Raw genomic sequence first — 57,671 nt, 5'->3', positions numbered from 1 at the left:
GAACGGCGGTCCCCAGCGCCGCGTATCGTCACCGCTGCCGGGCTTTTCGATCTTCAGCACGTCGGCGCCGTAGTCGGCCAGCAGCTGGGTACACCAGGGCCCGGCGAGAATGCGGGACAGGTCAAGGACGCGAATGCCGCTGAGCATGGCCAGAGCCCACTGAAAATAGCGAGGAAACTTCAACGAAGACTGGCGCCGGCACGAGGCCGGCGCCATCCGTTTATTGCGCCCGCGGCGAGGCCTGGCTCAGGCGCCCGGTGCCGGATAGTCCGGCGCGCCGTCCAGCGCCGAGGCACAGACCTCGGCCAGCTCCAGCAGGCGCAGGTCCGAACCCGGCGGGCCGACGAACTGCAGCCCCAGCGGCAAGCCGGCGTTGCAGCGGCCCATGGGAATGGTGACCGCCGGGCAGCCGGCCAGGCTGGCGAAACTGGTGAACTGGGCCTGGTCGGCGGGTTCCGCCGCATCCAGCCGCGCCGCCGGTGCGGGCGTGGTCGGCAGGACCAGCACATCGACCTCGGCAAACACGCGCCGCGCCTTCAGCACCGAGGCATCCAGCATGCGGTCCGCCGCCACGTAGTCGGCCGCCGACTTGGCCGCGGCATAGTCGAGCATCGCGCGCAGCGCCGGCGAAATCGGCCGTTCGGTGTCGGCAATGTCCGCGGCGAAGGTCTGGCACATTTCCGCTTCCATCAGCAGCAGCCCGGCGCGGCGGGCGCGGGCCAGCGGGTAGTCGGAAAAATCCACACCGCGCTGTTCACCCAGCTCCTGGCGCAGGCTCGCAATCGCCTGCTCGAACACGGCCAGCACTTCTGCCGTGGTGCCCAGGCCGGCCAGATCCTGCGGAATGCCGCAGCGCAGCCGGCCCGGTTCCCAGTCCGGCGGCGCCAGCGCGACGCGGCGCTTGCGCGAGCGCGGGTCTTCCGCGTCGTAGCCGGCCAGCACCTGCAGCAGCACGGTCAGATCGTTGACGTTGCGCGCGATCAGGCCAATGGCATCGAGCCGCCGCGCTGCCGGCACCAGGCCGCGCGCAGAAATTTCGCCGTGCGTCGGCTTGAGCGCGAACACGCCGCAATGGCTGGCCGGAATACGCACCGAACCCAGGCTGTCCGAACCGACCGCCGCCACGCACAACCCCGCCGCCACCGCCGCGGCTGCGCCGCCGGAAGAACCGCCGGCCGAATACTCCGGCTGCCAGGGATTGCGCGTCGCGCCGTAGTGCGGGTTATTGGTCGAGGCGCCGAGTACGCCTTCGTCCAGGTTGGTCTTGCCCAGGATCACCGCGCCTGCAGCGAGCAGGCGCGCGACCGCGGCGGAATCGTTGCCGGCAATGTGCTCGCGCCGGGCGGGCAGTCCGGCCGTGGTCGGCCAGCCGGCGACATCAAGATTGTCCTTGATCGCGACCGGAATGCCGTCCAGCCGGCCCTTGAGCCGGCCTGCACTGCGCCGCTGCGAACTTTGCGCCGCCTGGGCGCGGGTTTTTTCTGCATCCAGGCCGATATAGGCATTCAGGCGTGGATTGGCCGCGGCGATCGCGTCGAGATAGATCTCGGCCAGCTCGCTCGCATCGATACGCCCCGATGCCAGCCAATGCAAAGTCTGGCAGGTGCTCGCGGCGCGCAGGCGCGCTGGTTCGAGTTGCGGCGACGTCGCTGTGTTCATCCATGCCTCCCCGTCCGATAGTAAGCCTCAAGCGTCGGCGCATATGCCGATTAACGCAAGTCGTCGCGCAGTATTTTTCCCTGCCAGACGTTACGATTCCGCCTACGCGACCCTCCAGGCACCACGCCGCCCGCCGATGAACGACAGCCAGCGTAACGATCCGCCCGCCGCCGCCACGCGGCGCGGCCTGCGCTCATCGCGCAAGCCCCGCTATCTGCAGGTGGCCGACGAACTGCGCGACGAACTCAAGCGCGGCGACCACCCCGTCGGCGGCATGCTGCCGACCGAAGCCCAGCTCTGCGAACGCTTCGGCATCAGCCGCTACACCGCGCGCGAGGCGCTGCGCACGATGGAGGAAATGGGCCTGATCGCACGCCGCCGCGGCTCCGGCACCAAGGTACGCAGCGCCGAACCGCAGGTGCGCTACAACCAGTACGTACGCTCCATCGACGATCTGCTGCAATACACCCAGGCCACGCGCTTCCAGCTGCGCCACAGCGACCGCCTGATGGCCGACGCCACCCTGGCCGGCTGGCTCGACGTCCGCGCCGGCACCGAATGCGTGCTGCTGCACGGCATCCGCTACCAGCGCCGCATGCTCAAGCCGTTCTGTATTACCGATGTATACCGCCGCGCCAGCATGCAGGGCCTGCCGCCGGGCTTCTCCCGCGTCGAGGACGCCATGCGCGCGCTGATCGAAGGCGAGCTGTTCGCCCGCGTCGGCCTGGTCGAGCAAAGCCTTTCCGCCGTCGCGCTGGACCGAGAACAGGCCGACCAGTTGGAAGTGGAGGCCGGTACGCCGGCATTGCGTACGCTGCGGCGCTATTTCGATCCAAAGAACCGCATCCTGCTGGTTGCCGTCACCTTGCATCCCGGCGACGTGTTCTCCTACATCACGCGCTACGAGCGCTCGGACGTGATGCGCGGCGTATAGCCGCGGCGCGCGCCATCCGCGGCAGCACTGAAACGGTTTTGCATAAGCGCCCCGGCACGCGCTGGATTGCCGGCTCAGTCCGGACCGCCGACAATCGGCCTCTTTCTCGTCTCTAGCCGGAGTCCGCCATGAGCGAACGCGATGTCATGGAATACGACGTGGTCACCGTCGGCGCAGGCCCGGCCGGCCTCGCCTTCGCCATCCGCCTCAAGCAGCTCAAGCCCGACATCCGCGTCTGCGTCATCGAAAAAGCCTCTACCGTCGGCGCGCACATTCTCTCCGGCGCCGTGATCGAACCCGAACCGCTGAACGAGCTTTTGCCCGAATGGGGCAAGAACCCGCCGCCGATCTGCGTACCGGTGACGAAAGACGAGATGTACTGGATGCGCGACAAGAATCGCGCGGTAAAGCTGCCGGTAGTGCCGCCGCAGATGCACAACCACGGCAATTTCATCGTTTCGCTGGGCGCGCTGTGCGCCTGGCTGGCGCCCCAGGCCGAGGCGCTGGGTGTGGAAATCTATCCCGGCTTCGCCGCCTCCGAACCGCTGTTCGACGAAGCTGGCGCGGTCTGCGGCGTGCGCATCGGCGACATGGGCGTGGCCAAGGACGGCTCGCACAAGGCCGGCTATACCCAGGGCATCGACATCACCGCGCCGATCACCGTGCTCGGCGAAGGCGCCCGCGGCCACCTGTCCAAGCAGCTGATCGCCCGATACGCGCTGGACAAGGACTGCGATCCGCAGACCTGGTCCATCGGCATCAAGGAACTGTGGCAGCTGCCGCCGGGCCGGGTCGAACCGGGCAAGGTCGTGCATACGCTGGGCTGGCCGGCCGACAACGCCACTTATGGCGGCAGCTTCCTCTATCACCTGGACAAGGACCGCGTCGCCATCGGCTATGTCACCGGCCTGGATTATTCCGACCCGCTGCTGTCGCCGTTCGAGCTGTTCCAGCAGCTGAAGAACCATCCGCATATCAAGCCGCTGCTGGAAGGCGGCAGCATCGTCTCCTACGGCGCGCGCGCCATCGCCGCCGGCGGCTGGCAATCCCTGCCCAACTGCGAGATGCCCGGCGCCCTGCTGATCGGCGACGCCGCCGGCCTGCTCAACCTGCCCAAGATCAAGGGTACGCACCAGGCACTGCGTTCGGGCATGCTCGCGGCCGAACATATTGCCGCCACCAATACCGCGGCCGGCTGGGACGCCAAACTGCGCGCTTCTGCCGTTGTAAAAGAGTTGCACAAAGTCAGAAATATCAAACCGGGCTTCCACAAGGGGCTGTGGTTCGGCCTGGCCAACGCCGGCTGGGAAACCGTCACCAACGGCCTGTCGCCGTGGACGCTGAAGAACCACGCCGACTGGCAGCAGCTGAAGAAAATCGGCGAGTACGAACAGCCCCGGCGCGATTTCCTCGAACGCACCCTGCCGCCGCGCGATCGCCTGGCCTCGGTCTACTTCGCCGCCACCGAACACGATGAAGACCAGCCCGTACACCTGAAGGTGCTGGACACCAATATCTGCGTCACCACCTGCGCCACCGAATACCAGAACCCCTGCCAGCGCTTCTGCCCAGCCGGCGTCTACGAAATCGTCAACGACGAAACCGGCAAGCGGCTGCAGATCAACGCGGCCAACTGCGTGCACTGCAAGACCTGCGACATCAAGGACCCCTACCAGATCATCAACTGGGTGACGCCGGAAGGCGGCGCGGGGCCGAATTATCAGAATCTCTGAACGCCGCCGCCCGCGCGGGCGGCTGATGCAAAGAAAAACCCGCCGCCTTAGCGGGCTGCGAGTGGCGCTGGCCTGCCTGCTAGTCGCCGGCATGGCCGCAATCGCGTTTTCGCGGCTGCAGCAACTTCCGCCGTCGCCACCCGTAGCAACGGCGCCAACAACCTTGCCTGGCCCCGACCTGCGCGACTGGAATACCCGCGTGGCGATTCGCAATCTCGCCAACTACTCGTCGCGGGAAGAAGCCGTCGGCCGGAAATCGCTCTATCTGAGTTGCCGGGAAGGCTCCACCGATACCTTCAGCGCCGAGGGCGGGCATGCCTTCCGCCGGCCCGAAGACGAGTATGTCGAGATCCGCCGCAACGCGGGCAACAGCGGCGCGACCGCCTTTCACATGAGCGGGGCGATCCAGGCGCCGCCGGAGCCGCCGCGGCCCGGCGAACCGGTGCCGCCGCAACCCACACCGCGGCGGGCACGCGTCATTGCACTCGAACCCGCCGTGCTGGCGGAAATCGAAGCCTCGTTCCTCGGCCTGTGGCACGACCAGCTGGCGCCGATCCACTGGGAAGAGTCCGCCGACGGCAGCCGCGTCGTGCTGGAATTCTGCTGGCACGGTCAATACGGCTATTTTGTGCGGCGCAATCCCGATTCGACCAAAGCAGACGACCGCCGCATCCTCGACATCGCCAATCGCCTGTTCGCGCTGGCCGGCGCACGCCTGCTGCAGCCTTGACGGAACGGGACGCAGTGTCGCAGCTGCCGCAGCAGACGGCATGCCCGGCCTAAGCTGTGCACTCGTTCCGTAGAGCCGCCAGCGAGCCCGACTCATGCCCTCCACTGCCTGGCCCGCCGATATCCAGCGCACCCTGCGCGTCAACCAGTCCGGCGAGTTCGGCGCCATCGGCATCTATCAGGCACAGCGCTGGCTGGCGCGGCTGACCTGGCCGCAAGGCATCGCGCTGATCGACGAGATGCTCGCCCACGAGCGTGAACATCTGGCGATTTTTTCAACGCTGCTGCAACGCCGCGGCATTCGCAGCTGTTATGCGCTACGGCTATGGCGCGTCGGTGGCTGGCTGCTCGGCACGGTCACCGGGCTGTTCGGACGCAACGGCATCCTGGCCTGCACCCAGAGCGTGGAAACCACCGTGCTGCAGCACCTGGCTGAACAGCGCGAACGTATCGGCGCACGCGACGCGGAACTGATTGCAGCCATCGATGCGATAGAAGCGCAGGAGCGCGAACATCGCGACCACGGTGCCGCCATGGCCCGGGCACCCAGCCTGCCCCTGCCCCTGCGCCTGATCCGCCGGCTGGCGGCGCAGGCGACCGAAGCAGCCATCCGGCTGTCGATGCGCTTCTGAAACAACAGCGCCACGTGTAAGGAGGCGCCACTGCACGGGCCGATTTTTCCTAGGCCTCGTACAACTCCAGCGGCAACCCGTCCGGATCGGCAAAGAAAACAAAGCGCCGGCCGGTATATTCGTCCACGCGGATCTCCTGCATGGCCACGCCGCGCCGTTCCAGTTCGGCCTTGCAGGCGGCTACGTCGTCGACGGCGAAGGACAGATGGCGCAGGCCGCAGGCCTCGGGATACGAAGGCCGCGGCGGCGGGCCAGGAAAAGAGAACAATTCCACTTGTCCGCCGTCGGGCAGAAGCAGGTCCAGCTTCCAGGAATCGCGTTCGGCGCGGAAATTCTCCGCCATCACCGCCAGGCCCAGCACTTCGACGTAGAACTGGCGCGAGCGGGCGTAGTCGGAACAGATCACGGCGACATGGTGCAGGCGCTTGAGCATGCAGCCATCTTGCCATGCGTGCGGCGGGCGGGAAACGGCAGTGCGGCTCAGCGCGAGACTGCCTGGTGTGCGACAGCGCCCCGGGCCGAATCTCGCCAGCGGCCTGCGGCAGTGGCATTTCGACAAAAAAAACCCGCCCAGGCCGCAGGGCCTGGGCGGATCGGGGTCAATCAGAAGCGAGTGCGCGAATCCGTGCGTTTACGGCTGGAAGCCGTTGGCAAAGATCACGTCCGACACGGTGTAGCTGCCGGTGATCGACTGGTTGGTCAGCGGCGAATAGGCGAGCACGATGGCGACATACGTACCCGGCGCCGGTGCCGGCGTGGTGCAGGATTCGTTCGCCGTCGCACCGGCCGATTCGCAGATGGTTTCCTCGCCCAGCTTGATGGTCAGGTCCGCGTCTTCGCCGGCCGCACCGACCGTGTTGAACACCAGGTTGGTCGCACCAGCCGGCACCACCAGGCTGAAGCGCAGCTCGTCGTTCTGCGCGGCGCTCAGGCCAGCGACGGTCACGCCGTTGGTCAGCGGCGTCGGCGGCGCGAAGAAACGCACCACGCGCGAGAAGCTGGCGCTGGCGCCGTCGTCGTCGGTCACGCTCAGCACCACGGAATAGGCGCCGTAGGCCGCATAGGTGTGGCTGGGGTTGGCCGTGGCCGCGGCCGGACTGCCGTCGCCGAAGTTCCAGCTGTAGCTGGCAATGGTGCCGTCCAGGTCGATAGAGCTGCTGGTGAACGTCGCGGTGAGATCGCTCGTGCTGGCGGTGAAATCCGGCGTCGGCGGCGCATTGGACGCGGCGCTCAGTACCACGCGCCAGGCGCCACGGCTGTAGCTGCCGGCGGTGAGTACGTGCGGCGAATCGTCGATTTCCAGATCGCTCACGATCAGGCCCAGCGGCAGGCCGGCGGAATAGGCACTGAAATTGTCGCCACCATCAGTACTTTCGTAGACACCGATGTCGGTGGCGACGAAGATCCGATTGGTATTCAGCGGATCGACCACGACGCTGTTCGCCGGCACGTTCGGCAAGCCGGTACCGACCGCCGCCCAGGTGGTGCCGCCGGTGGTGGAGCGGTACAGGCGCGAAGCGCCGAAGCCCGAGCGCGTGATGAACACGCGCTGCGCATTGATCGGGTCCATCGCCACGTCGGAGACGATGCCGCCCGGGTAGTCGCCGGTCACATTGGTAAAGGTGGGCGTGGGGATGGACGCGTCCGGGCTGAAATACACGCGGCCACCGGAAGTGCCGACATAGGTCGGCATCAGCACGCCGATCAGCTGTGGCGTCACCACCGAGGCGGCACTGCCCATGTTCGGCGATACGGCCGTCCAGCTGCTGCCGTCGGTCGTCGTGCGATACAGCGTATTGGACGAGGCGAACAGCAGGTTGCCGGCTACCGCCATCGGCGTGACCCAGGGGAAGGTGCTGGATGCCACCATGCCGGTACGCGGCACCATCGCAAAGCTGCCCAGGCTGCCGCTGTCGTTGGAGCGCACGATGTTGGGCAGATTGCTGGACGGGTAGCTGGTCTGGAACACGCGCGAGGGCGTGGTCGGATCGACCGCATTCATGAAGCCGTCGCCGCTGGGGAAAGTCAGGCCCCATTGCAGGCTGGTGCGGCGGCCCGAAGAGCCGTTGTCCTGGGCACCGCCGAACACGATATTGACGTCGTTCGGATGCACGGCAATGTCGTAGAACTGGGTGATATTGAGATTGGAATTCATGTTCACGTACGACAAACCGCCGTCGTCCGTGCGCCACAGGCCACCGTCGGTGCCGACCCAGAAGCGGTTCGGATTGCTCTGCGAATAGCGCACGACGTGCGTATCCTGGTGGACTTTCTGCGACGTGCCCCAGGTGCTGGTCATCGCCGTCAGGCTGGCGCCGCCGGCGGTGGAGCGGAAGTGGCGGATGGTGCCGACCAGCACCGTAGCCGGATCGGTCGGATGCACGGCGATGGTCAGGTTGTAGGTGCACTGGCCTTCGCAGGCGGCAGTGTTGGTCTGCGTCCAGCTGGTGCCGCCGTCGGTGGTGCGGTACAGGCGTGTACCGATCAGGGCGTACAGGGTATTCACGTCGCTGGGCGCCATCGACAGACGCAGGCGCGAACCGGCCGAATTCAAGCCCGTGCTTACCGAGGTCCAGGTGACGCCGCCGTCGGTCGATTTGGATACGCCGGTATTGATCAGGCCCGCATATACCGTGCTGGTGCCCGGTACAAAAATGATGTCTTCCACATTGGTGCTGAGCACGCGGGTCCAGGTCAGGCCGCGGTCGCTGGAGCGGAACACGCCTGCGCCGCTGAGCGCGCCAGTGGCGCCGCAGGTGCCCGCACCGCCGGCAAGGATCACATTGCTGTCGGTCGGTTGCACCGCCACGGCATTGACGATGGACAGCGGCATCGCCGTCGCACCGGCGCCGTTGCGGGCTGTCCAGGTCGCGCCGGCGTCTTCGCTCAGATACACGCCCTGGCCGAAATAACCGGCGCAGCCGCCGCCGTTCTTGTCGCCGGTACCGACCCAGACATCGTTGCTGTCGTTCGGGCCCAGCGTCACCGCACCGATCGGCAGGGTGCCGACCTGGTCGAAGACCGGCGTCCAGCTGCCGCCCGCATTGGTGGTCTTCCAGACACCGCCCGCGGCGCTGCCGATATAGACCGTGTCTTCATTGCCCGGCACCGGTGTGACGGCGTTCACGCGGCCGGCGACCTTGCCCATGATCCAGTCGGTCATGCTCATGGACGAGGGGCCGACCGGGCTCCACACCTCGCCGGTCGCGCTGCGCGACGCATCGTTGTGCGCACGCTGCACCTTCAGGGCCTCCACTGCGGCGGCACGCTCGCGGCCTGCATCAGGGGTGCTACGCAGCGTGCGCGTGCGTTCGAACCAGATCTGGCGCTGTTCGATCTGCCAGGATTCCTCGCGGCCTTCGCCTTCCTTGTGCTCCTCGCCTTCCTTGTGCTCGCCACCGTCCATCAGGTCTTCGATGTGCTTGGCCTCTTCGTGCGAAGCCAGCACCGGCAAGGCCGGCAACAACAACAAGCTCGCCAGCGCGCCTAGTGCGCGCCAGCTCAGTACGGTATTCGACATGCCAGACTCCCCGAAACGTGGTCGAGCCTGCGCTGTGCAGGCCGATAAACGGATCGTAGGACGGATGGCAATGCATCCGATAGGCCAGAAGTCACCAACCTTTAGGCCGATTTGAACATAGGGCTATAGAACTAGAACAATTTCGCAATTCTTTCCAATTCCGGTGCCGCCAGCGAAGCGCTTTCCGCTAGCCAGCCGAATGTCTGCCTCAAGATTGCCCCGCCTGCAGGCGTAGCGAATGCGATGACAGCAAGCCGGGCAGATACACCGCCGCCAGGCAGGCAAGGGCCAGCAATGACCAGTCGCCGCCCAGCCCGGACAAGGCCGGCAGCAGGTCGAACAGCCGGCCCAGCCATAGCGGGCCCTGCGCCATCAGGCAAATCAGCCCGATCAGACCGAACAGCCCCAGGCTGATCGCCAGCATGCGCCGCTCGATCTGCCCGTCGAGCAGGCGTTCGCGCTCGGCCCGGCGCGCGATCTCCCGGGCAAAATCCGGTGCCAGGCCAACTGCCATGGGCTCGGCCAGCGCCCGCGCCAGCAGGCGGTATTGCTGCAGCCGCACGCTGTCCGCTGCGCCGGCGCCGCTGCGCTCGGCCTGCAGTGCCTGTTCCTGCAACTGCCATTCGCGTTCGTGATCGGAAGAGTGGTTCATGCCTCGACTCCTGCACTGGCCTGCAACGCCTCGCGCAAACGCAGGCGGCTGCGGAACAGATGGCTCTTGATGGTACCTGCGGCCAGGCCGGTGACCTGGCCGATTTCCGGTATCGACAACTCATCCAGGTGATACAGCGTCAGCACCGTGCGCTGCAATGGCGCGAGCGAATCGATCGCCCGGTGCAGATGCTGGCGCAGTTCCTGGTCGGCCCAGGCCTGTTCCAGGTCGAAGCCGTCGCTTTCCTGTTCCAGGCACAGTTCGTGCTCTTGGTCGCTGGCCGCCTCCACCAGCGGCACCTGCTTTTTCTCCAGGTGACGCAGTCCTACGGCATAGGCAACGCGGCCTATCCATGACTTCAGCGCGCTCTCGTAGCGGTATTGGTGCAGGTATTGATGTACGCGCAGGAAGGTTTCCTGGCAGAGCTCGCGCGTATCTTCCGGGTGGCGCACCAGGCGCTGGATGATGTGCCAGCACAGCCCCTGGTGCGTGCTGACCAGGCGCTCGAACGCGCCGGCACGCCCGGCCAGCACCGCTTCGACCAGGGCACGGTCTTCATTCATGAGGGGAGCGCTCCATGCCGGCCCAGATACGGAGCGATCAGCCGCGGTTGCAGGCGAGTGCAAAAAACCGGCCTTGCCCGATTGCTGCAACCGCTGCCATCCCGTCCGTATCTGAAAGCCGCGACTGGCCCACTCGCCCATCGCTGGAGCAGAACATGGAACATCAAGACCTGGTACCTATCGTGTTGTTCGGCTGCATCACCTACGTGATCAAGCTGATCGTCGAGGCGCGCATGCGCGTACTGCTGCTGCGTGCCGGCGGCTCGGACGAGCTGCTGCGCTCCCTGCTCGACAGCGACGTCAGCCGGCGCCGCCACTCTTCGCTGCGTTCCGGCATCACCCTTGTCGCCGTCGCGCTGGGCTTCGCCTTTATCCAGGGCCGCGGCTGGGACGAAATCAATGCCGGCACCATCGCCATCCTGGCCGGCGCCGTAGGCCTGGGCAACCTCGCCTATTTCCTGGTTTCGCAGCGCCTGCGCTGACACCGCCCCCGCATCGACATCATGCCGGTGCCTGCCGGCGCCGGTGCGCCCTTGCTCGTCCTGGAGCCTGCCATGCTGTATCGAACTGCTGCCGCACTGCTGTCACTGCTGACTGCCGGCGACGCCATCGCCGGGGAAGCCAGCACATTCCCCTTGTCCAGGCCCGGCTCTGCAGAACTGAGTGCCACCATCGAAGCACGCGACAAGGCGCTGTTCGCCGCCGTGTTCGAGCGTTGCGACATCGCGGCAGTGCGCAGCCTGGTCACCGACGACATGGAATTCTTCCACGACCAGTCGGGACTGAACGCCGAGTCCGGCGATGCCTTCACCGACGCCATCCGCAAACTGTGCGCGCGCCAGGCCAGTGGCGAAGACTACCGTTCGCGCCGCGAGCTGGTCCCCGGCAGCCTGTTCGTACAGCCCCTGGGTAACTACGGCGCCGTCGAGACCGGCCTGCACCGTTTCTACCGGCTGGACCCGGGCAAACCGCCACGTCTGACCGGCGAAGCGCGCTTCACGCATGTCTGGAAAAACGACAACGGCACCTGGCGCCTGGCGCGTGTCGTCAGCTACGCCCATAGCCAGGCGCCCTGAGCGCGGCACACGCTTGCTGCAGCCGCGCTGAAATGCTGTGCTACGGCGCATTCACCGCGGAGCAGCCCATGGCCAAAGAAATTCCCGAGGCAGTCCGCGATGTCTGCCTGTCGTTTCCCGAAGCCGAGGAATACCTCTCGCACGGTTCGCCGAATTTCCGCGTGCGCGGCAAGACCTTTGCGAGCTACCTCGTGAACCACCACGGCGACGGCAAGGTCGCTCTGTGGCTGGGCTCGCCGCCCGGCGCGCAGGAGCAACGGGTGCGCGACGAACCCGGGTATTTCTTCATACCACCGTATGTCGGGCCGCGCGGCTGGCTGGGCGTGGAACTGGACAAGGGCCTGAGCTGGAAACGCATCGCCGCCCTGGTGCGCGAAGCCTACGAAAAAGTCGCACCCGCCAGCCTCGCCGCAACCATCGGCAAGACCATCGTCATCGCCGCCCCCAAGCCCAAACTGGCCGAGGACGAACGCGACCCGCTCGCCTCGCCCGCGCTGCAGAAACTGATCCAGCCCCTGCGCGACTACTGCCTGTCGCTGCCCGAAGCGCAGGAAGACCCGCGCTTCGGCGCACCTTCGTGGCAGGCCGGCAAACGCACCTTCGCGTTTGCCTACCGCTACGAACAGCAGCTCACTTTCAGTTTCTGGGTCGGCGTGGAACAGCAAGGTCTGTATAGCGGCGATACGCGCTTTTTCATTCCGCCGTACATGGGACACAACGGCTGGATTGCGCTGAAGATCGGCAGCAAACCGAACTGGAAGGAAATACGCGGCCTGGCCATACACAGCTATCGGCATTTCGCCCTGAAACGCATGCTGGCCAGACTCGACGCAGCCGGCTGACCCGCTGCGTCAGCGCCGCCGCGCCAGCAGCGGATGCACGATCACCGCGGCAATGATGATCAGCACGCCGAGATAGAAATAACCGTCGAGCTGGCGCTGCTCGCCGAACAGCAGCGCCGCCAACGCGATCGCGTAGATCGGCTCCAGATTGATCGCCAGCTGCGCCGTAAACGCACTGATCTGGCGCAGGGCGACCAGCGACAGCGCAAACGGCAGCAAGGTACAGCCATAGGCGAGGAAAACCAGCAGCACGCCGTCGCGCAGACCCGGCAGCGGAAACAGCACCCCGTCGTGGGGCAAAAGCGGCGCGACCAGTGTCATCAGCAAAGTACCGGCGCCCAGTTCCACCGCCGTCACCGTCAGCGCATCCGCTTCGTGCACATAACGCTTGTTCAAGGCGGAAAACGTCGACGCGAGCAACGCCGACAGCACGCCGACCAGCAAACCCAACTGCATACCCGCCGGCGTGCCGCCGACGACCAGCATCACCCCCGGCACCACCGCCAGGCCAAGCAGCAATTCGCGCTTGTCAAAAGCTCGCCCGGCAATCCAGGGCTCGATCACGGCGAGGAAAATCGGACACAGCGCCATCGACGTCACCGCCACCGACGCATTCGCCAGCTTGATCGCGCCATAGAACGTCAGCCAATGCAGCGCCACCACACAGCCGATACCCGCATAGACCGCGAGCAACCGCCACGGCAACTGCCGCAGATTGCGCCACACCCGCGGCAACAGCAGCGCCGTCACACTGACCAGCAACATCCGCCACCACACCAGCGCCGCCGCCGGCAGGCTGATCATCTTGCCGAGGATGGCGGTCAGGCCCCACAGCAGCACACAGAAATGGATTTGCAGCAGAGCCTTGGAATGCGAAGAAAGCGGCACGTGACACCGAAGCGGCAGCGAAGAACCCTAGCTTGCCAGCTTGCACCGCACAGATCTTGCGAAATTCGCAGCGAGCGGGCATTGCGAAGTGGCGAATCGTTGAACAGCGGCGCTTAGTTGCACTGCCTGTCTTTTTTTCTGGCGCCGCGCCATTGCCATTGCCATTGCCATTGCCATTGCCATTGCTCGTGATGGTGCTTTGGCCTGGCCCTGGCTGTTGCGGTCGATTCTGCGCGCAGGAAGCGCGCTTCTTACCGGGGCCCCGTAGGCCGCGGTGAGGCCGCGTAGGGAAAAGCCCGAAGGGTCGCGGCCAGGGATGGCCGCGAGTCGGCGCAGGGGACAGGATGTCCCGTGCGCCGACCGCCGTAGCGGCCTCACGACGTTCTGGGCCAGGGATGGCCCAAAAACGCGGCATCCGGGGGGCCCTTTCTCTTTGCCTTCTTTCTCTTTGGGCAAGCCAAAGAGAAAGAAGGTCGCGCGCCGCAGGCGGGCGAAACCGCCTTTGCTTTGGGCGCCGAACCGGAGCAGCCCCCTGCAGGCGCGCGAAACGCGCCGCCATGCGCACAAACAGCATCCGCCAACGGCGGACTCCTTCGCCCAAAACCGGATAGTGAAGCAGAGTCCAGCACTGCCCCCTCACCGCTCCGACAGCAGTCGGGGGAGAGGGAGCTTTACATCGCCAACCCCATCGGAATAGAAAACTACATATCCACTAACGAAAACCCATACATAGACCCCGCCAAACTAACCACCACCACGCAGCCCACCCCCATCACCGGCGACCCCGCAATCCCCCACTGATGCCCGCCGTCATCCGCCAGCGGCCAGCGCCGGATCAATTTGCCGGTCTTGCGCTCCAGCACGCTGAAGCTTGCCTGATGCCTGACGAAATACGGCGTGCCGCCGGCCGCGCCGACGTAGATATGCGTATCGGTAACCAGCGGCGTGCCCCAGGTCCAGCCGTATACATCGCTGCGCCAGATCACACGCCCGTCTTGCGGGTCGACCGCGCTGACGCGGCGCAAATCCGAAGAACCCACATAGATCACGCCGTCGCGTACCACCGGCGTGGACTCTACCCACGAACCCCAGAAATACAGGCGCCATCGGGTCTCGCCGGTGGCCGCATCCAGCGACAACAGGCCGGCGCCGCGGTTGCCGGCCAGCACGCGGCCTTCGTGCACTACCGGCACGGCATCGACTTCGGCGCCGGTATCCTGGCGCCACAGTTCGCGCCCGCTGGCCTTGTCCAAGGCGTAGACGAACCTGTCGGTGCTGCCCAGATACAGCCGCTCGCCATCGACGGCCACGGCATTGCGGATGCGCCCGCGCGTGTCGAAGCGCCAGCGCCGCGTACCGTCTTCGCTGTTCACCGCATGCAGGCCGCCGTCGCCGGCACCGGCATATACCGTATCGCCGGCCACCACCGGCTGCGCGCCTTGCCAGTCCCAGTCGAACACGCTGGGATGCGGCAGTACGCGACGGGTTTCCTCGTCGCCCAGCCGGTAGCGCCAGCGCTCCTTGCCGCCGGCACGCTCCAGTTTATACAAATAACCATTGTCTGAAGTCACAAAGACGGCATCGCCTGTGACGGCAACGCTGGCGTAGATCGGCTTGCCGACGACAAAGGTCCACATCAGCTTGCCGTCGCGCGTATCGACTGCGTTGACGATACCGCCGGTGGTGCCGACATAGGCGATGCCATCGGCGACTACGGGCGAGGCGTATACCTGTCCGCCCAGGCGTGTCTGCCAGCGCGGCGCCGGGCCTTCAGGCAGCCTGGGCGGCGGCATTTCCTGCGGCAATGACTGAGTACGCCGCAAGCGCGCCTGGCTGTTAGGACCAGGGTAGTTTCCGACCAGATCGTCGCCTTGCAGCTGCAGCGACAGATGCAGGCCTGCATGCACGACCCGGTCGCCGTCGCGCTGCACGTCGCCGCCCGTATCGACGCTGAAATAGTTCGAGATGGGCTGGGTCAGGTAGAGCGCCAGCTTGCCGTCGGCGCCGCGGCGGAACTCCAGGCCGACGTCGATCTGCTCCCGCGCCGATCCCGCCTTGCCCCACCATTTGCCTTCGAGCGGATCGCGCGCCGCACTGCCGGCCGCGCTGGCCGAGCACGCCAGCAGGCCGAGCACGCCGAACAGCAGTGCCTGCATCCGTCCGCAAAATTGTCTGTCTGCACCGCACAGGCGCAGCCCGGCCCTGGCACGCATGCCTGGCATGATGGTCTCCTCGACAGAGTGATTGTGTGCCGCAGCGCGGTGGCGGCGGCCTGCCCCTGTGCACAGGCTAGAGCGCCGCACACCGCCGACCGCGTGCGCAAGGACACAGCCAGTTTGCGGAAATCACGCGTATCGCCGGTGCGGCCTGGCCGCAGTGGTATCGTCGCGGCGACCTGGGAAACCCGCCCGCCGATGAAATATCGCGCCGCCGCCACCGCGCTGTTGCTGCTGCTCGCCCCGGCTGCACCGGCACGCCCGCCCGATGCGCAGTGGCTGGCCGAGGCCGCCGCGTTCGGCGATGAACTCAGCCCATCGCAGCGCCTGCAGATCCAGCAACAGCTGGACCAGGCACTGACTTCGGCCGCCGTGCAATCCGCGCTGCCGTCGCGCAAGGCCGACGGCCTGCCCCGCCTGCAATGGCCGCTGCGCGCCAATCCTGCGGGCTATTTCGGCTATCACGGCGTGTCCAATTTCGTCGATCACGACGCGGCGTTTCCGAATCACGTACGCGACTACGTCTGCGGCAGCCGCACCTACGACAATGCCGGCGGCTACAACCACGGCGGCACCGATTACTTCATCTGGCCATTTCCCTGGCGCACGATGGACGCAGGCGATATTTCCATCGTCGCCGCCGCGGCCGGTGTCATCGTGCTGCGCAGCGACGGCAACCCGGATCGTTCCTGCGCCATGGGCGATCTGCCCTGGAATGCCGTGTACATCCGCCACGACGATGGCAGCGTGGCCTGGTACGGGCATATGAAACGCGACAGCGTCACCGCCAGGCAGCCCGGCGAACGCGTGGAGCCGGGCGAATACCTGGGCCTGGTCGGCAGCTCGGGTTCGTCCACCGGCCCGCACCTGCATTTCGAGCTGCACGACGCCGCCGGCCGCGTCGTCGATCCGAAGAACGGTGCCTGCAATGCCGCGCCCGATCTGTGGCAGATCGCGCAGCCGTACGAAGACCCGGCCATCAACACCTTGTCGCTGCATGCGGCCGAGCCGCAGTCGCTGCGCTGCGGCCTGGTCGACGGCCAGCCGGTGAACGAGGAAACCTATGCGCTGCACAGCGTCGCGCCGGGCCAGAGTTTCTTGGCATTCGCCGCGTTTCGCGACCACCGCAATGGCGACATTAGCCAATTTTCCATTCTGCGGCCCGACGGCAGCGTGTTCACGAACTGGCAATACGATCTCGCCGAAGCCAGCCTGCCGCGGCCGTTCTACGCGGGCACGGCCTGGGGCTGGAGCCAGAACCTGCCGGCCGATGCGCCATTGGGCTACTGGACCTTCGCCGCCGACTTTCATGGCCGCCGCTACGCCGTGGAATTCTTCGTCGGCAGCGAAGCCCAGGCCCGTGACGCCGCCGTGCGCCGCGAACGCGCCGCCGCAACCCTGCTGTCGCCCCGCAGGACGCGATAAGCACGGCCAATTGCGCCGCACGGTCTACGGGCCAATGCGCAACCGCCCACGCCGGCTCGCGCCGCTGGCGCCCTGACCGCCATCGATGCTATCCAGTCCGCGCCCCTCCCGACCCGGATAGCCATGCCACAAGCCCCACCCGCGAAGCCGGCCGAGCCCGGCGGCGCCGAGCCTGCGCGCAGCAGCAAACCCAGCCTGCGCGAACGCTTCAAGGCCCTGCGCAACCTGCCGCCGTTCCTGCGCCAGATCTGGACGGCCAGCCCGGCGCTGACCGTGCTCACCTTGGCGCTGCGCCTGCTGCGTGCCTTCGTGCCGGTGGCGCTGCTCTACGTGGGCAAGCTGATCATCGACGAAGCCGTGCGCCTGGTCGGCGCCGGCGGCGTATCCGACTCGCTGGCAGCGGCCTGGCACGGCGGCCAGCTGGATACCTTGCTGCTGTTGCTGCTGCTGGAATTCGGCCTGGCCATCGTGTCGGATCTGCTCGGCCGCCTGATCGGCTACGGCGATTCACTGCTGTCGGAATTGTTCACCAATGCCACCAGCGTGCGCCTGATGGAGCACGCGGCGACACTGGACCTGGAAGACTTCGAAGACCCCGAACTGCAGGACAAGCTCGACCGTGCGCGGCGCCAGACCATGGGCCGCATGAGCCTGATGAGCCAGCTGTTCGACCAGGTGCAGGACGCGATCACTGTCGCCAGCTTCGGCGTCGGCCTGCTGGTCTACGCGCCCTGGCTGATCCTGCTGCTGATCGTCGCGCTGGTGCCGGCCTTCGTCGGCGAGGCGCATTTCAATGCGCTGGGCTATTCGCTCAACTACGCCTGGACACCGCAGCGGCGCCAGCTCGAATACGTGCGCCAGATGGGCGCCAGCGCGGAGACAGCGAAAGAAGTAAAGATTTTCAATCTGCACCATTACCTGATCGCCCGCTATCGCGACCTGGCACAGGGGTTTTTCCAGGCCAATCGCGCCCTGGCGCGGCGGCGCGCAGCCTGGGGCGTGCTGCTGACCGGGCTGGGCACGCTGGGCTATTACATCGCCTACGCCTATATCGCCTGGCGCACCTTGCGCGGCGATTTCAGCATCGGCGACCTCACCTTCCTGGCCGGCAGTTTCCGCCGCCTGCGCCAGCTGCTGGAAGGCCTGCTGGTCGGCTTCTCCCAGGTCGCCAGCCAGGCGCTGTATCTCGACGACCTGTTCGCCTTCTTCGACATCGAACCGGAAATCGTCTCGCCCGCCGACGCCGTGCCGGTACCGCAGCCCATCGTGCAGGGCTTCGTGTTCGAGAACGTCGGCTTCCGCTATCCCGATGCGCAGCGCTGGGCCTTGCGCGGCCTGAATTTCGCCTTGCACAAAGGCGAAGTGCTGGCCCTGGTCGGCGAGAACGGTGCCGGCAAGACCACCCTGGTCAAGCTGCTGGCACGCCTGTACGACCCCGACGAAGGCCGCATCCTGCTCGACGGCCGCGACCTGCGCGACTACGACCTGAACCAGCTGCGGGCGAACATCGGCGTCATTTTCCAGGACTTCGTGCGCTACCACCTGACAGCGGGCGAAAACATCGGCGTGGGCCAGATCGACGCCATGCACGACGGCGAACGCGTGCGCGAAGCCGCGCGCCGCGCCATGGCCGACAGCGTGATCGAGGCCTTGCCGCTGGGCTACGAACAGCCGATAGGCCGGCGCTTCAAGAACGGCATCGACCTGTCCGGCGGCCAGTGGCAGAAGATCGCCATCGCCCGCGCCTATATGCGCGACGCCCAGGTGATGATCCTGGACGAGCCCACCGCAGCGCTGGATGCGCGTTCCGAATTCGAGGTTTTCCAGCGCTTCAAGGAATTGTCCGACCAGCGCACGGCCGTGCTGATCTCGCACCGCTTTTCCAGCGTGCGCATGGCCGACCGCATCCTGGTACTGGCCGATGGCCGCCTCGAAGCCAGCGGCACGCATGCCGAGCTGCTGGCCCAGGGCGGCCGCTATGCAGAATTGTTCGAATTGCAGGCGGCGGGGTATCGCTGACAGCAGGGTGCGCGCCGGCGCCTGTCAGCACGGGCGGCGCAATTCGCTGCGCTCATCGCGCCCTACAGGTCGCCGCGTCGCGATGCGGTACCGGCTCTCCATCGCGACCTCGGGACGGGCTGTGATATTTCCGCCCGCTCCGGCGAATAAACAGGACAGCGCCGCGCCAGTCCCGTTTTTTCGGAGCGAACCATGCACCTTTCCCATCCAAGCCGTCCGGCTAGCCGGGTGGTCCAGTCCGTACGCATACGTGGCTTCCTGCAACGGAGGTCACTGTGATATTTCCCCTTGTCCCGGCGAATAAGCTCTACGGAACCAGCCCGGTTCCGTCCCCGCCCGCCTCCATCATGAGCGAAACCCGTACCGACCACGCCTTCCTCGGCCAGCTGCAGCAGCACAAAGCCATTCTTTACAAAGTGGCGAATGCCTACTGCAACCGGCGCGAGGACCGCGGCGACCTGATCCAGGAAATCGTGGTCGAGCTGTGGCAGTCCTGGCCGCGCTTCGATCCGGCCGGCCGGTTTTCCGCCTGGATGCAGCGCATTGCCGTGAACGTGGCGATTTCCTTCTACCGCGGCGAAAGCCGGCGCATCCGCGATGCGCTGCCGCTGGAGGAATTCGGCATGGACCTGGCCGCCGCCGACCGCGTGCTCGATGCGGAAGGCGACGACCTGCGCGCCCTGCACCAGCTCATCGCGCGGCTGGATGAAGTGAACCGCGCGCTGATCCTGCTGTATCTCGAAGGCTATTCGCAGGACGAAATGGCCACGATGGTCGGCCTCAGCGCCAGCAACGTCGCCACCCGCATCAATCGCATCAAGCAGAAATTGCAGCGTGACTACGCCGCTGCGGAGGAAAGCCCGTGAACACCCTCGACCTGGACATGCTGAAAACCCGCTGGGCGGCGCAAAGCCGCGAACTGGACGAACAGCTGGAACTGGATGTGGACGCCGTGCGCCGCAGCCTGACCGCGCACACGGCCACCGCCCTGAACCGGCAGAAACGCAGCCGCCTGCGTGCACTGCTGTTCGACGCCATCGCGGTGGCTGCGCTGGCCGCCTTCATGATCGCCCAGCGTCACGAACTGGCCTATGTGCTGATGGCCTTGCCGCTGGCCGGCCTGGGCCTGGTCCAGTTCAGCGTCGATCTGCGCGAATGGCTGCGCCTGCAACAGCTCGACTTCGGCATGCCGCTGCTGCAACTGCGCGCCGAATACGACGTGCTGCGTGCGCGCCGCGTGCAGATGGCGCGCTGCATCGCCCTGTTGTCGCTGCTGTTGTGGCTGCCGCTGGTGATGGTGGTGGTGAAGGCGCTGGCCGGCGTCGATCTGCTGCAGCGGCTGCCCTTCAGCGTCGTGGCCAGCAACATCGCGCTGGGTCTGGTGGCGATTCCCGTCCTCGACGGCATTTTCCGCTGGTTTGCACGGGCCAGACCGCAATCGGCAACCGTGCGGCGCTTCGTCGACGAAACCGCCGGCCGCGACTGGCAGCGCGCCAGCGACGGGCTGGACCAGCAGCTGGCCTTCGAACGCCAGCTCAGCGAACTGGGCCCGGGCGCCGCCCTGCACCAGCGCAGCGGCGAGGTGCTGCCGGCACCGCTGGACCAGGCGCGCCGCCGGCTGCGCTGGCGCATCGATGCAGGACTCGCGCTGATCACGCTGCTGGTGCTCTGCAGCGGCGGCTTCAACGCCCGCCACGGCGGCCAGCTGAGCGCCCTGCTGCCCGGGATTTTCCTGCACCTGTGCGGCATAGGCTGGCTGATCGGCAGCGTGTGGCACCACGACGTCCTCGCCCGTCCCCGTACCGGCCTGCAGGCCTGGGCCGCACGGCTGGCTGGCTTCAATCGGGGCCGCGGCGTGCTGCTGCAGTCGTACGTGGTCGCAACGCCGCTGCTGGTGCTGGCCTTGCTGCAGGTGCTGGGCCTGGGCCTGGGCGCGGTCGACCTGGCGCGCACGCTAGGCCTTGCGATCTGGCTGGGCCTGGGCACGCTGGCGCTGCTGGCCATGGGCCTGCTCTGGCGGCGCTGGCGCCGGCAGGGCTCCGCCTTCGCCGCGGCGGCCATCGAAGCGCTGAGCCTGGGCAGCCTGAGCCGCAGCCGCGCGCTGGCCGCCGCCGTCGCCACGGACGAGACACCGGCGCCGCCGCAGCGCGAGGCGGCGTGAGCCCAGCCGCCCCCGCCGCGCAACTGCGCACAACCAGCAGCGCCGCAGCAGCGAAGCAAGCCGACCAAAGTCGCTGGTGAATCGCCGCCGCCGCAGCCCCAGTTCGCTGGCTCGGCGGCGGCGCAGGGCCCGCGTTGCCGCCCCCACTTTTCTGCATGGAGTGAGCGTTCATGGAATACCGCTACCTGGGCAATTCCGGCTTTCGTGTACCCGTTCTGAGTTTCGGCACCGGCACCTTCGGCGGCCAGGGCGCGCTGTTCAGTGCCTGGGGCAATACCGATGTGGCCCAGGCGCGGCGCCTGGTCGATGTCTGCCTCGATGCCGGCCTGAACCTGTTCGACAGCGCCGACGTGTATTCCAAGGGCGCGGCCGAATCGATTCTCGGCGAAGCGATCAAGGGCCGCCCCCGCGACGGGTTGATCCTCTCGACCAAGGCCACCTTCCGCTTCGGCGACGGCGAAAACCAGGTCGGTTCGTCGCGCTATCACCTGATCAACGCCGTGGACGCCGCCCTCAAGCGCCTGGGCACCGACTATATCGACCTGTTCCAGCTGCACGGCTTCGACGCGCGCACACCGCTGGAGGAAACCCTGTCCACGCTCAACGATCTGGTGCGCGCGGGCAAGCTGCGCTATCTCGGCGTGTCGAATTTCAGCGGCTGGCATCTGATGAAATCGCTGGCCCTGGCCGACCGCTACGGCTGGTCGCGCTATGTGGCGCACCAGGCCTATTACTCGCTGATCGGACGCGACTACGAATGGGAGCTGATGCCGCTGGCCGCCGACCAGGGCGTCGGCGCCGTCGTCTGGAGTCCGCTGGGCTGGGGCCGACTGACCGGCAAGCTGCGCCGCGGTGCGGCACTGCCCGAGACCAGCCGCCTGCATGCGACCGCCGACTACGGCCCGCCGGTGGACGAGGAATATCTGTACAAAGTCGTCGACGTACTGGACGCAATCGCCGCGGAAACCGGCAAGAGCATTCCGCAGATCGCGCTGAACTGGCTGCTGCAGCGCCCCACGGTGAGCACCGTCGTGATCGGCGCGCGCAACGAGGAACAGCTGAAGCAGAACCTTGGCGCGGTCGGCTGGAATCTGACCCCCGAACAGGTGGCCAGGCTGGATGCCGCAAGCCAGACCACCAAGCCTTACCCGTACTGGCACCAGGCGGGGTTTGCCTACCGCAATCCGACGCCAGTCTGATAACCGCCCCGCCCGGTGGCGCGGCGACAGTCGCCGCTCCGGGCGCAATCTGCCGCGCTGTCCGCCGTCCGGCGGGCAGCGTCGGCCATCCCGCGAAACCCGTCCGCCAGACACAACTGTTGCACCTGCCGCAGCGCGACCCCCGCGCCTGGCGCAGAATGCGCCGGCACCAGGCAACCGTGCGGGGGATGTATGCAACGCCTGTTTCTGATCGCCACACTCGCGGCCTGCGCCAGCGTCGCCAGCGCCGAGACGCTGCCGCGCTTTCCGCCCAGTTCCACCTGGAACCGCAACATCGCCGGCGCGGCGCTGCATCCACAGTCCGCCGACATGATCGCCACGCTGTCCGGCCTGGGCGGCTTCGGCTTCGGCCGGCTGCAGATCGATTTCGCCATGAACGTGGTGCGCGCCGCGGCGGGCAGCCCCACGCGCAGCATCGTCGACTATCCCTACGACGACTATTACAGCCCCGACTGCGAGCCGCTGGGCAGCAGCATGCCAGTGCCGGCGAATGCGGCCATCGAAGGCAACAGCGGACTGACCTGCGACAACGAGAACGACGACTGCCATCTGCTCGTGGTGCAGGGCGACACCGTGTTCGAGGCCTATCACGTCACCGCCAGCGGCAGCGGCTCGCTGGAAGCACAGTGCCTGGTCAAATGGCATCTGCGTACCAACTATCCGGGCACCGGCCGCGGCGATCACTGCACCAGCGCCGACGCGGCCGGTTTTCCGATCGCACCGCTGCTGTTCAACGCCGACGAAGTGCATGCGGCGATGCAGCTGCCCGACGGCGACATCGGCCATGCGCTGCGTTTCATCCTGCCGAATGCCCGCATGGCCAGCGATATTTCCCTGGGCGGCGACGAAGGCAAGCTATACGTGCGCCCGGCCACGCATGCGGGCGGGCCCAGCGGTCCGGCCGGCAGCGTGCCCTACGGCTCGCGCCTGCGCCTGCGCGCGGATTTCCCCATGACCGGTTACTCGGCTGCCGCGCAGGTGATCCTGCGCACCATGCAGCGCTACGGCATCGTGCTGGCCGACGGCGGCAATATCGCGCTGACGGCGGAAAGCGACCGCTATACCACGCACAGCTGGGCCGAACTCGGCATCGGCTCGCGCGTGTTCGACCAGACCCCGAACGCCCAGGACGTACTGGCCAGCGACTTCCAGATCATCGACACCGGCCCGCGCATCGCCGAAACCTACCAGTGCGCGCGTACCGCGGTCAGTGCGGACACGATCTTCCTGGACGGGCACGAATGAACGCCGGACGTATCCATTTGCGCACACGCAGCCATTTCCAGATTGCTGTCTATTTGACGGCCAGCCGCGGCAGCGGCCACCCCGTTCCTGCCACGGGCTTTGCAGGCTGATCCGCCCATGAGCGAAACCCGCCACCGCCTGCTCGCCAACGGCCGCCGCATGCCGCGCCTGCTCTACGGCACTGCCTGGAAGAAGGCGCAGACGGCGCGCTGGGTCGAAGCGGCCTTGCGCCACGGCTTCGACGGCATCGACACCGCCTGCCAGCCCAAGCACTACGACGAGGCCGGCGTCGGTGCAGGCATTGCCGCGGCAGCACTGCCGCGCGAAACGCTCTATCTGCAGAGCAAGTTCACGCCGCTGTCCGGGCAGGATCCCGCCCGCATTCCCTACGACGCAACCGCCGATATCGCGCAGCAGATTCGCCAGTCCTTCGCCGTGTCGCAGCGCAACCTCGGCACGACGTATCTAGATGCCTTGCTGCTGCATTCCCCGCTGCGCGACCGCAGCGCCATGCGCCACGCCTGGGCGACGCTGGAAAGCCTGGTCGACGAAGGCGGCGTCGGCCTGATCGGCATCAGCAACTGCTACGACCCGGACGAGTTGCAGCGGCTATGGCGCGACGCGCGCATCAAGCCGTCCATCGTGCAGAACCGCTTCTACGCCGACACCGGCCATGACCGCGAGATCCGCGCCTTCTGCCGCGCCAACGGCGTGGTCTATCAAAGCTTCTGGACGCTCAGCGCGAATCCGCAGCTGTTGCGCAGCCAGGCCGTGCTCGATCTGGCAGCGGCACATGCGCGCACGCCGGCGCAGATCCTGTTCCGCTACCTGATCCAGCACGACGTGGTGCCGCTGACCGGCACCACGTCGCTGACTCATCTGCGCGAAAGCCAGGCCATATTCGATTTCGCCCTGAGCGAGGCCGATTGCGCCCGCGTCACGGCCTTGTTGTAGACGCTCTGCCGGGCAGCCGCATCAACGCCCGCGCAGGCGATAGCGCTCGCGATAGTCGTTCGGCGTCATGCTGACCACGTGCTTGAACAGGCGGCGGAAGCTGGAGACATCCTGGTAGCCGCAGCGGCCGACGATTTCCTCGAACGACAGGTGCGTGGTTTCGAGCAGCGCCTTGGCCCGCTCCACGCGCAATTTCTGTACATATTCCAATGGCGTGGCATCGAAATCTTCGTGGAAGCGGCGCAGCAGGGTGCGTTCGCTGACGCGGCAGTGGTCGGCCAGATCGCGCACGCTGATGCTTTCGTGCAGGCGCTTCTGCAGCCATTTTTCCGCCCGCTCGGACAGGCCCTGGCGCGGGCGCTGGGTCAGCGCCAGGCTGATATACGGCGCCTGGCTCTGGCGTTCGCGGTCGACCAGCATCAGGCGTGACACGTTATGCGCCAGTCCTTTGCCGCCGGCCCATTCCAGCATCTGCATCACCAGCTCATAACCCGCCGTCGCCGCGCCGGCGGTGACGATGTCGCCTTCGTCGACCAGCAGCTCCTCCGCGGCCAGGTCTACCAGCGGATAGCGTTCGCGCATGAGGTTGGCCAGCCACCAGCTGACCGTGGCGCGGCGACCGTCGAGCAGGCCGGCCTCGGCCAGCAGCAGCGAGGCATTGCAGGACGAGGCCAGGCGTACGCCGGCTTCGGCGCAGCGGCGCAGCAGTACGCGTTCGGCCACCAGCGCATCGAGCCGGCGCACCAGCTCGCCGATATTGGAATAGTCGATCGCGCTGACCAGCAGCACATCGAATTCGTCCGGCCGGCACAGCTCGGCCTCGAAGGTGATGCCGCCGGTCAGGCGCACCGGTCCGGCGCGCGTGGCGACGACGCGCGCCGATACCGGCGGTGGCGCCGCCGGGTTGAGCAGGTGTGCCACCTTGTTCGCCGTGCGCAAGGTGTCCAGCGGTGCTGCCACCGTCGACACCATCGCGGCCTCGTGGATCAGCAGACCGATGCGCAGTGTCATCAGCGCGCGACCTCGCGCGCGGCGACCTGTCCGGCATTGTTCAATGTGGAATTATCGACAAAGATCACGCCGCCGCCGCTGCCGGCGATCTGCGCTACCAGCGCCGGCGGCAGGGTGGCGCCCTGCGAGGGCAAGGTGCGGCAGCCCGCCGCGACAGCGGTAGCCGTTGCAGCGGCCTCGGTAGCACCCAGCGGCAGCAGGTCGAGGCGGCCTTCGCCGGCCGGAACGGCCAGCCACAGGCCTTCGGCCAGGCTGGCGGCGCATTCGGCGCTGAACACGCGGCCATGCACTTCGCCGCTTTGCGCATCGATCTGCTCGAAGCGTGCGGCCGCCAGGTCCAGCCGCATGCTGTAGTCGCGCCCGGGCAGCGGTTCCACGCTGGCGCTGTCGATAAGAATGGGGTTGTCGGCCGCGGGTGGCGCGGCCTGTACGCCGGTGGCGGCAAACGCGAACAGCAGCACGGCGATACGGCTGAGCGGCAGAGCAAGACGTTTCAGGGATTTCATGGCACGCGTCCTTGGGGGAGGGTGTGTCCATGCTAGGCCTGGGCAGACTGCCGCACCGGTGGCGGAATCGCAATCCTGATGGCGAAATCCGCCAGGGGATTTCCGCCACGGCGCCGATGCCGGATTCGCCAGAAACGCCGACGGGACCGCGAATTTCGCAGTCCCGCCAGCGCGACGCGGCTTACAGCTGCACGGCGTCGATCGTCCAGAGCGTCCGGGTATCCGGCCGCGTGAACACGAAACAAAGATCCTGCGCGGCCAGGCCTTCCGGCAGCGTGGCGCGCAGCGTGGTGGTCGTGGGGTTGCCCAGCGCCGGTTTCAAGGGCAGCCGCAGCCAGGGCTTGCCCTCGCAGCTGCCGCGGCGGATTTCCAGCTCGCCCTGGGCCGTGGCCGGCTTGCGCCGCTTGACGTGCTTGATGTCATGCCACAACTGGAAATTGTACGGAATGCTGCCGACATCGATGGCGATCTCGCGCGCACCGGCCAGCGGCGCCTGCGGCCAGATCCAGCAGGCATCGAAAATGTCCACGCTATAGAACTTGCGCAGACCCTGCAGCGGCGCGTCGTCTTCCAGGCGCAGCACTAGGCCGTTGTCGCGGCAGGGTTTCAGCTCGCCGCTGCTACGGCGGCGCAGCGTGCTCGCGTCCAGGCTCAGCTGCAGGGGCTTGCCCAGCGCCTGGCTGCCGGCAAAGGCCGTCGCCTGCAGCGTCGTTCCCAACGGCAGTTGCAGCGGCGCGGTATAGGCCGGCGAATCCGCCTGCGGCGTGCTGCCGTCGCGGGTATAGCGGATGCTGCCGAAGCCGGTCTGGTTCGCCAGGGTCACCGTCACGGCATCGGCCGCCTGCGCGTCGGTCTGCACCGCGGCACGCACGGCGAAGGCCGAATCGGCGTAGTCGATGCCAAGGCTGCGGTACCGCCGCAGCTGCGCCGGCAGGCGCTGCAGGAAACCGTTCCAGTCGCGCCGTTCGCGCGGGCTCCAGTCGACCTCGGCCAGCGCGGCCAGGCGCGGGAACACCGCATGCTCTACCCGCTCGGTCGTACGGATGTGCTCGACCCAGAGATTCGCCTGCGCGCCCAGCACGTGGCGCGCCTGCTGCGCATCGAGTTCGGCCGGCGTGGGCTCGAAGCCGTAGAGCTTCTCCAGCGTCACCACCGCGTCGTAGCGGCCCGGCGGTTCGTCCGGCGCATCGCTCTGCAGGTTGTTGATGTACAGGTCCGGCGACGGCGACAGCACCACGTCGTGGCCGGCACGGGCGGCATCGATCGCGCCCTTGGTGCCGCGCCAGGACATGACGCTGGCGCTTTCCGGCAGCTTGCCGCCTTCGAGGATCTCGTCCCAGCCGATCAGCTTGCGCCCGTGCCGCTCCAGCGACTGCTCCAGCCGGTGCACAAACCAGGACTGCAGCGCCGCATCGTCGGCAAGACCCAGCTTGCGCCGCTTGGCCTGCACGCTTTTCGAGGCGGCCCAGCGGTCCTTGGCCGCCTCGTCGCCGCCGATATGGATGTATGTCGAGGGAAACAGGTCGACCACTTCGTCGAGCACGCCGTCGATGAACTCGAAAGTGGATTCGTCCACATTCAGCAAATAGGTATGCACGCCCCAGTCCACCGACACCTTGGGCTTGTCGCCGGTGCCGAGCTTGGGATACGCCGCGATGGCCGCCTGCGCATGGCCGGGCATGTCGATCTCCGGCACGATGGTGATATGGCGCTGCGCCGCGTAAGCGACCAGATGACGGATCTCGTCCTGGGTATAGAAGCCGCCGTACAGGCGGGGCTTGCCGGTGGCCGCGTCGATGTCCTTGGCCGCGGCCGGGCCGGGCGGCACGCGCCAGGCGCCAACCTCGGTCAGGCGCGGGTATTTCTTGATCTCAATGCGCCAGCCCTGGTCGTCGGTCAGGTGCCAGTGCAAGGTGTTGAGTTTGTGCAGCGCCATCGCATCGATGAGTTTTTCGATGAAGGCCGGCGGCTGGTAGTGACGCGCCGAATCCAGCATCAGCCCGCGCCAGACATAGCGCGGCGCATCGTCGATGCGGCCGGCCTGCAGTTCCACTGCCGCGTCGTCGCGCGCGCTGATGAGCTGCCACAGCGACACCGCACCGTAGAACAGCCCGGCCTCGCTGCGCGCGCGCACGTCGATGACGCCGGCCTGTACGCTGAGGCTATAGCCCTCGTCGGCCGTCGTGGCGGCCGCGTCGAGCACAAAGCGGATGCCGTCGGCAGGCTTGTCCACGCAGCCCGAAACCAAATTCCATTGGCGCGTGCGCGCCAGTAGTTCGACGAAATACTGCGCTGCCGCCTGGGCCGGTTCGCCGCAGGCCTGTAGCGGTGTCGCTGCATCGACGCGCACGGTCGCGGGCTTGGCCGCGGGCTGCACGCGCGCCGGCAGGGGCACGATCGAATCCAGCGTCACGCTGTCGGCGCCGGCCTTGGCCACGGCCGCCGGCTTGTCGGGACTGTGCGCGCACGCGGCCAGCAGGGTCGCGGCGGCAGCAAGGAAAACCGATCTGCGCAAGGACATCATCATCACCTCGGAAAATCATCGCCCGGATCTTCGCATCGGCAACGCGCCCGGCGACAGGGCGGCGATCACGAAACGCTCGCGCGGCGGGCCAGTTGCCGCCGCAGCGGCCAGTGCCGGATGCGCGCTTAAAAAAAGGGCCGAGATCCACTCTCGGCCCTAAAACACCACCACGTTGGAGTCTTTGCCAAAACCACCGCCGCTCGACGCACCCACGGCGAGCGGCGGCACCGGCGGCGATCAGAAGTTCGCGCGCAGGGTCAGCATGTAGCGGCGGCCGGTGGAGTACTGGCCAGCCATGTAGTCCTTGGTGCCGAGGTACTGGGTGTACTTTTCGTCGGTCAGGTTCGACGCGTCGAAGGTCATGCCCAGGTGCTCGGTGAAGTTCCAGCCGAAGGTGGCGCCGATTTCGGTGTAGTCGTCGACGCTGGCCGGTGCCGCACCCGCTACGTAACCGCCGGCGAGGTACTTGCTGCGGTAGTTGTAGTTGATGCGCACGCTGAGCGGGCCCTTCTCGTAATACGGGCTCACCGTCAGCGAGTTCTTCGACTGGTACGGCATCGCATTGCCCTGGTCGGTCTCGCCGTCGGCAAAGGTGTAGTTGGCGACCACGCCGAAGCCGGTGTCGGAGAACGGCTGCTGGTAGTTCAGGTTGAAGCCCTTGATCGTCGCGCTGCCGGCGTTGTACGGACGGCTGATGCTGTAGTCGCAGAAACCGTCGGCAGTACAGCCGCGGAAACCGACCATGCCGCCCCACTGGTCCGGGTTGTTGTCGCGGATCGAGTTGTACTGGCGTTCGATGCGCGCCACGCGGTCGATGTAGTTGGACACGTCCTTGTAGAACACCGAGGCCGCCAGCACCGACGATTCAGCAAAATACCACTCTGCCGACAAGTTGAAATTCTTCGACTCGTACGGACCCAGGTCGGCATTGCCGCCGGCGCCGGTCTGGGTGGAATCGTTGAGGAAGGTGTTGTTCACCATCTGGTTGTACGGCGCCCAGGCGATGACTTCCGCACCGGTGAAGCGCAGCACCACGTCGGGCGCCACGTCGTAGATCAGGTTGAACGAGGGCAGCACCTTGTCGTACTGGCTGGTCTTGGTCTGCCACCAGGACACCGGTGCCGGCAGCACCGGCGCCGCGCCACCCGGGTTGTAGCCCGTGGCATTGGTTTCGGTATCGACGTAGCGCAGGCCGAAGTTACCGTGGAAATTGCCGTCGGTCTGGAAGTTCAGCTGGGCGTAGAACGCGTCGGTGGTCTGGTCCAGCGCCCAGGTGTTGTTGATGGTCGAGCCCGGGTCCGGCGCCGCGTAGTTGATCGGCGAGCCGCTGACCCAGCGGATCACGTTGTCGCGGCCGACATAGATGTGCTGGCCGTGGCCGCTGGAGAAACCGTTGAACGCGTCCATGGTGTCGGCATAGCCGATGGTGCCCACGTCGGCCAGCGAACCCAGGCGCACGCCGCCGTACACGGCCAGGCCGTAGGACTCTTCATGCTTGTTGTGGCGATAGCCCAGCTGCAGCTGATGGAATATGCCGTCGAAGCTCTTGCTGAAATCGAGCTGGCCGTAGGTGTCTTCGCCTTCCGAGGAGAAGATGCCGCGGTTGCCCATCCAGCCCGCATCGCGCCAGTTGGCCGGATTGCGTGCGGCGGTCGGGTCGTCGAAGGTCACGCCGGTGCGCGTATTCCAGCTGAAGCCGCCGAAATACACCGGTTCGATGAACCACTGGGTGATGTTCGGGTTTTCCGACTTGGAACGGCCGATCTGGCCGCCCAGGTCCCAGCCATCGCCGGAGTACTTCGCGTTCAGGTCCAGGCCCTTGGTCGTGACTTCCGACTCGCGTGCCTGGTTGTCGTAGATCACCGCGCCGCCGTTGGCATTGGAATGGCCGCTCTGGGCCACGCCGCCGCGCACGTCGCCGAGACGGTCCACCGCCGCCACCGTGCTCGGCAGCCAGGTGGTGAAGCTGTATACCGACTGGTTGTAATTGTTGAAATTTTCCCGAATGTACATGCCGTTCAGGTTGATATGGAGCTGGTCGCTCGGCTTGAATTCCAGGTTGACCACAGCGCTGTTGCGCTTGCGTGTCTGCTGGAACCAGGCCGCATTGACCGAGTTCGGCACCATCGTCGTCGGCGATACGCCGGTGGCGTTGGCGAAGGTCGACGCCGGCACGTAGCCGAAGATCTCGATACCCTGGCGGTCGACCTGCTCTTCGTAATGCTGCGCGGCGATGGCCAGGCCGAAGGTTTCCGCGTCGTTCTTCACGCTGTACAGCAGCGAGGCGTTGGGCTTGCCCTTGGACGCCTGCTCGCTGTAGCTGTAGCCGACCGAGCCGCTCAGCGTGTTCTTTTCCAGATCCAGCGGCTTGCGCGTATGCATCAGGATGGTGCCGCCGATGGAACCTTCCGGCAGGCGCGCTTCGGGCGACTTGTAGATTTCCAGGCGGCCGAGGATTTCCGGCGCAATCAGGGTGAAGTCGAAGCCGCGATTGGGCTGCTCGCCGTACAGCCAGATCGACTGCGCCACCGGGTGGCCGTCGATGAACGACAGGTTGAGCGAAGGATCGGTGCCGTCGATGCTGACGCGCTCGCCCTGGCCGAAGCGGCGGTCGATGGTGACGCCCGGAATCTGCGCCATCGCCTCGGCGACGTTGGTGTTGGGGAACTTGCCGATGTCCTCGGCCGTGATCGACTCGACCACCGCATCGGCTTCGCGCTTGGTATCCAGCGAGGCCTTGAGGCTTTGGCGGATGCCCTTGACGACGACTTCCTCCAGCTCCTGCGCGGTGCCGGCCGGGCCGGCTGCGTCAGTATTGACGGCATTTTCCGTCGCGGTGGTCGCCGCGGTTTCGGCGTGCGCCACGCCGTAGAAGCTCAGTGCAGTGACGATGCTCAGGGCGAGCAGGTTTCTACGATGAATCATGGTGTTCCCCTTCCCTACCGTTTAGTTGTTGCCGCCTGGTGCTGGCTGCGCGCGCAACCTCGCCTTACGGATCCCGGTTCAGTACAGCTTGCCTACGCATCCTGTGACCCACGTCTTCCATAAGGTGGCACTCCGCGCGGAATGCCAAATTCAATTTTTCTAGGTTTCGCCGTGACGCGAATCCAGCAGCCAGCAGGCCGCGCCGACGACGCCGAGCTGGCCGTGGTCGATCAGGCTTACCGGAATGCGCTCCAGCACCGGGCGCATCACGCCCTTGGCGAGAAAGCGCGCGCTGAAATTCGAGTGCAGCAGGAACTGACGGATATGCGGCAGGATGCCGCCGGCCAGGTGCACGCCGCCGCGGGCGCCGCAGCTCAGCGCGAGGTCGCCGACCACGCTGCCCAGCCAGGCACAGAACAGATTCAGGGTTTCGATGGCCAGCGCATCGTGTGCGCCCAGGGCCGCCTCGGTGATCGAAGCCGGCGCGCGCAATACCGCCGGCACGCCGCGAAGGGAACACAGCGCCGTGTAGATTTGTACCAGCCCCGGCCCGGACAAAGCCGTTTCGTTGCTGACATGGGCGGAATGGCGCATCAGGATGCGCAGGATCTCGATTTCCAGCTCGTTGCCCGGCGCCAGCGAAGCCTGGCCGGCCTCGGTCGCCAGCACCAGCGGATGGCGGTTGCCCGGAATGCGCACCGCCGCACCCAGGCCCGTGCCCGGACCGACGATCAGCGTCGGCCCCTGCGCCGCATGTTCCGCGTCACCCGGCAGCAGCACGCATTCGCTCGCACGCAGATAGTGCGTGGCGCAGGCGACGGCCTCGAAATCGTTGACCAGGTAGACCTCGTTGACGCCGATCTCGTGGCGGATTTCCGCCAGCGACACCGACCAGGGCAGATTGGCATTGACCAGGCTGTCGCCAACCGCGACGCCGGCACAGGCAATGGCCACGCGCTGTACGTGCACATCGCCCATGGACTGCAGGAACTGGCGCAGCAACACGCCGAGATTCGGAAAATCGGCACAGACGAACTTGTCGTAGCGCTCGACGGTAACGGCGGAAGAGCCCGGGCTGGACTGGCGTACCAGGCCTACCCGCGCATGGGTTCCGCCCACGTCGGCCGCGACGAAGGGCGCAGCCGGCGCATTCGTGACCTCGGCAAATCGCTGACTGGCTGCTGCTGCCACGCCTTCCTCCCAAGCTCCCGGGAATGCCATGTCCCACCACGGCTACCCCAACGGGGGCCGAGTCTGAAACTTTTCTGACAACGTTGTCAACCGCATTTGTACACCCAATTGTCCGGACTGCATCCGCGCCCCGCCGGCGCGCCGGCCGCGGCGCCGAACTGGTCTGCAGCATGGCGCGTAGAACGATGTTTAATAACAACAATTGACGAAATCACCGAACCGGTCACGTGGCCACGACCTGACCGATTTCCACCTTGCAGCGCAACATTTCCAGCAGGTGCAATTGCGCGCTTTCCGGGGCAAGATATGACAACGTTACTAGTCCCGCGTCCCGGCGCATCTGCCGCGGTCGACGGGTTACCAGCCAGGCAAGCAGACGGGGAATACAGGCATGTCCAGCGCCACTACGGCGGCGTCATCCGCCAATTACCGCAGCTCCATCGTCATCATCGGCGTGCTGTTTTTCATTTTTGGATTCGTCACCTGGATCAACGGCCCGCTGATCGGCTTCGTCAAGCTGGCCTTCGACCTGGACACCGACGCCAAGGCGTTCCTGGTCACCTTTGCCTTCTACATGGCCTACCTGTTCCTGGCCCTGCCCTCGTCGCTGATCCTCGAACGCACCGGCATGAAGAAGGGCATGGCACTGGGCCTCGGCGCCATGGCCGTGGGCACGGTGATATTTGGCACGTTTGCAACAATGCGCAATTATCCCGCCTGCCTGGCCGGCCTGTTCGTGATCGGCTCTGGCCTCGCCGTGCTGCAGACCGCGTCCAACCCGTACATCAGCATCATCGGCCCCATCGACAGCGCCGCCGTGCGCATCAGCATCATGGGCATCTGCAACAAGGTCGCCGGCATTCTCAGCCCCATCGTCATCGGCGTGCTGGTGATGAAAGACGTGGGTGCGCTGGAAGCCAAGGTCGCCGCCGCGGCAACGCCGGCAATCAAGCACGAGCTGCTCGACCAGTTCGCCGCACAGATCTACTGGCCGTACATGACCATGGCGCTGATCCTCGCCGCGCTGGCCGTGTGGATACTGCGCTCGCCCTTGCCCGAGCTGAAGTCGTCGGAAGCCAATGCCGTCGATACCGGCGCCACCGCTGGCGGCAAGCGCAACGTGCTGCAGTTCCCGCATCTGCTGCTCGGCGTGCTGTGCATCTTCCTGTACGTCGGCGTGGAAGTGCTGGCCGCCGACGCCATCGGCACCTACGGCAAGAGCTTCGGCATTCCCAGCGAGGAGACCACGTATTTCACCGCCTTCACCCTGGCCGCCATGCTGCTGGGCTATCTGATCGGCCTGGCCACCATTCCCAAGATCATCTCGCAGGAGCGCGGCCTGGCGATTTCCGCCGTGCTGGGCGTGATCTTCAGCTTCGCCGCCTACCTCACCCACGGCTATGTCTCGGTCGGCTTCGTCGCCGCGCTGGGCCTGGCCAATGCGCTGATGTGGCCGGCAATCTTTCCGCTGGCCATCGCCGGCCTCGGCCGTTTCACCGAGAAAGGCTCGGCCCTGCTGGTCATGGGTATTGCCGGTGGCGCGGTGATTCCGCGCGTATTTGCCGTGTACAAGGACGTGTACAACTTTCAACTGGTGTTTCTGCTGATCGCCGTACCCTGCTATTTGTATATTCTTTTCTACTCGCTGAAAGGCCATTCGCTGGGCCGGCACGCCACCGCACCCGCCAAGACAGCACTGGCCTGAAGCCGTAGAAACACGCCACAGCGCGAGCGCCTGCGCGGCCGACCGGCCGGCGCAGGCGCCCGTGCGGCGCGCCGCAGTGTTCGACGCTTCTCTTCGCCTACGCCCAAAGGCGTCTGGCCTCCCGCACGGTTTCTGGTCACAATCCTGCCTGGTATGCGCCTGCGGGCGCCGACCGCGAACAGCAACCGCAGCACCTTGCAAGGCCCGCCGATGCGCAGTCCGACGATCAAAGACGTCGCAGAACGTTCCCAGGTATCGCTGAAAACCGTTTCCCGCGTCATCAACAACGAAGCGACCGTTCGCGAAGGCACCCGCAACAAGGTGCTGCGCGTGATCGCCGAAATGGGCTACCAGCCCGACCTGTCCGCCCGCAGCCTGCGCAGTGCGCGCTCCTACGCGCTGGGCCTGGTCTACGACAACCCCAATCCCTACTACGTCATCGCCGTGCAGAGCGGCGTGCTGTCGGTCTGCCGCGAATCGGGCTACGGCCTGCAGATCCACCCCTGCGATTCCAACTCGGCCAACCTGGCCGGCGAACTGGTGCACCTGGCGCGCCACTCGCGCCTGGCCGGCCTGGTACTGGCGCCGCCGATGTCCGAGCGGCTGGAACTGATCCGCCACCTGCGCGCCAACAACATTCCGGTCGTACGCATCATCTCCGCCGCGGCCGATCCACAGGACGGCTTTCCCTGCGTCTACGTCGACGACCGCGACGCGGCCTACGACATCACCAAGCACCTGATCCAGCTCGGCCACCAGCGCATCGGTTTCCTCTGGGGCGGCGAAGCCCACCGCTCCAGCCCCGAGCGCTACCGCGGCTACGAAAGCGCGCTGAAGGACTACGGCATCGCGCTGGACAAGAAACTCATCATCCACGGCGACTACAGCTTCGACGACGGCTTCCGCGGCGCGCGCAAGCTGCTCGCGCTGAAGGAACGGCCCACGGCCATCTTCGGTTCCAACGACGAAATCGCCGCCGGCGTGCTCGCCGCCGCCAAGTCGTCGGGACTGGAAGTGCCCTACGATCTCTCCATCGCCGGCTTCGAAGACAGCCCGTTCTCCAAGCAATCCTGGCCAACCCTGACCACGGCCAAGCAGGCTACCGAGGAAATCGCGCGGCATGCCACGCAGCTGCTGATCTCGGAAATCGACCGCGAAGAAAACGACGTCGAGAAGCTGACCGTCGTGAGCAACAAGGGGTTCAGCCCGCAGCTGGTGATCCGCGGATCGACGGGGCCGGCGCGGGCGGCGTCCTAGCTCGACTCGGGGCAATCCCGATGACGATCCCGTGCCTGGCCTGCGCCTCCGCCGTGGTTCGCGCGCAAGCCGAACCGGCGTCCACGGAGCGATTTGTCTGCCCCGCGTGCGGCGAAGCCATGGATGTGCGCTGCAACTACGACGTCGGCTTGCCACGGGTCACGACGTACCTCGGGCGCTATGCGACCAGCGACAAAATCACGCCCGCCAAAGCCTTCATCCTGCTCAAGCGCATGCTTTCGTCCTGCACGCATTTTCAGCCCAGCCGGCTCGAAGCCCACTATTCGCAGAACGACGCGGTCTGGAATCTCGGCAATTTCAGTCTGTCCGAGGTGGAACGCATAACCGCGGAATCCGCGCGACGCGGACTCGACATTTCATTCGTCGAAGCGGCGGCCTGAGAGCAGGCGCCGGAATTTCCAACCGCGCCCCCCATGGCCAGCAACAGCACCGGGCTCAGGTCGATCGCCTCAGGCAAACCGACATCGCCGCCATCGAGCGAGGGGAATGAACTTGACCCTGCGCACCCCTACGAACGCCGCTGGTATCGCCACACGATCAGTGCGCCAACCGTCACGACCACGGCAACCAGCGCGCACAACACGATCGTCAGGCCACCTGCGGTAACAAACATCAGCAAGGCCATCGACGCGAGAAACTCTAACAGATCCATTCTTTTTCCAACTCCCCTGCGCGAGCACGGGAGTCTGGAGATAGCCGCTGCGCACCGCAAGCCGGATGGCGTCAGACAGGGCGGCGGCCTTACGGGTGAACCTTCGCGAGCGACAACGAATTCCAAAGCGGCAACGCAGCCAGGTTCACGGTGATCCCGCAGCCTCAGTGCTCGTCGTCTTCGTTGGGAACCAGAGACACGAGATCAGACCCGCTCGCCGCCCGCGTGTATGGCAGCGAGATGTCGTGTGCGGCCAGCGTCTTCTGATCGTGCAGCAACCGGTCGAGCAACTGCCCCTGCAGCTCCTGGGCCGCGTAAAGCAGTTCTTCGTCCTGAATACCCAGCTGCTGCACGCGCAGAGAAAGCGTCTTCGCGTTCTCGTGCAGGATGGACAGCGAATCGCCTTGAATCACGACGCCCGGAAAACTCCGCCCCGGAACGCGGACAATCGCATTGTTTGAAGCTTCGGAGTACAGCTCGATTTCAACCGTCTTCATGATAGGCGCTGATATCTTCGATGAGTCAGAGGGCAGGGTAACGCGGCAGTGTGCTCGCCGTTATCAAGCCCGAACAATTCGCCTGGGCTGTGCGTGCTGGACGTGTAGCGCGCTCGTGCTTTCGCTTCGATCGCGTCTGGCACCGGCATGTTGTCGCATCGGATGACTGAAAGCGAACCGGCCGCATTCATCGTCCGGAGTGGTTGAGCAAACGTACCTGTTGGGGGCTGTCTGATTTTTTGTGTTCGAGGTGCTGTTGTTAGGCGTCTGCCGATGCCGGCGCTAGTCCGGCCGCCCGCGTCGCATCGACCAGCCGGGATCCGACGAGGCGGAATCCGTCAGGCCTGCGCAGTGGTTACCGTTCCATCGGCCCGCATGGTGTGCTGACTGCCGTTGCCCCAGACGATTTGTCCGATGATGCGGTTGTATTCGGCGACGAATTCCTCGCGATGCGGCCAGCGCTGAAAGCAGTCGCAGTGCATTGCCGCATCCGAATAGCGCCACAGCGGATGGGAGGGATCGGAAATGAAATGCGAGGTTGCCACGAGCTCGTGCTCAGTGACGATCACCTCGCCGCACAGTGCGCAGGCGCTTTTGCCGAGTATCAGGATTGCCATCTGCGCTACCTCTGTAAGACCGCTGTCACCGACCGGCGGGACTGCCTGAAATTTTGTGTTCCGGGCGCTGTTGTCAGGTCTGTCGATGCCGGCAGATCGGTACCGGATATTGCATGGCAGATCGAATGGAACGCTCGCCAGGTGCGCGGCTTCGCAGAAGTCTCGGTGCTCGTGCTGCGTGAGGTTGTGGCAACCGCCGCGTGGGCACGCAACGATCGTGGGTTCAGAGGTATGTCACGGGAAAGTCGCGCTGCGCAAAGCCTATCGGCAGGCCGGTCTGTCGGCTCACATTCATGACCCGGCAAAAGCACCGCAGGAGTACGGCGTGTGCATAGACGCTGGCGATGACGTTGGCTACCGGGTCCAGCCCACGCTCGGGATCGTAGTTCAGCAGGGCGTGAATGCTCGGACCGGAAATCACGTCGGATTGTCGAAATTGCGAGGCCCAATCGTCGTCGGTGCGAGTAAACGACTGGCAAAGAAAGACGTCCGCCGAAGACGCCTCGCTGCCGTCGAAAAAATACTCGCAATACAGCGCGGCGATATCGCTGCGATGAATGGCGCGTTCAATCGCCAGCTCCAGTGCAGCCTGCAATCCGGCCTCGAAGGCGCGGGTACCTCCGAGGCAGGTGTCGATTTCCCGCACGACATCACGGGGACACACCGCCTCCAACGGAGCTCTGAGCGCCGCGACGAGATTGTCTAGCGGGCGCCACTCACAATGGTGCTGGCAAAGCGTCTCGAAAAAGCCGGACGCCTCGTCCCAACGATGCGCATGCGCCAGGCGTAGCAGTTCGGCCACCGCGAGTGAGGTCTTCTCGTCGTCGGCGGCCATCCTGAACTGCCACAAGCGCTCGAAGACGTCGGCACTGATGACGGCTACGACAAATTCTTCGGGGTCGTTGATGTCCGGCGGCGGGATGGGCACGTCACTCAGCCCCGTGCCGGGTGTGTGCTGGTGTTCGGTGGCAAAACCTATGCGGCCGTCCGGGAAATAGTCGAGCTTGCGGATTTCGTAGCGCTGCGCGTCGATCTCCGAGACGGTGCGGATCGAGTAGTCGGCGCTGTCGTGCTTCCACGCGACGTCAAGGTATTCCATAGCCTCACAGCCTCCGGTTATGCGAAGAAATTCTAGCGCCTGAACGCGCAACGGTAAGGCAGTTGCGCCGTTCAGACTACAGACCCCGCTCGATTGAGTTCCGCCGCCACTCCCTGAGGTCCCGGCGATCCTGCATTGGCTGCTGGCGATTCCAACTATGTTCCGTTCGTGTTCCAGCCCGCAATGCGCCATGGCCAGGCAGGCATTTGGCGCGGGCAGCCTCGAATCGCCCTATGCCTCGAAAAAAAATGATCGAGTTCGGCGCTGGAGTACGCGTCCACATCGAAGCCCCTCGCCGAGTCCCGCACGCGTCGAGGTCAACTCCCGATGCCCCCCCTGCGAGGACGCCATGCGTGATCCGAGGAACTGCTCATGAAGCACTTGCCCATACCCGCCACGCTGTCGCTGCCGCACGTGACCGCCAGACGGCAAGCCATGGCGGTCCGGACCAGTACAAGTACAAGCCTTCAACGCGCTGCGGAACGCCCACGCAACACCGCCGGCAGCGTGATCGACTGGCCCGCGTTGCGCAGGAAGCTCACCCGATCCTCGGCCTGGAAAAGCTGCGGTCCGTCCACGCGGGAGTCAGGACGAACCAAGGTGCCGGACCGTAGTGGACATCCGGTGATCGCGCCCTCGGCGCGTCATTCATGCCCCTATTCCCGCGGTTGGTCCCAAACACCGTGGAAGCGGCAATTGCGCTGGCGTTGAATGCCTTTCGCCGGCAATTGCCACAGAACCACCGAGCAGGCAGCGCACGACTTCTGTGCAAGCCGCGACAGGTCGTCGTCAAAGCGAGAACGTATGCGAACACATCATCCGACAGCTGCTGTGCCGATCGCGGCGCTGCCGCTCGAAGCGGCACATGCCAGTGTCTGCTGCGCGTGGCCCCGCGAGAAGCTGACGCGCCTAGCGCGTACTGCCGCTCTTCGCGTCATGTCGCGGCCAGATTGCCTGTTCACTTATCCACTAACAGCCAGCATCCGCAGCGGGATGCCGACGCCTTCAGCCGCGGGTGCACGCAAGCCCGACAGCGCTCTCGCCGGCCCCATCGAAACCACTCAAAGTTGACCTACCCGTGCAAGCATCCTCTTCGCCTCACCTGTCCGTCGTTCCGAAGAACAACGCGGAGGATGGCAGCCGCCGCCTCGACCCCGCGCTCGAAGGCTTCATCCTGCTGGCACAGTTCCATGGTGTAGCGGTCGACGCCCGCCAACTCCTGCATGAGCATGGACAAGGCGATGCGCCGTTGAACATCACGGTATTGCTGCTCGCCGCCAAACAGCTGGGCCTGAAAGCCCGAATCGTCACGCAGCCGCTGGAACGCATCGGCAAGGTGGCCCTGCCTGCACTGGCGCTGCCCGCGGATGGCACTGCATTCATCGTCGCCCGCGTCGACGAGGCCGGCGTGCTAGTCCACGACATCGCAGAGCAACGGGCGAGAACGATGTCGCGCGAGGAGTTCGAGTCGCGCTACGACGGCCGCCTGCTGCTGATGGCATCGCGTGCATCGGTGGCGAACACGCTGTCCAAGTTCGACTTCACCTGGTTCATTCCTGCAGTGATCAAGTACCGCAAGGTGCTGGGCGAAGTCTTCATGGCATCGCTGTTCCTGCAGCTGTTCGCGCTGTTGACGCCGCTGTTCTATCAGGTGGTGATGGACAAGGTGCTGGCGCACGGCGCGATGACCACGCTGCACGTCATCACGATAGGACTGATGTCGATGGCGGTGTTCGACATCCTGTTGACCGGCCTGCGCACGTTCGTCTTCTCGCATACCACCAGCAAGATCGACGCCGAGCTTGGCGGGCGCCTGTTCCGGCATATCCTGGCCCTGCCGCTGTCCTACTTCGAATCCCGGCGGGTGGGTGACTCCATCGCCCGGGTACGCGAGCTGGAAAACATCCGCAACTTTCTCACCGGGCAGGCACTGACCTCGGTGCTCGACCTGCTGTTCACCGTCGTCTTCATCGCGGTGATGATGTACTACAGCGTCTGGCTGACACTGATCGTCGTCCTGTCGCTGCCGGTCTATGCGCTGATTTCCTTCGCGATCACGCCGTTGCTGCGCAGGCGACTCGACGAAAAGTTCAAACGCGGTGCGGACAACCAGTCCTTCCTGGTCGAAACCGTCACCGGCATCGGCACGGTCAAGGCGCTCGCCGTCGAACCCCGCGCCACCCGCACCTGGGACAACCAGCTGGCCGGGTATGTCGCGGCCGGCTTCAAGGTCACGCGGGTCGCGATGGTCGGGCAGCTCAGTGTGCAGTTCGTGCAGAAGCTCGTCGCCATCATCGTGATGTTCTTCGGCGCCAAGCTCGTCATCGACGGCAAGCTCTCGCTGGGCCAGTTGATCGCCTTCAACATGCTTTCCGGACAGGTGTCGGCGCCGATCATTCGCCTGGCCCAGTTATGGCAGGACTTCCAGCAAGTCGGGATTTCGGTCGAACGGCTGGGCGACATCCTCAATACACGCACGGAGCTGCCGGGCAGCCGCATGGCGCTGCCGCCGATCCAGGGGCGCGTGACGTTCGACGGCGTCGTCTTCCGCTATCGCGCCGACACAGCGCCCGTGCTGTCGGCTATCGATCTGGATATTGCCGCCGGCGAAATCATCGGCATCGTCGGACGCTCCGGTTCGGGCAAGAGCACGCTGACCAAGCTGGTGCAGCGCCTGTACGCACCGGAGCGCGGGCGCGTGCTGGTCGACGGTCACGATCTCGCGCTGGCAGACCCCGCCTGGCTGCGCCGGCAGATCGGTGTCGTGCTGCAGGAGAACTTCCTGTTCAACCGCAGCATCCGCGAGAACATCGCGCTGTCAGACCCGGGCATGCCGCTGGAGCGGGTCATCCATGCCGCCAGGCTGGCCGGCGCGCACGAGTTCATCGGCGAACTGGCCGAAGGCTACGACACCACGGTCGGCGAACAGGGCACGGGGCTGTCGGGTGGGCAGCGGCAGCGCATCGCGATTGCGCGCGCACTGGTGGGCGACCCGAAAATCCTGATCTTCGACGAAGCCACCAGCGCGCTGGACTATGAGTCCGAACATGCAGTGATGGCCAACATGCGTGCGATCTGCAAGGGGCGCACGGTGCTGATCATCGCCCATCGACTGTCCACCGTCCGGCATGCCCATCGTATTGCAGTGATTGAGAAAGGCCGCATCGCCGAATGCGGTACGCCGGCGGAACTGCTGGCCCGTCCCAACGGCCTGTTCGCCCATCTCAACCGCCTGCAGCAAGGCGGAGGTGCCGCATGAAGCACACCCTTCTGGCCATCAAGGACATGCTGTCGCGCTATGGCGCCATCGTGCGCAGCGCCTGGACTGGCCGCCACACCCTGCAGCGACCGCCGCTCAGCGGCGATGAGCGCGCCTTCCTGCCCGCGCATCTGGAACTGATCGAGACGCCCACGTCCCCGGCCGCGCGCTGGTTCATGCGGATCGTCATGGCGTTCTTCTGCGTCGCGCTGCTGTGGGCGTGCCTGGGAAAACTGGACATTGTTGCGGTGGCTCCCGGCAAGATCGTGGTCGGCTCGCGCACGAAAGTGATACAGCCGGCGGAATCCGCCGTGGTCAAGCAGATCCTGGTGCGCGACGGCCAGACCGTGAAGCGCGGCGATCTGCTGATCGAACTGGATGCCACCGGTACCGGCGCGGACTACGCCAAGGCCGGAGAAGCACTGATCAATGCACGCCTGGCAGAACTGCGCCACACGGCCATGGCCGATGCGCTCGACCACGGCCGCGCTCCGGTACTTGCGCCCGACCCGGAATTGCCGCAAGCCTTGCATGCCTCGGAGCAGCGCCTGGTACGCAGCGAACACGAGGCGTATCGCGCGCGCAACGAAAGCCTGGTCGCTGCCATCGCCCAACGCCGGGCGGAACTGCAGACCACGCAAGGCAGCATCGCCTCGCTGGAAGAAAGCGCGAAGATCGCGCGATTGCGCGTAGCCGACTATGCGCAGCTGCTCGAACGCAAGGTCGTGAGCCGTCACGACTACTTGCTGCGCGAACAGGAACGCATCTCCGCCGAGCGCGATCTTGCCGTACAACGCGACCGGATCAGCGAGCTGAAATCCGCGCTCGATGGTGCACAGGAACAGCAGCGCGTGCTCGCGGCCGAAATGCGCCAGCAGACCCTGGACGGCCTGCGCCAGGCGCGCGAACAGGTGGCACAGCTCGCGCCCGAAGTCAGCAAGACCGGACAGCGCAATCAGCTGATGCAACTGCGCGCGCCGGTCGACGGCACGGTACAGCAGCTGGCGATCCATACCGTCGGCGGCGTCGTCACGCCGGCACAGCCGCTGCTGGCGATCGTGCCCAGCGACGACGCGCTGGAAGTCGAAGCAACCGTGTTGAACAAGGACATCGGCTTCATCCGCACGGGCCAGCACGTGGCGGTGAAGGTCGAGAGTTTTCCGTACACGCGCTTTGGCTATCTCGAAGGCACGGTCGAATCGATCTCGCACGACGCCGCGCAGGACGAGCGTCTGGGCGCCGTGTTTCCGGCACGGGTCCGCTTGAAGAACGCACACCTGAATATCGATGGCGTGCGCGTGGCGATGACGCCGGGCATGAGTTTGAGTGTGGAGATCATGACCGGACAGCGGCGGGTGATCTCGTACCTCCTGAGTCCGATCCAGAAGGGATTGTCTGAGTCTGCGAGAGAACAGTGATGCACGACACCAAGACGAAGTCTGGCCGCAGCGCCACAACAGTGCTCGCTCGAGCAAGGGAAAAGAAAAGCTGTTTCCTGTGAGCCCCACCCGGTGAATGCGGCTGCAGATCCATTGTGTGAGCAATTATTGGCAGTGCTGATAGGCGCCGATGCTGCCCCATGACATCCGAAATTCACCAGACCGCCGGAATGGCAACCGCTTCATGAGAACCGCGCTCCGACGTCCGGAGAAGAATGACGGCTCGGCAAAGCGGAAAACCGTCACACACACTAATTGATAGAAGGAAATGTCGTGGAAAATTCTTTGCAAAAGAAAGCCGTAATGCTGGCTTCCGAGATCGCGGCCGTTCTCAGCAGCATTCAGCAACAGGAGCTCGTTTCCAGAGGGCTTACGTTTCAGTCGACCAACATTCCACCCGCCGAAATGCTGGAGATCATGCGCTCTGTCACGCAGAAGCAGCTGGATGTCATCCAATTTTATGAGGACAGATTTCGCGATACCGGCGACGCCACGCTACTTTCGCTTGTTACAACCTGGAAACAGTCCATTGCGCAGGACCTGAATCTGCTCATTCCTGAAGCGGATTTGGAGTTGAACAAGGCAAAGATCCTCTCTTACGTCTCCAAAAATTGGGATGCTCTCGAAGGAGCCAGGATCATCCATATCGAGAGCAAGGCTCTTTCTCGCTCGTTGGGCGGCGCCGCCACTGTGGGTATTGCCGCGTGGAAAGCCTCAGAGGGCGACTTGTCCGCCGCCTACGCGTCCATGATGATGGGGTTTGTGGCGATCATTGGCGGGTCTATTGCTGCCGCGGCTGGCGCAGCGGTGGGCGCACCTGCCGCTTTTATCGCAGGCATGACTGTGCTGATTGGCTGTGCTGCCGCTTACGTAACTGAACCGTTGGATTCCTGGCTGGAAGACAATTACCCGGTCGTTTTCGACACAGACCTTTTCCAGATAGAACCGCTTGAGTACGGAGATCACCAGCGCGTAGTCACCCGGATGATCGCCGAGGCGATCGGCGAGAGGGGACGTGCTCACCTGCCTGCACTGAACGACTACATCAATTTCGGCACCGTTGAGAACGACATCTTGCAGAGAGACGTCTATGACGGAAATCTCAATGGACGAACGTTCCTCTACGGCGATAAAGGTAACGACGACCTGATCGGCGGAAGCAACGTGGATTTCCTCAGGGGAGGCGAAGGGAACGACACCCTTCACGGCTTCGAGGATGACGACACGCTGGTTGGCGACAGCGGCAACGATATTCTCTATGGCGGGGAAGGAAACGACACACTCAAAGGTGGAGACGGCTTCGACAACTACGAGTTCGATCTGGCCGACTTCGTTGATGGCAGTGTCGATACCGTCCAGGATTCCGATGGCGATGGCGGCTTGAGGATCGGCAGTGATTCACTGTCGCTGACGACGTTCGAACGCACGGGCGAGGGTACGTGGGTCAACGAGATCGGCGTTGCTGTATTGGCTTCCGCCAATGGCGGATCGGGCGTTACCTTGACCCTGACCCACCTCGAGTCCGGCGCGCGGATCGTGGTCCAGGACTGGAGCATCGGCGAACTCGGTATCACGTTGCCGGGATTTGGCGACCCCATCATCCCACCGCCCACGCCAACGCCGACGCTGACCAACAACGACGATATCTGGTCGTCTGCCTCTGAGGCGGACTTGGCAGTCATATTCTCCGACCCGATGGATCGACTGGCGTTCCTGCGATCCAGGGACGTCGACAATGCCGTCGTCGCCGGCAACGGCAACGACATGGTCTACGCCGGTGCAGGAGACGACCGGATTCGTGCAGGCACGGGCGATGACTGGGTCGAGGGAGGATCCGGCGACGACATCATCAGCGGCGGCAGCGGCAACGACATCCTCCTGGACAGTGGCCGAGACGACTATTTCGGTGCGGCCTCGGGCGCCACGCCGGGCAATCAAGAAATCATCGACCAGCTGGAACTAATCACCGGGTGGCGCGAAGACAACCAGACCCCGGACCTCATCACGTCGTACTTCTCCGCCGGCTACGGATTCATTGCCGGTGTACGCGGCAATGCCCCTGTCAACGATGCGCGTGATCTTCTGCACCGGCTGAACCTGTACGTCACTGACCCGGCGACGACACGCGTCAGCGGCGTGTTCGCAAGCGGGAGCGACCGGATCGATGCGGGCGACGGATCCGACGTCGTGTACTCCGGCGACGGCAACGACCTGATCGACGGCGGTGCCGACAATGACCTTCTGATCGGCGGGCATGACGACGACGTGATCGACGGCGGCTCTGGCCATGATCTGATTCTCGGCGATCTCGTCTACCGCGAGGTGGACGATGTCTCGTACAAGGACAACGTCTTCCAGAACGGGAATCTGGCGGAACTCTGCGCCGATCCACCTATTCCTGCCGGCGCGCGCGCCAATGGAAATGACACGCTGAATGGCGGTGCTGGCAATGACCTGATCATCGGCGGCGGTGGCAAGGACCGCATTTCCGGCGATGAGGGCGACGATGTCATTCACGGCGATGACGAGATCAACCGCGAAGGGCTGGTGCCGGATGACGACACCATCAATGGCGGCGCAGGCAATGACTCCGTTATCGGTGGTGCCGGCAACGACCGGGTCTGGGGTGATGCCGGCGATGACTTCCTCCAGGGCGACTATCTGTACACGGCGCAGACCCAGGGCCAGCCGGGCTCTGCGCAGGGCGATGACGAACTGCACGGCGGCGATGGCAACGACGCCATCGTCGGCATGGGTGGACACGACACCCTCTACGGCGACGCGGGCAACGACATCATCAACGGCGATCACTACTCCCTCGCCGAATCCGAGCACGGCGAAGACGTCGTCTATGGCGGATCGGGCAACGACCAGATCGCCGGCAACGGCGGCAACGACTTCCTCAATGGCGACGCCGGCAACGACATCATCCTGGGTGAGAAAGGCGACGATGTCATCGCTGCAGGCGACGACGATGACCAGGCCGAAGGTGGCGACGGCGACGACACGCTGTTCGGCGGCAGCGGCAACGACAGGCTCCGCGGCAATGACGGCATCGATACCCTCAACGGCGATGCCGGCAACGACAAGCTGTTTGGCGAGGCCGGCAACGACCAGCTGAGCGGCGGAGACGGCGAAGACGAGCTGAGTGGCGGAATCGGCAACGACACCCTGTCGGGCGGAGACGGTGACGATTTACTCGGCGGCGAACTCGGCGACGACTTCCTGGAAGGCGGCAACGGCAACGACACGCTCGATGGCAGCGACGGCAACGACACCCTGGACGGTGGTGCCGGCAACGACACGCTGGATGGCGATGCCGGCGACGACATTCTTCGTGGCAACGACGGCAACGACAGCCTGTACGCGGCCGACGGCAACGACACACTGGAAGGTGGCCGCGGCGACGACGTGATGGACGGTGTCGGCGGCAATGACCTGTACCTGTTCGACCAGGGCTGGGGCAACGACACGATCCAGGGCCTGGGCGCGGCCCATGCCGGCGCCGATACGATCCGCTTCGGCACAGGCATAGACCCGGCAACGATGCTCGTGAGCATCAATTCGACGGGAGCCCTGGTACTGCGCACCCCCGATGGCACCAACACGCTGGTGCTCGATGCGTTCTTCAGCCGCACGGACGCGAATCATCGCATCGAGTTCGCCGATGGCACGGCCTGGACCACGGCCAGCCTGCTGCAGCGCTTCGCACCGCCCTCCGGTGGCGTCGGCACGGCATCGAACGATGTCTACGTGGCCGGAACCGGTGCGGACACGCTCAACGGCGATCTGGGTGACGACGTTCTCATCGGCGGCAGCGGCAACGATGTGCTCTACGGCGGCATGGACAACGACTACACCGGAGCCGCCACGGACAACGATGCCCTGTTCGGCGGCACCGGCGACGATACGCTCGATGGCCAGCGCGGCGACGATTTCCTCTACGGCGAAGACGGCAACGACACGCTGCGTGGCGGGGATGGCGTCGACCAGCTCTTCGGCGGTGCGGGCAATGACGTGCTGGACGCCGGTGGGTTTTTTCCGGCGAGTGTCGGCCTGATCCAGGAGACGTCCAGCGACCTGCTGCTGGGTGGCGAAGGCAACGACACGCTCATCGGCGGGCTGGGCCAGAACACCTACGTTTTTGGCGCGGGTTTCGGTCACGATCAACTGCAGCTGACGGAAGCGCTGGGGTATCTCGCGCAGCACGGCCATCCGTCAGAAACGGCAGTGCTCCGGTTCCTTCCCGGGATCAGCGCGTCGTCGCTTTCCTTCAGCCTGGCCGGCAATGACCTGGTCATCGACAGCGGATCGGACCGCCTGACCATCGTCAACTTCAACACGCGGGAAGGGGCATCGATCGAATTCCTGTTCGATGACGGCAGTGTGCTGAGCCCGGCGCAGAGTGCGATGTTCGCGACGCGCATGGGCACGTTGCGAGCCGACACCCTCGCGGGCGGCAGTGGCAATGACACCTTCGACGGCGGTGGCGGCGACGACACCTTGCGGGGTGGTGGTGGCAACGACCTGCTGATCGGCGGCGCCGGCATGGACAAGCTGTACGGCGGATCCGGCGACGATGTCTTCCGCTACGGGCTGGGCGATGGACGTGACTTCATCTATGGCGGCCCGGCGGACGGCGCAGGTTTCGACACGCTCGAACTGGGCAGCGGCATCAACCAGAGCGATGTGACGCTCTACCGCTCGGCCTCCTCGCTGATTGTCGTCATCAATGCGACCGGCAACTACGTGCAGACCGGTTGGATGGCTGGCGCCACAGACCAGGCGGTCGACCTGATCCGCTTCGCCGACGGCAGCACGCTGACGGCGGCACAGATCGAAGCATTGTCACTGCCGGAACCTCCACAACTCCAGTTCTACGGCGACGGCACCAGTGCCACGGTCAACGGCAATGGCCTGTCGAACGATTTTATCGGCAACGCATCGAACACCTTTGCCGGCGGCGCCGGCGATGATCGCTACTTCGATGTCGGACAGGGCAATGTCATCGAACTCGAGGGCGGCGGAACCGACACGGTCTACAGCGACAGCCTGTACATCGCCCTGGCAGACAATGTGGAAAATCTCGTGGCAACCGAATGGGGCGACACCTACTACCCCACGCCGCGGACCTTCATCGGCAATTCCCTGTCGAACATCATCGATGTCAGCGCCGGTGGCGCGTATCCCAGCGGTTACCGCCTGGATGGCGGCGCGGGAGCGGACATCCTGATCGGCGGCGTGTCCAACGATACCTACGTGCTCGATTCCGCGAGCGACCAGGTCATCGAAGATCAGCGATACACGTCGATCGATACCGTCGAAACCGGTTTCAGCTACAGCATTGCCGACCGCTCCGAACTGGAGAATGTGCGGCTGACCGGAAGCCAAGCCACGACGGCGACGGGCAACCGGTTCGACAACCATCTGGATGGCTCTGCATCGTCCGGCGCCAATACGCTCACCGGTGGACTTGGCAATGACACCTACGTGGTCGGCGCGGGCGATGTCGTCGTCGAATCGGCAGGCGAAGGCAGCGATACCGTGGTCTACGAAGGCGATGGCACCGGGTCGTACTCGGCGTCGCTCTACGCGCATATCGAGCAGTATCGCCTCGGCGAATCACTGGGCAATTCGTCGCTGACCGGCACGTCCGGCAACGACGATCTGGTCGGCAATACCGCGCAGAATATCCTCGACGGCGGTGCCGGCAACGACACACTGAGCGACCGCTTGAACTGGACCAACTACAACGACGACGACCAGCTGCTGGGCGGTGACGGCAATGACACACTGATCAGCATGCGTGGCAATGACCTGCTGGTGGGCGGCCGCGGCAATGACCGGCTGAGCGGCAACACGGCGACATTTGTCTTTTCGCGCGGCGATGGACACGACACTATCGTCGGATCAGGCAATGCAGGCACAGCCAGACTGCGTTTTGACGCAACGGTCGCACCGGGACAGGTCCATCTGTCACGCGTCGGCGATGCACTGGTGATCGATATCGGTAACGACAGCGTCGATCGCATCACGATCGAAAACTACTGGTCGGATGAGACGATCGTGTCGCCCGTGAAATTCATCGAGTTCCTGGACAGCCAGGGCGTCACGCAGGAAAGCTGGACGACGGCAGCGGTCATCGGCCGGCTCAATGCCGTTACGCTGACCGGCACCAGCGGCGACGATACGCTCACCGGCGGAAGCGGTTATGACACCCTGCTCGGCAACGGCGGAAACGACCGCCTGGAAGGGGGCGCTGGCGACGATACGCTCGACGGCGGTGCCGGCAACGACACGCACGTGTTCAACGGCGACTTCGGCAGTGATCGTGTACTCGGCCTGGATGCGGCGAGTTCTGGCATCGACGTCATTCAGCTCGATGCGCCGTACACGGCTGGCAACGTGTCGTGGCAGATCAACGAGAACGACGACCTGATCCTGACCAGCTTCAATGGCAGCACGGTCGGCACTGTGACCTTGGTGGGTTTCATGCGGGCGGGTGCGCCGGCGCACGAGGTTCGTCTGTCGGATGGCACCGTCTGGACCAGCGCGTCGATCCGCGCGCAGGCGCTCACAACGACGCCCGGCGACGACTATGTCAATGGATTCGGCAGCGACGACACCATCGACGGTCTTGCAGGCAACGACGTCATCCTCGGCAACGGCGGCAACGATACCCTGCGTGGCGGCGATGGTGCTGACGAGGTTTATGGCGGCGTGGGCAACGACCACCTGTACGGTGATGCGGGCGACGACAGCCTTTCGGGCAACGACGGCAGCGACATTGTTGAAGGGGGTGCGGGCAATGACACGTACTACGTGAACGATGCGCTCGATCTTCTTGTGGAGAATGCCGCGTCCGGCACCGATAGCGTCTACGCCACGGTCGATCACACCCTCGCCGCAAATATCGAACGGCTTTATCTGGTCGACAGCGCCGTACGCGGCACCGGCAATACGCTGGCCAACCGCATCGAAGGCAATGAGCTGAACAACGTGCTCGACGGCGGCGCCGGTGCCGACACGCTGATCGGCGGTGCCGGCGACGATACCTACGTCGTCGACGCCACCTCGGATGTGGTGACCGAGTCGACCGGCAACGGCATCGACACCATCCAGACCTCCGTCACGCTGCCGACGCTGGCTGCCAATGTGGAAAACCTGACCCTGACCGGCAGCAACGCCATCAACGGCACCGGCAACAGCCTTGCCAATACCCTCACCGGCAACGCCGCCAACAACACGCTCAATGGCGGCAGCGGTGCCGACACCCTGTCGGGCGGCGCTGGCGATGACATCTACGTCGTCGACGTCATCGGCGATACCGTCAACGAGCTGGCCAATGAAGGCAGCGACACCGTCCAGGCGGGCTTCAACTACACCCTCGCCGCCAATGTGGAGAACCTGTCGCTGACGGGCAGCGGCAATGTGACCGGCACCGGCAACGCACTCAACAATCAGTTGTCGGGCAATTCCGGCAACAACACCCTGACGGGCGATGCGGGCAACGACACCTTGAACGGCGGTGCGGGTACCGACACGCTGATCGGCGGCACGGGCGACGATACCTACACCGTCGATTCGACCACCGACACCCTCACCGAGCTGGCCGGCGAAGGCACCGACACGGTCAGCAGCAGCGTCACCTTCGACCTCACATCACGCAACAACATCGAGAACCTGACCTTGACCGGCAGCAACGCCATCAACGGCACGGGCAACAGCCTGGACAATGTCCTGACCGGCAACAGCGGCAACAACACGCTCAATGGCGGTCTCGGCAACGACGTGCTCGATGGTGGACTGGGCAACGACACCCTGGCCGGCGGCGCGGGCGACGATACGTACCACGTCAATGTCTCCACCGATGTGATCAACGAAGCCAACGACAGCGGCACCGATACCGTGAATGCGGCGGTGTCGTTCAACCTGTCGCTGACGGCAAACCAGTACATCGAGAACGTGACGCTGACCGGCACCGCCGGCAACAGCGCCACCGGCAATGCGCTGGCCAACACGCTGGTCGGCAACAGCGGCGCCAACGCCATCAGCGCCGGTGCCGGCAACGATATTCTCGATGGTGGCACCGGCGCCGATACCTTGACCGGCGGAACGGGCAACGACAGCTACCGGATGGCACGCGGGCATGGCATCGATACCGTGATCGAGACCGATTCGACCGCCGGCAACTACGACATCGCCCGGTTCCTTTCCGGCGTTGCCTATGACCAGCTGTGGTTCAGCCGCCCGAGCGGCAGCAACAACCTGGAGATCAGCATCATTGGCACCACCGACAAGCTGGTGATCAAGGACTGGTACCTCGGCACGCAGTACCGTGCCGAAGAGATCCAGGTAGCCGATGGAAACCGCTACCTGCTGGCCGCCGACGTGCAGACACTGGTCAATGCCATGGCCGGCATGACGCCACCGCCAGCCGGGCAGACCACGCTGACCACCGCCCAGCGCGACGCGTTGACGGCCGCATTCACGTCGGCCTGGAAGACGGGGAGCGGTATGTCCAGCGCAGACGAGGTCACCGTATCCGCCGAAACCCGTGCGGCCGCCAAGCCGCTGCACGTGCAGGATTCCGCCGCGCTCACGCACGGCCCTGGGGCCAAGGAAGGCCAGGGCGATCCGGCACCGCTGTCCGGGAACGTCATCGACCCTGCAGCACCGATTTCCGGCGACAGCATCCGTGAGCGCCCGGTGTCCGCAGCGCTGTGGAACGGAGAATTCCGCGTCCACGACGGATTCGATGCTGGGTCGGCCGACGCAGCGAACGCGCGCTCCGCGCCAGTGCGGGCCACGATCACCAATGACGACCGCGGGCAGCACCGGGGACGCGATGCGTCGATGGCGGATCGTGCTCCGATCTACCGCGAAGGCCGCCGGCCGCTTGCGGCGCTGGACACCGCGATGGACACCAGCACCGACCGGCGGCGCCCGATGGAATGCGGGGAGGCTCCGTGGGCGCCCTTCATTACCAAACCGCTGCTGGAAAACGCCCCGGTCGCTTCCCACTGCCAGCGACTGATCGACCTCATGGCGCTCTCGCCTGGCGGTGCGGGCGCGTTGGACATGCGGCCGATTACAAGCTACCCGTCGCCGGACACCTGGGTAGCGTAAGCGGGTTACGCAAGGGCCGGCTGCTGCCGGCCCTTGCGTGCAGTGGCGGTTGTGCGGCATCGCCTGCCGATGGTGGGCGGCGCTGTGTGGGTAGTCGCAGTGCCGAGGCGTTTCGCCCCGCACGTTGACCGGGCCGGCACGGCTTGCGGTTTTGCAGCAGCGGGGCCAGGCTCACTTTCATCGCGTCAGGCGGAGCTACGATGTAATCATCGAGCGGCCGGAAGTTAACCTGATACCGCTCGTCTCGGGCGACCAACTCAGGCGTGCTTCGGCTGGCAAGCCGCAATGGCGTCACCCAACCGGTTCCTCCAGTAGTGCGATTCGCCCCTTGCCGGTTCGCCGCACTGGGCGTCCAGCGCCAGCAATGCCGGCAGCAGGGCGGGGGCAGCCAGCGATTCCGCAGCGTGCAGTTCGAAGACACGGCAGTCCGGCTTCAGGCGTGAAATCAGGTGAGGAATTACGTCTTCGTCGCCACGCGCGGCCAAGCCTTTCAGTGCTTCGCCACACACGTGTTCGTTTCTGTCGTCGATGTTGCGCCAGAGTGCCGCGCGGACTTCCGGCGTGTCGGCCTCGTGCATCTCGCCCAATGCCCAGGTCGCGTAGTCGCGCACATCGTCGTCTTGGTCGGCCATCAGGCGCAGCACTGTGCTGATGGCTGCGGGTTGTGCATAGCCGGCGAGGGTGAAGGCAACGCCCCAGCGAACAGTGTCGCTGGCATGCGTCGACAGCCGCACCAAGTCGTCCAAAGCGGCAGGATGATGGCGATGGGAAAAACCGGTTACGGCAGCAGTAATGACCTCGGGATGTGGGTCGTGCAGGCCGGCAAACGACAGCGTGTGGCAGGCATCGGTAGCGTATTCGACACACCGACCGCGCTCACGCCGGAACAATTGCGACACGATTTACAGGCCCAGCCCACGTCGGCGCCAACCGCTGCTCCTGAACAGATTGCGGGCCAGCTCCAGCGTTTGCGGCGATCCGCGCATTTGCAGCTCCGCAATGGCTTTCGAGCTGTCTTCCGTCGACCAGTGTCGCACTGCGATGCGAGTCAGATGTTGCAGTGACGCTTTCTGAAATCGGGTTTTGCGTAGTGTTTTCATGAGTTCGCCCGGAGAACGCAAGCAAAGCGACTTTGTAGTCTTCGATTGAGTGTAAGTTAACCGGACCCCGTTCATCCCAGGAATAGCGGTGGCACCGGCGGTGAGAGATTTCGGACTCTGTCGACACATCTGAGCCGACGCATTCGGGGAGGTGACGCGATGATTCGCAGATTCTTGCGGCTATCTGTTTCTATCGGGCTGCTGGGAATTCTTGCCGCCTGTGGAAAGGCGCCGGAGCCCGCGCAACCTGCGGCCGCTGCCCCACCATCCGCGGCGAAGATCATTACTCCACCCGTGGCAGCAGAATCCGTCGCCGCCACGCCGGAGGAGGCACCGCCCGCGCCGGCCAGCATCGAACCGCGCGGACCGGATTGCGAGGCGATTCTTGCGGCAAAACCCGCGGCAATCGACATTGCCGGGCTGTACCTAGGCATGACGTTGAATGAGGCGCTGACTCACGTGCGTTGCCGCTTGCCGAAGTCGACGATCGAGCTGCACGAGGATTTCCTCAGCGGCGTTTCTGTCAACGGAGAGGCGCTGGGGCCGCAGGCATTCATGGCACGGGAAGGCGTCAGCAGTCCATGCCACTACAACTTCTACTTGGGCGGCGGCGACAAAGACTGCGAACCGAATGGGCGACAGTGGTTCCTTGATGAGCGCGTAAAGGTCGCCACGCCCGGCTTGCACGGCAAGGAGACCGTGACAGCAATCTGGCGTTCGCAATACTACGACGATGGCGAGAGACCGTCGGTGAATACCGTGCGCGCCGCGCTGCGCGAAAAATACGGCGCACCTCAATTCGAGAGTGGCAGCAAGAACAGCGACCGGCTGGTCATGGCCTGGGCGATGGACACCAGCGGCACCGCATTGAGCAAGGCGAATCCGCTGCTGGAAGCCTGCGTGCAGTCCGGGCTCAACGCCGATGCGATGCGGAGCCAGGGATGGCGTGCCGGCTGCGGCCTGACTATCCAGGCACGAATCGACCGTGAGCCGTTCAACCATGACTTGGTCGGCGTTCTGCATGTCGCGATGATCGACCAGGACAAGCTGTTTTCCCTGGGTAGGACGATGCAGGAACGCGCCGAAACACTTGCTCGCGAGCAGCGCGAGGCAAAGCTCAGAAAGGCTGATGCCTCCAAGGTGGATTTGTGAACCCTGTGCGCCGGGGCTTTGCCGGCATTGGCCTGCCGGGCATCTGGGCCGTACTGGTCTGCATGACGCTGCCGGCATGCGGCGGCAATGCTGACGCACCGGCATCTGCGGCGAAAAAAGCCGACGATTCGTCGACGAAAGTTGTACCCGCCGACGCAGGCTCTGCCACTGCGGCGTCCGCGGAGTCGGCGACAGCTCCGCTACCGGCCACAGTCGCATCGCCACCGCCGGCTCCGCCGCCATCCGGGCCGCCCGCAGGCGCTCCGATTCCCGTCGCCGCGGAGAAGCCGGCAGGGAAGTCGCTGGGGACAGGCACGCTGTCCTATCCCGACGACTTCCAGATAGAGCTTCTCGTCGACCGCATCCTCGGCAGGAACCCGCCATTCGATGATTGGGCTGCCGCTGCAGTTTCCCGGCGAGAAGCCGACGAATTTACCGACCGGGAACGGCTGCTGGCCGAGGCGCGCAAGCCGTTCGAGGCCATGTTCGCCGCTACCGCCGACATCGGTGTCTTGCGACTTCGCCTGCGCAGCCAGTTCAGCCAGTACGATGCGGACCGCAAGATTTATTACCTCACGGCGTTCTCGCCCGGCAATACGCTGACCTTCCGAAGCGGCAAGTACAGCGGCGAGCAGGTCACGTTGCAGCTGGACAACCTTTCCCAGGCTCAGGCATGGCCGATGGAGCCAGCGGCGGCGCAGGCACTACTGAAACGCCATCCGGGCCGCACGGTGTCGCTGGACGTCACCGTCGATCTTACCGGTGCACAAATGCGCAGCTCGGGACCACAGCTAAACGGGCGAATCCGCACATTCGATATCCACGGCAACGATCAGCTGATAACGACACGAGAACTTTGACTTCCCCAGGAAGACGAAAGCCGCGGCACCGGGCCAGCGCCGGTCGCGACACGACGTTGCCGCATTTAAAACAAACACGTTTGTGAGAACGAGTTACGGCCCATGCGCTCGGCTTCCACCCTTCAGCCAACGTAGCGGCGGCGATGCTTGCGCCGCCAGTTGGGTCGAAGAAAACATACGCGTCAATCGAACGAAAACCGGGCACTAGCGCGTTCCGTTATCGTACGCAGGCATTGCACATACGATGTATCGAGCCCATACGGGAATTGTCGTATCGGCCTGACCCAAGGGATCGGCGGATCACCGGCCCCTCCCCGACCTCGGAATTCCGATCCTGTTGGGTCATGTCGATAGGCGCGTTGCGGTCAATGTTTACAATTACGCACTTTCCTCACGCCTGAGCAGAACGAAGTCTTCAGCAGTCTCGTTTGTGTAATGAACCAAGCCACCAAAGTCTGTGTCGACCATGATGCCCGTGCCGAGATAGGCCCAGTCAGAGCATCCAGGCAGATATTTGCTCGTGTCCATCGAGGCGATCACTCGCCCGCGATAGCGTCCGGCAATGAGCAACCAGTCGCTGGGCTCGATATCGGTGCCGTCTCCGAATTTCATAGGGCGTTCTGCTGTTGTCGACGAGCGAATACTCTTATTGGTAGAGCAGCGCGCCGACATTCCGCGGTATCTGGTCGGTGGTCAGCTCGGCATGGCAGCGAGTGCAGGTCCACATGTCATGAAACCGACGTCGACGCAGGCCGCCAGTTCGTCGAGCGCTGAAAGGGTTTGCATGGATGACTGCACCGCGATCGAACCGCGCTGCAATGCGCTTGTTGGGAGCACCGCCTACCAGCGTAGCGCGGCGGTGTGCCCGGTGAAATGCAAGCCCGGACAATTCGCCCGCAGCCGTCCTTGCATGACGCGTACCGGTCAGTTTTTTTCGATCGCGCCATGTAAGCCCCCCCCTTCGAACGCGGCTCGTTATCCCGGTCGGTTTCTTGGGGCGAGTGTGCAAACTGGATCAAGCTCGTGTCGTCGGATGACTGAAAGCGAACTTGCCGCGCCCATCATTCAGATTCGAAAACGGTGGCGCTCACTCGAACCGACCGGTGAAAACCAGATCCATGTCCAGCACCAGATTGGTGAAGGGGCCTTCCGGCGCCAAAACCCGTCCGCCGGTTGCCGCATCCCGCATAGACATCGTGATGAATTTGATGGGGTAGTACAGCGGTGCTGTATAGGCTTCCCTGCTCGTCAACTGCACACGGCACGTGACGGCCTGCTGCACCGGGATATCGGGTAGCTGGAACTGGTAGCCACCGTTGAAGCAGAAACCGCCGCCCGGCATAGGGCCAACGCAACCGTTGCGAAGGCTTCCGCTCATCTCAAAGCGCAGAGGCATCAGCAGGCAGAACCCCGCCGCGGCCTGCGATAGCGCTACTGTCGACGACTGCTGCACCGTGATCGTCAGCTCGTTCTGCGCGCGACCATCCGGAAGCCAACGTACTGAGTCCTGCCGCACATCAAGCCGCATATCGGGCACAGCCCCGAAGCGCAGTCCGACACCGCCACTGGCCGGCCATCCGTTGCTGTTCATGGGCGTTACGTCGACCGACAGATCGTTGATCGAAGAACCGGCGCGATGAACGGAATAGGCACACTCAAGATCGCCGCCAGCTACCGTCGGGTCGAACGTGACGCTGGCTCCATACGACTGGGGCTCCAGCGCCGGACACCCCGCCGACGCGCCGACCCGACTGACCTCGTATTCCCCATCTGCCGCATCCGCCGAATAGACACGCGCCCAGACAGGCCACTCCGATTGAACGCGTAAGCGCAGCGTGCCGGTTTCGCCTGGCGCAAGCCGCGTTGCCGACCCGGTCACCGCCGTGAACTGGACCTGCTGGGCAAGCGCGACCGGGGATGCAACAAGAACGACAGCAGCACAGGCGAATCGTATCGACGGCAGCATAGGGAACAGGCTCAGCGGGGTAATCCCTGAGCTGACGCGACTGGGCGGGCCAGCCCCCAAGGAACGCCGGCTGCTGCGAGCAGGAACGGGCGCTGGGCCACGCTTCATGGCGCCAGGCGAAACTGTGCCGTTGTCCTTGAGCAAGTGGAAGGTAACCTGACCCCAAGTAAGCGTCCGGCGCCGCCACATTCTCGAACCCGATCATCAGAGCAATGCTTGTCGCTCACCTTCTCGGAGCGCCAAGCGTGCAAGCATCGAAGACCGAAGCCTTCTGGCGCCGTCACGTTGAAGCG

Annotated in this window: 42 protein-coding genes (1 of these 42 running past the window's edge); 22 read left to right on the top strand and 20 right to left on the bottom strand. The window is 65.0% G+C overall.

All coding sequences use genetic code 11. The annotated features are described in order from the left end of the window. On the bottom strand, nt 1-147 hold the 5' end (the start) of the coding sequence (locus DFR29_RS05835; protein ID WP_133817652.1) for a CaiB/BaiF CoA transferase family protein. It extends 1,074 nt beyond the left edge of the window; 147 of the gene's 1,221 nt are visible here — the first part of the coding sequence; the start codon lies at nt 145-147; the stop codon falls past the left edge of the window. Nucleotides 148-246: 99 nt separating this feature from the next. Further along, nucleotides 247-1,659 carry an amidase gene (locus tag DFR29_RS05830; protein WP_133817651.1) on the bottom strand — a complete coding sequence of 471 codons (1,413 nt, stop codon included), beginning with the start codon at nt 1,657-1,659 and terminating at the stop codon, nt 247-249. 136 nt (nt 1,660-1,795) lie between these two features. Here DFR29_RS05830 and DFR29_RS05825 point away from each other — a divergent pair, with 136 nt between their 5' ends. From DFR29_RS05825 to DFR29_RS05810, 4 genes are all read left to right on the top strand, one after another. Continuing rightward, on the top strand, nt 1,796-2,593 hold the full coding sequence (locus DFR29_RS05825; protein WP_166653902.1) for a GntR family transcriptional regulator: 798 nt from the start codon (nt 1,796-1,798) through the stop codon (nt 2,591-2,593). A 128-nt stretch (nt 2,594-2,721) separates the two neighbouring features. Beyond that, nucleotides 2,722-4,326 (top strand): electron transfer flavoprotein-ubiquinone oxidoreductase, encoded by a 1,605-nt coding sequence (locus tag DFR29_RS05820; protein WP_133817649.1) that lies wholly within the window; start codon nt 2,722-2,724, stop codon nt 4,324-4,326. 163 nt (nt 4,327-4,489) lie between these two features. Further along, on the top strand, nt 4,490-5,056 hold the full coding sequence (locus tag DFR29_RS05815; RefSeq protein WP_133817648.1) for a hypothetical protein: 567 nt from the start codon (nt 4,490-4,492) through the stop codon (nt 5,054-5,056). 94 nt (nt 5,057-5,150) lie between these two features. Beyond that, nucleotides 5,151-5,687: a demethoxyubiquinone hydroxylase family protein gene (locus DFR29_RS05810; protein ID WP_133817647.1), complete on the top strand. Its 537-nt coding sequence runs from the start codon at nt 5,151-5,153 to the stop codon at nt 5,685-5,687. A 49-nt stretch (nt 5,688-5,736) separates the two neighbouring features. Here the strand turns inward: DFR29_RS05810 and gloA2 are convergent, their stop codons facing one another. The 4 genes from gloA2 to DFR29_RS05790 form a co-directional block, all read right to left on the bottom strand. Next, nucleotides 5,737-6,120, bottom strand: coding sequence for an SMU1112c/YaeR family gloxylase I-like metalloprotein (gene gloA2, locus DFR29_RS05805; RefSeq protein WP_133817646.1), 384 nt, complete (start codon nt 6,118-6,120; stop codon nt 5,737-5,739). A gap of 198 nt (nt 6,121-6,318) precedes the next feature. Continuing rightward, on the bottom strand, nt 6,319-9,207 hold the full coding sequence (locus DFR29_RS05800) for a PKD domain-containing protein (RefSeq protein ID WP_133817645.1): 2,889 nt from the start codon (nt 9,205-9,207) through the stop codon (nt 6,319-6,321). A 208-nt stretch (nt 9,208-9,415) separates the two neighbouring features. Then, on the bottom strand, nt 9,416-9,859 hold the full coding sequence (locus DFR29_RS05795; RefSeq protein WP_133817644.1) for a hypothetical protein: 444 nt from the start codon (nt 9,857-9,859) through the stop codon (nt 9,416-9,418). Continuing rightward, nucleotides 9,856-10,422 carry an RNA polymerase sigma factor gene (locus DFR29_RS05790; RefSeq protein ID WP_133817643.1) on the bottom strand — a complete coding sequence of 189 codons (567 nt, stop codon included), beginning with the start codon at nt 10,420-10,422 and terminating at the stop codon, nt 9,856-9,858. The genes DFR29_RS05795 and DFR29_RS05790 overlap by 4 nt, the downstream gene beginning before the upstream one ends. Nucleotides 10,423-10,577: 155 nt before the next feature. Here DFR29_RS05790 and DFR29_RS05785 point away from each other — a divergent pair, with 155 nt between their 5' ends. From DFR29_RS05785 to DFR29_RS05775, 3 genes are all read left to right on the top strand, one after another. Next, nucleotides 10,578-10,904 (top strand): DUF6249 domain-containing protein, encoded by a 327-nt coding sequence (locus DFR29_RS05785; protein ID WP_133817642.1) that lies wholly within the window; start codon nt 10,578-10,580, stop codon nt 10,902-10,904. Between the two features lie 72 nt (nt 10,905-10,976). Further along, entirely contained in the window at nt 10,977-11,498 is a 522-nt protein-coding gene (locus DFR29_RS05780; RefSeq protein ID WP_166653901.1) for a nuclear transport factor 2 family protein, read from the top strand. Nucleotides 11,499-11,566: 68 nt separating this feature from the next. Then, nucleotides 11,567-12,340 (top strand): MmcQ/YjbR family DNA-binding protein, encoded by a 774-nt coding sequence (locus DFR29_RS05775; RefSeq protein ID WP_133817640.1) that lies wholly within the window; start codon nt 11,567-11,569, stop codon nt 12,338-12,340. A 9-nt stretch (nt 12,341-12,349) separates the two neighbouring features. Here DFR29_RS05775 and DFR29_RS05770 read toward each other — a convergent pair whose 3' ends face one another. Beyond that, entirely contained in the window at nt 12,350-13,228 is an 879-nt protein-coding gene (locus tag DFR29_RS05770; protein ID WP_133817639.1) for a DMT family transporter, read from the bottom strand. A gap of 701 nt (nt 13,229-13,929) precedes the next feature. Beyond that, a complete protein-coding gene (locus DFR29_RS05765) occupies nt 13,930-15,450 on the bottom strand; it encodes an outer membrane protein assembly factor BamB family protein (protein ID WP_133817638.1) in 1,521 nt (506 codons plus the stop codon). A gap of 192 nt (nt 15,451-15,642) precedes the next feature. Here DFR29_RS05765 and DFR29_RS05760 point away from each other — a divergent pair, with 192 nt between their 5' ends. From DFR29_RS05760 to DFR29_RS05730, 7 genes are all read left to right on the top strand, one after another. Continuing rightward, entirely contained in the window at nt 15,643-16,869 is a 1,227-nt protein-coding gene (locus DFR29_RS05760; RefSeq protein WP_166653900.1) for a M23 family metallopeptidase, read from the top strand. Between the two features lie 123 nt (nt 16,870-16,992). Continuing rightward, a complete protein-coding gene (locus DFR29_RS05755) occupies nt 16,993-18,888 on the top strand; it encodes an ABC transporter ATP-binding protein (protein ID WP_133817636.1) in 1,896 nt (631 codons plus the stop codon). A gap of 347 nt (nt 18,889-19,235) precedes the next feature. Further along, nucleotides 19,236-19,754 (top strand): RNA polymerase sigma factor, encoded by a 519-nt coding sequence (locus DFR29_RS05750; protein ID WP_133817635.1) that lies wholly within the window; start codon nt 19,236-19,238, stop codon nt 19,752-19,754. Next, a complete protein-coding gene (locus DFR29_RS05745) occupies nt 19,751-21,049 on the top strand; it encodes a hypothetical protein (RefSeq protein ID WP_133817634.1) in 1,299 nt (432 codons plus the stop codon). Before DFR29_RS05750 ends, DFR29_RS05745 begins: the two co-directional genes overlap by 4 nt. A gap of 170 nt (nt 21,050-21,219) precedes the next feature. After that, entirely contained in the window at nt 21,220-22,248 is a 1,029-nt protein-coding gene (locus DFR29_RS05740) for an aldo/keto reductase (protein ID WP_133817633.1), read from the top strand. Nucleotides 22,249-22,440: 192 nt separating this feature from the next. Further along, nucleotides 22,441-23,514 carry a hypothetical protein gene (locus tag DFR29_RS05735; protein ID WP_133817632.1) on the top strand — a complete coding sequence of 358 codons (1,074 nt, stop codon included), beginning with the start codon at nt 22,441-22,443 and terminating at the stop codon, nt 23,512-23,514. A gap of 117 nt (nt 23,515-23,631) precedes the next feature. Next, complete coding sequence (locus tag DFR29_RS05730; protein WP_133817631.1) at nt 23,632-24,468, top strand: aldo/keto reductase family protein; 837 nt, start codon at nt 23,632-23,634, stop codon at nt 24,466-24,468. A gap of 21 nt (nt 24,469-24,489) precedes the next feature. Here DFR29_RS05730 and DFR29_RS05725 read toward each other — a convergent pair whose 3' ends face one another. From DFR29_RS05725 to DFR29_RS05705, 5 genes are all read right to left on the bottom strand, one after another. After that, entirely contained in the window at nt 24,490-25,479 is a 990-nt protein-coding gene (locus DFR29_RS05725) for a GlxA family transcriptional regulator (protein ID WP_133817630.1), read from the bottom strand. After that, nucleotides 25,479-25,985 (bottom strand): hypothetical protein, encoded by a 507-nt coding sequence (locus DFR29_RS05720; RefSeq protein ID WP_133817629.1) that lies wholly within the window; start codon nt 25,983-25,985, stop codon nt 25,479-25,481. Before DFR29_RS05720 ends, DFR29_RS05725 begins: the two co-directional genes overlap by 1 nt. Nucleotides 25,986-26,166: 181 nt before the next feature. After that, nucleotides 26,167-28,506, bottom strand: a complete 2,340-nt coding sequence (locus DFR29_RS05715; protein WP_166653899.1) for a beta-N-acetylhexosaminidase — start codon at nt 28,504-28,506, stop codon at nt 26,167-26,169. 240 nt (nt 28,507-28,746) lie between these two features. Then, nucleotides 28,747-31,434 (bottom strand): TonB-dependent receptor, encoded by a 2,688-nt coding sequence (locus DFR29_RS05710; RefSeq protein WP_133817627.1) that lies wholly within the window; start codon nt 31,432-31,434, stop codon nt 28,747-28,749. A gap of 159 nt (nt 31,435-31,593) precedes the next feature. Beyond that, entirely contained in the window at nt 31,594-32,625 is a 1,032-nt protein-coding gene (locus tag DFR29_RS05705) for a glucokinase (protein WP_243745971.1), read from the bottom strand. A 391-nt stretch (nt 32,626-33,016) separates the two neighbouring features. On the opposite strand from DFR29_RS05705, the gene DFR29_RS05700 reads away from it, so the two are divergent. The 3 genes from DFR29_RS05700 (at nt 33,017) to DFR29_RS05690 (ending at nt 35,988) form a co-directional block, all read left to right on the top strand. Further along, the gene (locus tag DFR29_RS05700) at nt 33,017-34,330 is read left to right on the top strand and encodes a sugar MFS transporter (protein WP_133817625.1); all 1,314 of its coding nucleotides are present in this window, start codon (nt 33,017-33,019) and stop codon (nt 34,328-34,330) included. 210 nt (nt 34,331-34,540) lie between these two features. After that, entirely contained in the window at nt 34,541-35,587 is a 1,047-nt protein-coding gene (locus tag DFR29_RS05695; protein ID WP_133817624.1) for a LacI family DNA-binding transcriptional regulator, read from the top strand. 119 nt (nt 35,588-35,706) lie between these two features. Then, entirely contained in the window at nt 35,707-35,988 is a 282-nt protein-coding gene (locus tag DFR29_RS05690) for a hypothetical protein (RefSeq protein ID WP_133817623.1), read from the top strand. Between the two features lie 128 nt (nt 35,989-36,116). On the opposite strand, the gene DFR29_RS29020 is transcribed toward DFR29_RS05690, so the two are convergent. From DFR29_RS29020 to DFR29_RS05675, 4 genes are all read right to left on the bottom strand, one after another. Next, nucleotides 36,117-36,260: a hypothetical protein gene (locus DFR29_RS29020; protein WP_166653898.1), complete on the bottom strand. Its 144-nt coding sequence runs from the start codon at nt 36,258-36,260 to the stop codon at nt 36,117-36,119. 164 nt (nt 36,261-36,424) lie between these two features. After that, nucleotides 36,425-36,757 carry a DUF6959 family protein gene (locus DFR29_RS05685; RefSeq protein ID WP_133817622.1) on the bottom strand — a complete coding sequence of 111 codons (333 nt, stop codon included), beginning with the start codon at nt 36,755-36,757 and terminating at the stop codon, nt 36,425-36,427. A gap of 338 nt (nt 36,758-37,095) precedes the next feature. Continuing rightward, nucleotides 37,096-37,374, bottom strand: a complete 279-nt coding sequence (locus DFR29_RS05680) for a hypothetical protein (RefSeq protein ID WP_133817621.1) — start codon at nt 37,372-37,374, stop codon at nt 37,096-37,098. A 223-nt stretch (nt 37,375-37,597) separates the two neighbouring features. Continuing rightward, nucleotides 37,598-38,473 carry a DUF6881 domain-containing protein gene (locus tag DFR29_RS05675; protein ID WP_133817620.1) on the bottom strand — a complete coding sequence of 292 codons (876 nt, stop codon included), beginning with the start codon at nt 38,471-38,473 and terminating at the stop codon, nt 37,598-37,600. 1,102 nt (nt 38,474-39,575) lie between these two features. On the opposite strand from DFR29_RS05675, the gene DFR29_RS05670 reads away from it, so the two are divergent. The 3 genes from DFR29_RS05670 to DFR29_RS30295 all read left to right on the top strand — a co-directional run bounded on the left by DFR29_RS05670 (nt 39,576) and on the right by DFR29_RS30295 (nt 52,300). After that, on the top strand, nt 39,576-41,732 hold the full coding sequence (locus DFR29_RS05670; RefSeq protein WP_133817942.1) for a type I secretion system permease/ATPase: 2,157 nt from the start codon (nt 39,576-39,578) through the stop codon (nt 41,730-41,732). Further along, nucleotides 41,729-43,150 carry an HlyD family type I secretion periplasmic adaptor subunit gene (locus tag DFR29_RS05665; RefSeq protein ID WP_133817619.1) on the top strand — a complete coding sequence of 474 codons (1,422 nt, stop codon included), beginning with the start codon at nt 41,729-41,731 and terminating at the stop codon, nt 43,148-43,150. The genes DFR29_RS05670 and DFR29_RS05665 overlap by 4 nt, the downstream gene beginning before the upstream one ends. 294 nt (nt 43,151-43,444) lie before the next feature. Then, the gene (locus DFR29_RS30295; RefSeq protein ID WP_166653897.1) at nt 43,445-52,300 is read left to right on the top strand and encodes a calcium-binding protein; all 8,856 of its coding nucleotides are present in this window, start codon (nt 43,445-43,447) and stop codon (nt 52,298-52,300) included. A 257-nt stretch (nt 52,301-52,557) separates the two neighbouring features. On the opposite strand, the gene DFR29_RS05655 is transcribed toward DFR29_RS30295, so the two are convergent. After that, a complete protein-coding gene (locus DFR29_RS05655) occupies nt 52,558-53,199 on the bottom strand; it encodes a HEAT repeat domain-containing protein (RefSeq protein WP_166653896.1) in 642 nt (213 codons plus the stop codon). 360 nt (nt 53,200-53,559) lie between these two features. On the opposite strand from DFR29_RS05655, the gene DFR29_RS05650 reads away from it, so the two are divergent. Together DFR29_RS05650 and DFR29_RS05645 are read left to right on the top strand one after the other, a co-directional pair. Further along, the gene (locus DFR29_RS05650) at nt 53,560-54,552 is read left to right on the top strand and encodes a hypothetical protein (RefSeq protein ID WP_133817616.1); all 993 of its coding nucleotides are present in this window, start codon (nt 53,560-53,562) and stop codon (nt 54,550-54,552) included. Next, nucleotides 54,549-55,412, top strand: a complete 864-nt coding sequence (locus DFR29_RS05645; protein WP_133817615.1) for a hypothetical protein — start codon at nt 54,549-54,551, stop codon at nt 55,410-55,412. The genes DFR29_RS05650 and DFR29_RS05645 overlap by 4 nt, the downstream gene beginning before the upstream one ends. Nucleotides 55,413-55,790: 378 nt before the next feature. On the opposite strand, the gene DFR29_RS05640 is transcribed toward DFR29_RS05645, so the two are convergent. Together DFR29_RS05640 and DFR29_RS05635 are read right to left on the bottom strand one after the other, a co-directional pair. Then, nucleotides 55,791-56,024 carry a hypothetical protein gene (locus tag DFR29_RS05640; RefSeq protein WP_133817614.1) on the bottom strand — a complete coding sequence of 78 codons (234 nt, stop codon included), beginning with the start codon at nt 56,022-56,024 and terminating at the stop codon, nt 55,791-55,793. A gap of 475 nt (nt 56,025-56,499) precedes the next feature. Continuing rightward, nucleotides 56,500-57,378, bottom strand: coding sequence for a hypothetical protein (locus DFR29_RS05635; RefSeq protein ID WP_133817613.1), 879 nt, complete (start codon nt 57,376-57,378; stop codon nt 56,500-56,502). Between the last annotated feature and the right edge of the window lie 293 nt (nt 57,379-57,671).

Origin of the sequence: Tahibacter aquaticus, from assembly GCF_004363655.1 — a bacterium.
Lineage (GTDB): Bacteria > Pseudomonadota > Gammaproteobacteria > Xanthomonadales > Rhodanobacteraceae > Tahibacter > Tahibacter aquaticus.
Note: the sequence above shows the minus strand (reverse complement) of the source record. Positions and strands in the feature narration are given on the sequence as shown.

Coding starts and splice junctions, on each gene's coding strand:
- DFR29_RS05830 (WP_133817651.1), bottom strand. CDS start 1,659: ATGAACACAGCGACGTCGCCGCAACTCGAACCAGCGCGCCTGCGCGCC.
- DFR29_RS05825 (WP_166653902.1), top strand. CDS start 1,796: ATGAACGACAGCCAGCGTAACGATCCGCCCGCCGCCGCCACGCGGCGC.
- DFR29_RS05820 (WP_133817649.1), top strand. CDS start 2,722: ATGAGCGAACGCGATGTCATGGAATACGACGTGGTCACCGTCGGCGCA.
- DFR29_RS05810 (WP_133817647.1), top strand. CDS start 5,151: ATGCCCTCCACTGCCTGGCCCGCCGATATCCAGCGCACCCTGCGCGTC.
- gloA2 (WP_133817646.1), bottom strand. CDS start 6,120: ATGCTCAAGCGCCTGCACCATGTCGCCGTGATCTGTTCCGACTACGCC.
- DFR29_RS05800 (WP_133817645.1), bottom strand. CDS start 9,207: ATGTCGAATACCGTACTGAGCTGGCGCGCACTAGGCGCGCTGGCGAGC.
- DFR29_RS05795 (WP_133817644.1), bottom strand. CDS start 9,859: ATGAACCACTCTTCCGATCACGAACGCGAATGGCAGTTGCAGGAACAG.
- DFR29_RS05790 (WP_133817643.1), bottom strand. CDS start 10,422: ATGAATGAAGACCGTGCCCTGGTCGAAGCGGTGCTGGCCGGGCGTGCC.
- DFR29_RS05785 (WP_133817642.1), top strand. CDS start 10,578: ATGGAACATCAAGACCTGGTACCTATCGTGTTGTTCGGCTGCATCACC.
- DFR29_RS05780 (WP_166653901.1), top strand. CDS start 10,977: ATGCTGTATCGAACTGCTGCCGCACTGCTGTCACTGCTGACTGCCGGC.
- DFR29_RS05775 (WP_133817640.1), top strand. CDS start 11,567: ATGGCCAAAGAAATTCCCGAGGCAGTCCGCGATGTCTGCCTGTCGTTT.
- DFR29_RS05765 (WP_133817638.1), bottom strand. CDS start 15,450: ATGCCAGGCATGCGTGCCAGGGCCGGGCTGCGCCTGTGCGGTGCAGAC.
- DFR29_RS05760 (WP_166653900.1), top strand. CDS start 15,643: ATGAAATATCGCGCCGCCGCCACCGCGCTGTTGCTGCTGCTCGCCCCG.
- DFR29_RS05755 (WP_133817636.1), top strand. CDS start 16,993: ATGCCACAAGCCCCACCCGCGAAGCCGGCCGAGCCCGGCGGCGCCGAG.
- DFR29_RS05750 (WP_133817635.1), top strand. CDS start 19,236: ATGAGCGAAACCCGTACCGACCACGCCTTCCTCGGCCAGCTGCAGCAG.
- DFR29_RS05740 (WP_133817633.1), top strand. CDS start 21,220: ATGGAATACCGCTACCTGGGCAATTCCGGCTTTCGTGTACCCGTTCTG.
- DFR29_RS05735 (WP_133817632.1), top strand. CDS start 22,441: ATGCAACGCCTGTTTCTGATCGCCACACTCGCGGCCTGCGCCAGCGTC.
- DFR29_RS05730 (WP_133817631.1), top strand. CDS start 23,632: ATGAGCGAAACCCGCCACCGCCTGCTCGCCAACGGCCGCCGCATGCCG.
- DFR29_RS05725 (WP_133817630.1), bottom strand. CDS start 25,479: ATGACACTGCGCATCGGTCTGCTGATCCACGAGGCCGCGATGGTGTCG.
- DFR29_RS05720 (WP_133817629.1), bottom strand. CDS start 25,985: ATGAAATCCCTGAAACGTCTTGCTCTGCCGCTCAGCCGTATCGCCGTG.
- DFR29_RS05715 (WP_166653899.1), bottom strand. CDS start 28,506: ATGTCCTTGCGCAGATCGGTTTTCCTTGCTGCCGCCGCGACCCTGCTG.
- DFR29_RS05710 (WP_133817627.1), bottom strand. CDS start 31,434: ATGATTCATCGTAGAAACCTGCTCGCCCTGAGCATCGTCACTGCACTG.
- DFR29_RS05700 (WP_133817625.1), top strand. CDS start 33,017: ATGTCCAGCGCCACTACGGCGGCGTCATCCGCCAATTACCGCAGCTCC.
- DFR29_RS05695 (WP_133817624.1), top strand. CDS start 34,541: ATGCGCAGTCCGACGATCAAAGACGTCGCAGAACGTTCCCAGGTATCG.
- DFR29_RS05690 (WP_133817623.1), top strand. CDS start 35,707: ATGGATGTGCGCTGCAACTACGACGTCGGCTTGCCACGGGTCACGACG.
- DFR29_RS29020 (WP_166653898.1), bottom strand. CDS start 36,260: ATGGATCTGTTAGAGTTTCTCGCGTCGATGGCCTTGCTGATGTTTGTT.
- DFR29_RS05685 (WP_133817622.1), bottom strand. CDS start 36,757: ATGAAGACGGTTGAAATCGAGCTGTACTCCGAAGCTTCAAACAATGCG.
- DFR29_RS05680 (WP_133817621.1), bottom strand. CDS start 37,374: ATGGCAATCCTGATACTCGGCAAAAGCGCCTGCGCACTGTGCGGCGAG.
- DFR29_RS05675 (WP_133817620.1), bottom strand. CDS start 38,473: ATGGAATACCTTGACGTCGCGTGGAAGCACGACAGCGCCGACTACTCG.
- DFR29_RS05665 (WP_133817619.1), top strand. CDS start 41,729: ATGAAGCACACCCTTCTGGCCATCAAGGACATGCTGTCGCGCTATGGC.
- DFR29_RS05650 (WP_133817616.1), top strand. CDS start 53,560: ATGATTCGCAGATTCTTGCGGCTATCTGTTTCTATCGGGCTGCTGGGA.
- DFR29_RS05640 (WP_133817614.1), bottom strand. CDS start 56,024: ATGAAATTCGGAGACGGCACCGATATCGAGCCCAGCGACTGGTTGCTC.
- DFR29_RS05635 (WP_133817613.1), bottom strand. CDS start 57,378: ATGCTGCCGTCGATACGATTCGCCTGTGCTGCTGTCGTTCTTGTTGCA.